Annotated in this window: 51 protein-coding genes, 3 tRNA genes and 3 rRNA genes; 18 read left to right on the top strand and 39 right to left on the bottom strand. The window is 64.6% G+C overall.

The genetic code is table 11. The annotated features are described in order from the left end of the window. Nucleotide 1 precedes the first annotated feature (1 nt). The 10 genes from B3T77_RS02580 to B3T77_RS02535 form a co-directional block, all read right to left on the bottom strand. A tRNA-Met gene (locus B3T77_RS02580) sits at nt 2-78 on the bottom strand. Between the two features lie 87 nt (nt 79-165). Then, nucleotides 166-280 (bottom strand): 5S ribosomal RNA (rrf, locus tag B3T77_RS02575). 87 nt (nt 281-367) lie between these two features. After that, nucleotides 368-3,148 (bottom strand): 23S ribosomal RNA (locus tag B3T77_RS02570). A 199-nt stretch (nt 3,149-3,347) separates the two neighbouring features. Continuing rightward, nucleotides 3,348-3,423, bottom strand: a tRNA-Ala gene (locus B3T77_RS02565). Between the two features lie 84 nt (nt 3,424-3,507). Further along, nucleotides 3,508-3,584: transfer RNA gene (locus B3T77_RS02560), tRNA-Ile, on the bottom strand. A gap of 221 nt (nt 3,585-3,805) precedes the next feature. Continuing rightward, a 16S ribosomal RNA gene (locus B3T77_RS02555) occupies nt 3,806-5,266 on the bottom strand. Together the 16S, 23S and 5S rRNA genes with 3 tRNA genes alongside form the textbook arrangement of a ribosomal RNA operon. 670 nt (nt 5,267-5,936) lie before the next feature. After that, nucleotides 5,937-6,137 (bottom strand): hypothetical protein, encoded by a 201-nt coding sequence (locus B3T77_RS02550; RefSeq protein WP_284877043.1) that lies wholly within the window; start codon nt 6,135-6,137, stop codon nt 5,937-5,939. Between the two features lie 54 nt (nt 6,138-6,191). Beyond that, entirely contained in the window at nt 6,192-6,482 is a 291-nt protein-coding gene (locus B3T77_RS02545; protein WP_165114635.1) for a DUF167 domain-containing protein, read from the bottom strand. A 76-nt stretch (nt 6,483-6,558) separates the two neighbouring features. Next, nucleotides 6,559-7,488 carry an electron transfer flavoprotein subunit alpha/FixB family protein gene (locus B3T77_RS02540; RefSeq protein WP_292076904.1) on the bottom strand — a complete coding sequence of 310 codons (930 nt, stop codon included), beginning with the start codon at nt 7,486-7,488 and terminating at the stop codon, nt 6,559-6,561. A gap of 1 nt (nt 7,489) precedes the next feature. Beyond that, nucleotides 7,490-8,254 carry an electron transfer flavoprotein subunit beta/FixA family protein gene (locus B3T77_RS02535; RefSeq protein WP_292076902.1) on the bottom strand — a complete coding sequence of 255 codons (765 nt, stop codon included), beginning with the start codon at nt 8,252-8,254 and terminating at the stop codon, nt 7,490-7,492. 116 nt (nt 8,255-8,370) lie between these two features. Here B3T77_RS02535 and B3T77_RS02530 point away from each other — a divergent pair, with 116 nt between their 5' ends. Next, entirely contained in the window at nt 8,371-8,715 is a 345-nt protein-coding gene (locus B3T77_RS02530; protein ID WP_055755047.1) for a hypothetical protein, read from the top strand. A gap of 10 nt (nt 8,716-8,725) precedes the next feature. On the opposite strand, the gene B3T77_RS02525 is transcribed toward B3T77_RS02530, so the two are convergent. Further along, nucleotides 8,726-9,298, bottom strand: a complete 573-nt coding sequence (locus B3T77_RS02525; RefSeq protein ID WP_292076875.1) for a cob(I)yrinic acid a,c-diamide adenosyltransferase — start codon at nt 9,296-9,298, stop codon at nt 8,726-8,728. A gap of 2 nt (nt 9,299-9,300) precedes the next feature. Next, nucleotides 9,301-9,504 (bottom strand): twin transmembrane helix small protein, encoded by a 204-nt coding sequence (locus B3T77_RS02520; protein WP_271042164.1) that lies wholly within the window; start codon nt 9,502-9,504, stop codon nt 9,301-9,303. Nucleotides 9,505-9,661: 157 nt separating this feature from the next. On the opposite strand from B3T77_RS02520, the gene B3T77_RS02515 reads away from it, so the two are divergent. Next, nucleotides 9,662-10,816 carry a hypothetical protein gene (locus tag B3T77_RS02515; RefSeq protein ID WP_292076862.1) on the top strand — a complete coding sequence of 385 codons (1,155 nt, stop codon included), beginning with the start codon at nt 9,662-9,664 and terminating at the stop codon, nt 10,814-10,816. Nucleotides 10,817-10,823: 7 nt separating this feature from the next. On the opposite strand, the gene polA is transcribed toward B3T77_RS02515, so the two are convergent. From polA to B3T77_RS02490, 5 genes are all read right to left on the bottom strand, one after another. After that, the gene (gene polA / locus B3T77_RS02510) at nt 10,824-13,736 is read right to left on the bottom strand and encodes a DNA polymerase I (protein ID WP_292076859.1); all 2,913 of its coding nucleotides are present in this window, start codon (nt 13,734-13,736) and stop codon (nt 10,824-10,826) included. Between the two features lie 37 nt (nt 13,737-13,773). Continuing rightward, complete coding sequence (locus B3T77_RS02505; protein WP_017505427.1) at nt 13,774-14,391, bottom strand: DUF6655 family protein; 618 nt, start codon at nt 14,389-14,391, stop codon at nt 13,774-13,776. Continuing rightward, nucleotides 14,391-14,831, bottom strand: a complete 441-nt coding sequence (locus B3T77_RS02500; RefSeq protein ID WP_292076856.1) for a VOC family protein — start codon at nt 14,829-14,831, stop codon at nt 14,391-14,393. Before B3T77_RS02500 ends, B3T77_RS02505 begins: the two co-directional genes overlap by 1 nt. Nucleotides 14,832-14,912: 81 nt before the next feature. Continuing rightward, a complete protein-coding gene (locus B3T77_RS02495; RefSeq protein ID WP_017505425.1) occupies nt 14,913-15,152 on the bottom strand; it encodes a zinc-finger domain-containing protein in 240 nt (79 codons plus the stop codon). Nucleotides 15,153-15,208: 56 nt separating this feature from the next. Next, entirely contained in the window at nt 15,209-15,502 is a 294-nt protein-coding gene (locus B3T77_RS02490) for a hypothetical protein (RefSeq protein ID WP_284877050.1), read from the bottom strand. 185 nt (nt 15,503-15,687) lie between these two features. Here B3T77_RS02490 and B3T77_RS02485 point away from each other — a divergent pair, with 185 nt between their 5' ends. Continuing rightward, on the top strand, nt 15,688-16,662 hold the full coding sequence (locus B3T77_RS02485; RefSeq protein WP_055809533.1) for an ABC transporter ATP-binding protein: 975 nt from the start codon (nt 15,688-15,690) through the stop codon (nt 16,660-16,662). Here the strand turns inward: B3T77_RS02485 and B3T77_RS02480 are convergent. The 3 genes from B3T77_RS02480 to B3T77_RS02470 form a co-directional block, all read right to left on the bottom strand. After that, nucleotides 16,659-17,540: an alpha/beta fold hydrolase gene (locus B3T77_RS02480; protein ID WP_292076848.1), complete on the bottom strand. Its 882-nt coding sequence runs from the start codon at nt 17,538-17,540 to the stop codon at nt 16,659-16,661. The two genes, B3T77_RS02485 and B3T77_RS02480, sit on opposite strands and share 4 nt — an antisense overlap. Before the next feature lie 64 nt (nt 17,541-17,604). Continuing rightward, entirely contained in the window at nt 17,605-18,114 is a 510-nt protein-coding gene (locus B3T77_RS02475) for a D-glycero-alpha-D-manno-heptose-1,7-bisphosphate 7-phosphatase (protein ID WP_292076846.1), read from the bottom strand. Then, nucleotides 18,111-19,187: an AGE family epimerase/isomerase gene (locus B3T77_RS02470; RefSeq protein ID WP_292076844.1), complete on the bottom strand. Its 1,077-nt coding sequence runs from the start codon at nt 19,185-19,187 to the stop codon at nt 18,111-18,113. Before B3T77_RS02470 ends, B3T77_RS02475 begins: the two co-directional genes overlap by 4 nt. 176 nt (nt 19,188-19,363) lie before the next feature. Here B3T77_RS02470 and B3T77_RS02465 point away from each other — a divergent pair, with 176 nt between their 5' ends. The 4 genes from B3T77_RS02465 (at nt 19,364) to B3T77_RS02450 (ending at nt 23,030) form a co-directional block, all read left to right on the top strand. Beyond that, on the top strand, nt 19,364-20,527 hold the full coding sequence (locus B3T77_RS02465) for a DegT/DnrJ/EryC1/StrS family aminotransferase (protein ID WP_292076842.1): 1,164 nt from the start codon (nt 19,364-19,366) through the stop codon (nt 20,525-20,527). Nucleotides 20,528-20,531: 4 nt separating this feature from the next. Further along, nucleotides 20,532-21,464: a Gfo/Idh/MocA family protein gene (locus B3T77_RS02460; protein ID WP_292076840.1), complete on the top strand. Its 933-nt coding sequence runs from the start codon at nt 20,532-20,534 to the stop codon at nt 21,462-21,464. A 47-nt stretch (nt 21,465-21,511) separates the two neighbouring features. Beyond that, nucleotides 21,512-22,015 (top strand): hypothetical protein, encoded by a 504-nt coding sequence (locus B3T77_RS02455; protein WP_045810938.1) that lies wholly within the window; start codon nt 21,512-21,514, stop codon nt 22,013-22,015. 217 nt (nt 22,016-22,232) lie between these two features. After that, entirely contained in the window at nt 22,233-23,030 is a 798-nt protein-coding gene (locus B3T77_RS02450) for an exodeoxyribonuclease III (protein WP_292076837.1), read from the top strand. Nucleotides 23,031-23,033: 3 nt separating this feature from the next. Here B3T77_RS02450 and B3T77_RS02445 read toward each other — a convergent pair whose 3' ends face one another. Next, nucleotides 23,034-24,482, bottom strand: coding sequence for a PLP-dependent aminotransferase family protein (locus B3T77_RS02445; protein ID WP_292076835.1), 1,449 nt, complete (start codon nt 24,480-24,482; stop codon nt 23,034-23,036). A gap of 62 nt (nt 24,483-24,544) precedes the next feature. On the opposite strand from B3T77_RS02445, the gene B3T77_RS02440 reads away from it, so the two are divergent. Further along, on the top strand, nt 24,545-25,132 hold the full coding sequence (locus B3T77_RS02440) for a YczE/YyaS/YitT family protein (RefSeq protein WP_292076833.1): 588 nt from the start codon (nt 24,545-24,547) through the stop codon (nt 25,130-25,132). Between the two features lie 48 nt (nt 25,133-25,180). Here B3T77_RS02440 and B3T77_RS02435 read toward each other — a convergent pair whose 3' ends face one another. The 3 genes from B3T77_RS02435 to B3T77_RS02425 all read right to left on the bottom strand — a co-directional run bounded on the left by B3T77_RS02435 (nt 25,181) and on the right by B3T77_RS02425 (nt 27,995). Beyond that, complete coding sequence (locus B3T77_RS02435) at nt 25,181-26,485, bottom strand: S41 family peptidase (RefSeq protein ID WP_292076831.1); 1,305 nt, start codon at nt 26,483-26,485, stop codon at nt 25,181-25,183. 41 nt (nt 26,486-26,526) lie between these two features. Further along, the gene (locus B3T77_RS02430) at nt 26,527-27,213 is read right to left on the bottom strand and encodes a response regulator transcription factor (RefSeq protein WP_066627096.1); all 687 of its coding nucleotides are present in this window, start codon (nt 27,211-27,213) and stop codon (nt 26,527-26,529) included. A gap of 65 nt (nt 27,214-27,278) precedes the next feature. Continuing rightward, nucleotides 27,279-27,995, bottom strand: coding sequence for a YggS family pyridoxal phosphate-dependent enzyme (locus B3T77_RS02425; protein WP_292076828.1), 717 nt, complete (start codon nt 27,993-27,995; stop codon nt 27,279-27,281). Here B3T77_RS02425 and B3T77_RS02420 point away from each other — a divergent pair. Next, nucleotides 27,994-28,638: a thiamine phosphate synthase gene (locus tag B3T77_RS02420; protein ID WP_292076826.1), complete on the top strand. Its 645-nt coding sequence runs from the start codon at nt 27,994-27,996 to the stop codon at nt 28,636-28,638. The two genes, B3T77_RS02425 and B3T77_RS02420, sit on opposite strands and share 2 nt — an antisense overlap. 10 nt (nt 28,639-28,648) lie before the next feature. On the opposite strand, the gene B3T77_RS02415 is transcribed toward B3T77_RS02420, so the two are convergent. Next, a complete protein-coding gene (locus tag B3T77_RS02415) occupies nt 28,649-29,068 on the bottom strand; it encodes an NtrZ family periplasmic regulatory protein (protein ID WP_235559377.1) in 420 nt (139 codons plus the stop codon). 324 nt (nt 29,069-29,392) lie between these two features. On the opposite strand from B3T77_RS02415, the gene B3T77_RS02410 reads away from it, so the two are divergent. From B3T77_RS02410 to holA, 4 genes are all read left to right on the top strand, one after another. Beyond that, nucleotides 29,393-29,857 (top strand): DUF3576 domain-containing protein, encoded by a 465-nt coding sequence (locus B3T77_RS02410; RefSeq protein ID WP_017505409.1) that lies wholly within the window; start codon nt 29,393-29,395, stop codon nt 29,855-29,857. Nucleotides 29,858-30,034: 177 nt separating this feature from the next. Then, nucleotides 30,035-32,614 (top strand): leucine--tRNA ligase, encoded by a 2,580-nt coding sequence (gene leuS, locus B3T77_RS02405; RefSeq protein ID WP_292076817.1) that lies wholly within the window; start codon nt 30,035-30,037, stop codon nt 32,612-32,614. After that, nucleotides 32,614-33,093, top strand: a complete 480-nt coding sequence (lptE, locus tag B3T77_RS02400; protein ID WP_292076815.1) for an LPS assembly lipoprotein LptE — start codon at nt 32,614-32,616, stop codon at nt 33,091-33,093. The genes leuS and lptE overlap by 1 nt, the downstream gene beginning before the upstream one ends. Continuing rightward, nucleotides 33,090-34,142, top strand: coding sequence for a DNA polymerase III subunit delta (gene holA, locus B3T77_RS02395; RefSeq protein WP_292076813.1), 1,053 nt, complete (start codon nt 33,090-33,092; stop codon nt 34,140-34,142). The genes lptE and holA overlap by 4 nt, the downstream gene beginning before the upstream one ends. Before the next feature lie 2 nt (nt 34,143-34,144). Here the strand turns inward: holA and B3T77_RS02390 are convergent, their stop codons facing one another. The 11 genes from B3T77_RS02390 to hemE form a co-directional block, all read right to left on the bottom strand. Further along, nucleotides 34,145-34,327, bottom strand: coding sequence for a hypothetical protein (locus B3T77_RS02390; protein ID WP_292076810.1), 183 nt, complete (start codon nt 34,325-34,327; stop codon nt 34,145-34,147). Between the two features lie 26 nt (nt 34,328-34,353). Beyond that, nucleotides 34,354-35,244, bottom strand: a complete 891-nt coding sequence (locus B3T77_RS02385; RefSeq protein WP_292076808.1) for a ParB/RepB/Spo0J family partition protein — start codon at nt 35,242-35,244, stop codon at nt 34,354-34,356. Nucleotides 35,245-35,268: 24 nt separating this feature from the next. Beyond that, the gene (locus B3T77_RS02380; protein ID WP_039246649.1) at nt 35,269-36,087 is read right to left on the bottom strand and encodes a ParA family protein; all 819 of its coding nucleotides are present in this window, start codon (nt 36,085-36,087) and stop codon (nt 35,269-35,271) included. Further along, nucleotides 36,068-36,700 carry a 16S rRNA (guanine(527)-N(7))-methyltransferase RsmG gene (gene rsmG / locus B3T77_RS02375; RefSeq protein ID WP_312184817.1) on the bottom strand — a complete coding sequence of 211 codons (633 nt, stop codon included), beginning with the start codon at nt 36,698-36,700 and terminating at the stop codon, nt 36,068-36,070. The genes B3T77_RS02380 and rsmG overlap by 20 nt, the downstream gene beginning before the upstream one ends. Further along, nucleotides 36,700-38,580, bottom strand: a complete 1,881-nt coding sequence (gene mnmG, locus B3T77_RS02370; protein WP_292076803.1) for a tRNA uridine-5-carboxymethylaminomethyl(34) synthesis enzyme MnmG — start codon at nt 38,578-38,580, stop codon at nt 36,700-36,702. Before mnmG ends, rsmG begins: the two co-directional genes overlap by 1 nt. A gap of 102 nt (nt 38,581-38,682) precedes the next feature. Beyond that, nucleotides 38,683-39,990 carry a tRNA uridine-5-carboxymethylaminomethyl(34) synthesis GTPase MnmE gene (mnmE, locus tag B3T77_RS02365; RefSeq protein ID WP_292076800.1) on the bottom strand — a complete coding sequence of 436 codons (1,308 nt, stop codon included), beginning with the start codon at nt 39,988-39,990 and terminating at the stop codon, nt 38,683-38,685. 36 nt (nt 39,991-40,026) lie between these two features. After that, the gene (locus B3T77_RS02360) at nt 40,027-40,251 is read right to left on the bottom strand and encodes a DUF6489 family protein (RefSeq protein WP_055755073.1); all 225 of its coding nucleotides are present in this window, start codon (nt 40,249-40,251) and stop codon (nt 40,027-40,029) included. Nucleotides 40,252-40,334: 83 nt separating this feature from the next. Beyond that, the gene (gene rho / locus B3T77_RS02355; protein WP_066553597.1) at nt 40,335-41,768 is read right to left on the bottom strand and encodes a transcription termination factor Rho; all 1,434 of its coding nucleotides are present in this window, start codon (nt 41,766-41,768) and stop codon (nt 40,335-40,337) included. 207 nt (nt 41,769-41,975) lie between these two features. Beyond that, nucleotides 41,976-42,443 (bottom strand): CopD family protein, encoded by a 468-nt coding sequence (locus B3T77_RS02350; protein ID WP_292076794.1) that lies wholly within the window; start codon nt 42,441-42,443, stop codon nt 41,976-41,978. Further along, nucleotides 42,440-43,501 (bottom strand): ferrochelatase, encoded by a 1,062-nt coding sequence (gene hemH / locus B3T77_RS02345; protein ID WP_292076792.1) that lies wholly within the window; start codon nt 43,499-43,501, stop codon nt 42,440-42,442. Before hemH ends, B3T77_RS02350 begins: the two co-directional genes overlap by 4 nt. Beyond that, complete coding sequence (gene hemE / locus B3T77_RS02340; RefSeq protein WP_292076788.1) at nt 43,498-44,556, bottom strand: uroporphyrinogen decarboxylase; 1,059 nt, start codon at nt 44,554-44,556, stop codon at nt 43,498-43,500. The genes hemH and hemE overlap by 4 nt, the downstream gene beginning before the upstream one ends. 450 nt (nt 44,557-45,006) lie before the next feature. On the opposite strand from hemE, the gene B3T77_RS02335 reads away from it, so the two are divergent. Genes B3T77_RS02335 through dnaQ form a run of 5 tightly spaced genes read left to right on the top strand, consistent with a single transcriptional unit; the run spans nt 45,007 to nt 48,672 of the window. Beyond that, a complete protein-coding gene (locus tag B3T77_RS02335) occupies nt 45,007-45,876 on the top strand; it encodes a pyruvate, water dikinase regulatory protein (RefSeq protein ID WP_045810959.1) in 870 nt (289 codons plus the stop codon). Beyond that, the gene (locus B3T77_RS02330) at nt 45,873-46,469 is read left to right on the top strand and encodes a Maf family protein (RefSeq protein ID WP_373427524.1); all 597 of its coding nucleotides are present in this window, start codon (nt 45,873-45,875) and stop codon (nt 46,467-46,469) included. The genes B3T77_RS02335 and B3T77_RS02330 overlap by 4 nt, the downstream gene beginning before the upstream one ends. After that, nucleotides 46,466-47,296, top strand: coding sequence for a shikimate dehydrogenase family protein (locus B3T77_RS02325; RefSeq protein WP_292076783.1), 831 nt, complete (start codon nt 46,466-46,468; stop codon nt 47,294-47,296). The genes B3T77_RS02330 and B3T77_RS02325 overlap by 4 nt, the downstream gene beginning before the upstream one ends. Continuing rightward, nucleotides 47,293-47,925, top strand: a complete 633-nt coding sequence (gene coaE / locus B3T77_RS02320; protein WP_292076782.1) for a dephospho-CoA kinase — start codon at nt 47,293-47,295, stop codon at nt 47,923-47,925. The genes B3T77_RS02325 and coaE overlap by 4 nt, the downstream gene beginning before the upstream one ends. Nucleotides 47,926-47,949: 24 nt before the next feature. After that, the gene (gene dnaQ, locus B3T77_RS02315) at nt 47,950-48,672 is read left to right on the top strand and encodes a DNA polymerase III subunit epsilon (RefSeq protein WP_292076779.1); all 723 of its coding nucleotides are present in this window, start codon (nt 47,950-47,952) and stop codon (nt 48,670-48,672) included. A gap of 218 nt (nt 48,673-48,890) precedes the next feature. On the opposite strand, the gene dapB is transcribed toward dnaQ, so the two are convergent. The 3 genes from dapB to dnaK all read right to left on the bottom strand — a co-directional run. Further along, nucleotides 48,891-49,640: a 4-hydroxy-tetrahydrodipicolinate reductase gene (gene dapB, locus B3T77_RS02310; protein WP_292076778.1), complete on the bottom strand. Its 750-nt coding sequence runs from the start codon at nt 49,638-49,640 to the stop codon at nt 48,891-48,893. Continuing rightward, on the bottom strand, nt 49,637-50,839 hold the full coding sequence (gene dnaJ / locus B3T77_RS02305; protein ID WP_017505388.1) for a molecular chaperone DnaJ: 1,203 nt from the start codon (nt 50,837-50,839) through the stop codon (nt 49,637-49,639). Before dnaJ ends, dapB begins: the two co-directional genes overlap by 4 nt. Nucleotides 50,840-51,014: 175 nt before the next feature. Continuing rightward, a partial coding sequence (gene dnaK / locus B3T77_RS02300) for a molecular chaperone DnaK (RefSeq protein WP_292076774.1) occupies nt 51,015-52,343 on the bottom strand: 1,329 nt, incomplete at its 5' end.

Genomic DNA, 52,343 nt, shown 5'->3' with positions numbered 1-52,343 from the left:
TTGGGTGCGGGAGTAGGATTTGAACCTACGACCTTCAGGTTATGAGCCTGACGAGCTACCGGGCTGCTCCATCCCGCGGCAAACGGTAGTGTATCGTGAAGGAAGAACGGTTCGAGAAGGACCGCGATTGCGGTGTTTGTTCATCATCGGCTGTCCGCCTGGTAGACCCGGCGGCGACCTACTCTCCCGCGCCTTGAGACGAAGTACCATTGGCTCTGGAGGGCTTAACGACCGAGTTCGGAATGGGATCGGGTGGGGAACCTCCGACATAGCCACCAGGTCAACCAGGGGGACAGCGGATGATGAGAAGACATTGTCTGAGATTGCTCTGGTCAAGGAGCAATCATCGAATGAGTTTTGCTGAGAAACGATCAAACCGATCGGATTATTAGTACCAGTAAGCTTCATGGGTCGCCCCACTTCCACACCTGGCCTATCAACGTGGTAGTCTTCCACGATCCTCAGCGAAGCCTTGTTTTGAGGTTAGTTTCCCGCTTAGATGCTTTCAGCGGTTATCTATTCCATACTTAGCTACCCTGCTGCACAGCTGGCGCCATGACAGGTACACCAGAGGTATGTCCATCCCGGTCCTCTCGTACTAGGGACAGATCCTCTCAAGCTTCGAACACCCACGGCAGATAGGGACCAAACTGTCTCACGACGTTCTGAACCCAGCTCACGTACCACTTTAAATGGCGAACAGCCATACCCTTGGGACCTGCTCCAGCCCCAGGATGTGATGAGCCGACATCGAGGTGCCAAACTTTGCCGTCGATATGGACTCTTGGGCAAAATCAGCCTGTTATCCCTAGAGTACCTTTTATCCGTTGAGCGATGGCCCTTCCACTCGGGACCACCGGATCACTATGGCCGACTTTCGTCTCTGCTCGACTTGTCAGTCTCGCAGTCAGGCGGGCTTATGCCATTGCACTCGACGACCGATTTCCGACCGGTCTGAGCCCACCATCGCGCGCCTCCGTTACACTTTAGGAGGCGACCGCCCCAGTCAAACTACCCACCACGCCATGTCCCGGGACCGGATAACGGCCCTCGGTTAGACGTCAACGACAGTAAGGGTGGTATTTCAAGGACGACTCCACCAGAGCTGGCGCCCCGGTTTCATAGTCTCCCACCTATCCTACACATACGGTCGCTAACGCCAAGGCGAAGCTATAGTAAAGGTTCATAGGGTCTTTCCGTCTGACCGCGGGAACCCCGCATCTTCACGGGGAATTCAATTTCACTGAGCCTATGCTGGAGACAGTGGGGAAGTCGTTACGCCATTCGTGCAGGTCGGAACTTACCCGACAAGGAATTTCGCTACCTTAGGACCGTTATAGTTACGGCCGCCGTTTACCTGGGCTTCAGTTCGACGCTTTCACATCTCCCTTTAACCTTCAGGCACCGGGCAGGCGTCAGACCCTATACGTCGCATTGCTGCTTCGCAGAGCCCTGTGTTTTTGCTAAACAGTCGCTACCCCCTGGCTTGTGCCACTCAGTCCTGCTTGCGCAAGGTGAGTCACGCTTATTCCGAAGTTACGCGTGCAATTTGCCGAGTTCCTTCAGCATAGTTCTCTCAAACGCCTTGGTATGCTCTACCTGACCACCTGTGTCGGTTTCGGGTACGGTCTCTGCTGGAGTTATTTCCTGGGACAACGCCCCCGCACACACAATCCAATAAGTGGGTACGAGTTAAGCCATCCGTCACTTCCAGCTGGTGCAGGAATATTTACCTGCTTCCCATCGACTACGCTTTTCAGCCTCGCCTTAGGGGCCGACTAACCCTGCGCAGATTAGCTTTACGCAGGAACCCTTGGTCTTTCGGCGAGAGTGTCTCTCACACTCTTATCGTTACTCATGTCAGCATTCTCACTTCCGATACCTCCAGCCAGGCTCACGCCTGACCTTCACCGGCCTACGGAACGCTCCGCTACCGCTTGCAGTAAACTGCAAACCCATATCTTCGGCGCACGGCTTGAGCCCCGTTACATTTTCCGCGCAGGATCGCTTGATCAGTGAGCTGTTACGCTTTCTTTAAAGGATGGCTGCTTCTAAGCCAACCTCCTGATTGTCAAAGCAATCCCACATCGTTTCCCACTTAGCCGTGACTTGGGGGCCTTAGATGATGGTTAGGGTTGTTTCCCTTTTCACGACGGACGTTAGCACCCGCCGTGTGTCTGCCCGATAGTTCTCTTGGGTATTCGGAGTTTGGTTAGTATTGGTACCGCTCGCGCAGCCCGCAACCATCCAGTGCTCTACCCCCCAAGGAATTCGTCGGACGCTCTACCTAAATAGATTTCGCGGAGAACCAGCTATGTCCAGGTTTGATTGGCCTTTCACCCCTATCCACAAGTCATCCCAGAATTTTTCAACATTCACGGGTTCGGTCCTCCAGTTGGTGTTACCCAACCTTCAACCTGCTCATGGATAGATCACCTGGTTTCGGGTCGTCATACGTCGAACTTAGCGCCCTATTCAGACTCGCTTTCGCTGCGCCTACACCTAACGGCTTAAGCTTGCTCGACACATGAAGTCGCTGACCCATTATACAAAAGGTACGCCGTCACCGCGCTTGGCGGCTCCGACTGCTTGTAGGCTTCCGATTTCAGGATCTGTTTCACTCCCCTTGTCGGGGTGCTTTTCACCTTTCCCTCACGGTACTTGTTCACTATCGGTCGTAGAGGAGTACTTAGGCTTGGAGGGTGGTCCCCCCATGTTCAGACAGGATTTCACGTGTCCCGCCCTACTCGAGTCTCTTGCTGTTTGATGACTACGGGGCTTTCACCCACTATGGCCGACCTTTCCAGATCGTTCGTCTTTATTTCACAAGAGCACTGGCCTGGTCCCGGTTCGCTCGCCACTACTACGGGAGTCTCGGTTGATGTCCTTTCCTCCGGGTACTGAGATGTTTCAGTTCCCCGGGTTCGCTTAATGAAGCCTATGTATTCAGCTCATTATACCTTTTAACAATCCGCCAATCGCTGCTTCCGAAGAAACAGAGTTGGAAGACTGTAAAGGTGGGTTTCCCCATTCGGAAATAACCGGATCAAAGGGTGCTAGCGCCTCCCCGGTTCTTATCGCAGCTTGCCACGTCCTTCATCGCCTCTCTACGCCAAGGCATCCGTCAGAAGCCCTTCAACGTTTGATCGTTTCTCAGCAAAACTCATGCTTGGTTTATTCCGCCCGACTGGAAAGATGCCGGGGGACCAAGCCTGATTTTTGTCAGACAATGTCTTCTTCTCGAACAAGACCTAAAAGCTCAGGGGAGCCGGTCACGTTCTTCCTTTACGATATCAATGCCAGCCGGCGAGCGCCGACGGGCAATTCTTGATGCGATCACAAGATCCTGGTGGAGCCAGACGGAGTCGAACCGACGACATCCTGCTTGCAAAGCAGGCGCTCTACCAACTGAGCTATGGCCCCATTCCATCAGGAACAGTGCGAAGCCCAGGAGAGCTGTCGGCGATGCCGTCTTGAGGCTGAGAACCCCCAGCGAACCAGAAGTCCTGGTAGGCCCGGGCAGACTCGAACTGCCGACCTTACGCTTATCAGGCGTACGCTCTAACCACCTGAGCTACGGGCCTATGGCAGCGACAGCCGGGTCATAGACACCCAGGCTCGCGATCGCGTCACCAACTCAACGACCCGTATGGTCGAGGCGTCGATGACGAAAGTGGAAAGAGAAACGGAGACGGCGGCGTTCCGCCGTTTGTGCCTAGCGCTATCGCATTGCTGCTTGAGCGCATCAGCTATTGGAGCCTCAATAGACAGTCTCGTGAGAGACGGCCTGGAGAAGCATCCTTAGAAAGGAGGTGATCCAGCCGCAGGTTCCCCTACGGCTACCTTGTTACGACTTCACCCCAGTCGCTGACCCTACCGTGGTCGCCTGCCTCCTTGCGGTCAGCGCAGCGCCTTCGGGTAGAACCAACTCCCATGGTGTGACGGGCGGTGTGTACAAGGCCCGGGAACGTATTCACCGCGGCATGCTGATCCGCGATTACTAGCGATTCCAACTTCATGCCCTCGAGTTGCAGAGGACAATCCGAACTGAGACGACTTTTAAGGATTAACCCTCTGTAGTCGCCATTGTAGCACGTGTGTAGCCCACCCTGTAAGGGCCATGAGGACTTGACGTCATCCCCACCTTCCTCCGGCTTAGCACCGGCAGTCCCATTAGAGTTCCCAACTAAATGATGGCAACTAATGGCGAGGGTTGCGCTCGTTGCGGGACTTAACCCAACATCTCACGACACGAGCTGACGACAGCCATGCAGCACCTGTGTCCTAGTCCCCGAAGGGAAAGCCAGATCTCTCTGGCGGTCCAGGCATGTCAAAAGGTGGTAAGGTTCTGCGCGTTGCTTCGAATTAAACCACATGCTCCACCGCTTGTGCGGGCCCCCGTCAATTCCTTTGAGTTTTAATCTTGCGACCGTACTCCCCAGGCGGATTGCTTAATGCGTTAGCTGCGTCACCGAAATGCATGCATCCCGACAACTAGCAATCATCGTTTACGGCGTGGACTACCAGGGTATCTAATCCTGTTTGCTCCCCACGCTTTCGAGCCTCAGCGTCAGTAATGAGCCAGTGTGTCGCCTTCGCCACTGGTGTTCTTCCGAATATCTACGAATTTCACCTCTACACTCGGAGTTCCACACACCTCTCTCATACTCAAGACACCCAGTATCAAAGGCAATTCCGAGGTTGAGCCCCGGGATTTCACCCCTGACTTAAATGTCCGCCTACGCTCCCTTTACGCCCAGTAATTCCGAGCAACGCTAGCCCCCTTCGTATTACCGCGGCTGCTGGCACGAAGTTAGCCGGGGCTTCTTCTCCGGGTACCGTCATTATCGTCCCCGGTGAAAGAATTTTACAATCCTAAGACCTTCATCATTCACGCGGCATGGCTGCGTCAGGCTTTCGCCCATTGCGCAAGATTCCCCACTGCTGCCTCCCGTAGGAGTTTGGGCCGTGTCTCAGTCCCAATGTGGCTGATCATCCTCTCAGACCAGCTACTGATCGTCGCCTTGGTGAGCCTTTACCTCACCAACTAGCTAATCAGACGCGGGCCGCTCTAAAGGCGATAAATCTTTCCCCCGAAGGGCACATTCGGTATTAGCACAAGTTTCCCTGAGTTATTCCGAACCTAAAGGCACGTTCCCACGTGTTACTCACCCGTCCGCCACTAACTCCGAAGAGTTCGTTCGACTTGCATGTGTTAGGCCTGCCGCCAGCGTTCGCTCTGAGCCAGGATCAAACTCTCAGGTTGAGTTGACTTCTGACCTAAGCTTAAAGACCACCGAAGCGGTCTTGGCATTAGTTCTACGTATTTTATTGACGAGTTCCCACGTCATCGATCCGAAGACCGACGCATGGTATCTTTTCAAAAAGACCGCAGATAGTCAGTGTCGTATGATGACCTTCTAGGGTCATCGCAAGAACACCGCCGCCTGCGTTTCTCTTTCCAAATCAACAATGTCAAAGACCTGGAACCTCCGAAGAGGCCCGACCGTTTAGCGCCGTGTCGTCGGCGGAGGCGGCGATTTAGAGAACCGCAAACCCCGTGTCAACCGCTCTTTTCAGAGATCTTTCGGAGAGAAGAGCGAACCCTTCAGACCGCAAGAAACCACCGGAGGAAAGCGAGGCTTACCTCTGAAAACCCGTCGGCGATTCGATTGGAGCGCGGAACCTAGTTAAACCAACCGATGAAAGCAAGAAGTTTTTCGCTTCTTTCTTCCGTGGGACCTTGGAGACTTTCACCCCCGCGGCCCCGTCGGCCAGCCCGTTTCCGAGCGAGGCGGCTCTATACGGAGAGGCTGATTTGTCAGCAAGCGGATTCTGATGAGATTGGGGAAGTTTCTCGCAGACTCATGATCGTCGATCAGGAATCGCAGTCCCCGAGCCTGTTCGGGGCCAGCAAATCCGGGCGCTTCGCCTTTTCAGGCCCCGCCGAGACGCGACATCAGCTCTGGATCCTGCTCGGAAGCCGCGACCTCATTATCGAAGGCGCGTTGGGCGTCCGCCTCTTCCGAGAAAGTCGCCGGGTCGGACAGCCGCAGGCTTGAGACCCTATAGACATCGTCCTTCTGCTCGAGCGTGACGCCGCTGCGGGCGTGGAGGATGCGGGCGTCCATCGTCATTGGGCTGGTCTCCTGTTCCGATGCAGAACGCATCAATCGGCCGGATGGCTCTCCTCAATCGCCAGAAAGACCGTCGACGAGGCGCGAGCGCAGCTCTTCGTCATCCAGTCCCTGCACGACGATCATTTTCGAGCGCGACTGTCCGCCGCGTCCCACGCTGATCGACGACTTCGGCACGCCAAGGCTTTTGGCCAGCATCCGGATCAGGGCGTCGTTGGCCTCTCCCTCGATCGGACGGGCGCGGACGCGCACCTTGAGCACGGGTCGTCCCTCGGCGTCGGTCGCCCAGCCATCAATGCGATCGGCCGCAGCGCCGGGCTGCAGCCTTACAGGCAAGTTCGCCATGCGGTCCTCTACGGGCAAGAAAAAGGGCGCGGCTCCGATCGGCGCCGCGCCCTCTTCAGATCGATTCGACCTGGGCCTAGCCCAAGGCGGCCATCAGTTCCGGCACCACCGTCTTGTAGTCGCCGACCAGACCATAGTCCGCGACCTGGAAGATCGGGGCGTCCGCGTCCTTGTTGATGGCGACGATGGTCTTGGAGTCCTTCATCCCGGCCAGGTGCTGAATCGCGCCCGAGATGCCGATGGCGATGTAGAGCGCCGGGGCGACCACCTTGCCGGTCTGACCGACCTGATAGTCGTTGGGCGCATAGCCGGCGTCGACCGCCGCGCGCGAGGCGCCGATGGCGGCCCCCAGCTTGTCGGCGAGCGGCTCCATCACGGCATGGAACTCGTCCGCCGAGCCCAGGGCGCGACCGCCCGAGACGATGATCTTGGCGGCGCCCAGTTCGGGCCGGTCCGACTTGACCATTTCCTCGGACACGAAGGCCGTCTTGGGCGCATCAGCGCCGGCGACGCTCTCGACCGGCGCCGAACCGCCCTCAGCCGCGGCGGCGAAGGCGGTCGGGCGCACCGTGATCACCTTCTTGCCGTCGGCCGACTGGATCGTCTCTAGCGCATTGCCGGCATAGATGGGGCGCACGAAGGTATCGGCCGACACCACCTCGATGATGTCCGAAATCGGCGCGACGTCCAGCTTGGCGGCCAGACGCGGGGCGAAGTTCTTTCCGTCCGTGGTCGCAGGTGTCAGCATGGCGTCGTAGCCCCCGGCCAGCGGCAGGACGGTCGCCTCAACCGCCTCAGCCAGCATCTTGCCCAGACCGGCGCTATCAGCCAGCAGCACCTTGCGGACGCCCGCGATCTTGGCGGCGCTATCGGCGGCGGCCTGCGCCCCCTGCCCCAGGACCAGGACGTCGACATCGGACGACAGGCCCAGCGCGGCGGTCACGGTCTTGTGGGTGGTGTCGCGAACGGTCGAACCGTCGTGATCGGCGATGACGAGGACAGCCATATTACAGCGCTCCCGCAGACTTGAGCTTGGAAACCAGTTCGGCCGCATCGGCCACCTTGACGCCGGCCGACCGTTTGGGCGGCTCGGTGACCTTGATGACCTTCAGACGGTCGGCGACATCGACGCCGTAGTCGGCGACCGCCTTCATGGCGATCTCCTTCTTCTTGGCCTTCATGATGTTCGGCAGGGAGGCGTAGCGCGGCGTGTTCAGCCGCAGGTCCACCGTCACCACCGCCGGCAGTTCGGCGGCGATCGTCTGCAGGCCGCCATCGACCTCGCGCGTGACCGTGGCCTTGCCGGCATCGATCACCAGCTTGCCGGCGAAGGTCGCCTGCGGCCAGTCCAGCAGGGCGGCCAGCATCTGACCCACCGCATTGTTGTCGCCGTCGATCGACTGTTTGCCCATCAGGACCAGGTCGGGCCTTTCTTCCTCGACCACCGCCTTTAGCAGCTTGGCGACCGCCAGCGGCTCAAGATCCGTGTCCGACTGAATCAGCAGACCCCGATCCGCGCCCATGGCCAGCGCCGTGCGGATGGTTTCCTGCGCCTGGGTGACGCCGATGGAGACCACGACGATTTCCGTCGCGGTGCCAGCGCCATGGTGTTCCTTGCCTTCCTTCAGACGAACCGCCTCTTCGACGGCGATCTCGTCGAAGGGGTTCATGCTCATCTTGACGTTGGCCAGATCGACGCCTGACTGATCCGCCTTGACGCGGGCCTTGACGTTATAGTCGATCACCCGTTTGACGGGGACGAGTACCTTCATGGGTCTATCCGTGAAATCGCCTGAATGTGTGGGCAGGACATGGAGCGGTCGCGAAGGCCTGTCAACGTAACGTGGGGTCAAGCTGTGGCTTCGATCCCTATCCAACGGACCACGAGATGAAGCGTTTCCTGACCTTTCCCCGCCTGGCGATGATCTTCTTCGGCCTGTTCGGCATCACGGTCGTCGGGATTTTCGCCTTGCAGGACTATTGGGTCGCGCCCGGCAAACGCTGCGAGGCGGCCGGAAAATGGTACGACATGGAAAGCCGCATCTGCGCCCAGCCTATCTCCATCGCCCAGATCACCGGTCGCCCCAATGGCGTGTCGCGCGCCGAGGCTTCGGCCGAGAAGAACCGGGAGCTGGTTCGGATCGAACAGGATCTCGCCGCCCAGAGCCGCGCCCGAGCCGCAGAGGCCGAGCGTCAGAAAGCCGCACTGGCGGCGGCGCGTCCCGCCGCCTGACCGGTTTCGCCTAGCGGGTCGCGCCGGGCTTCCATTTGATGTCGCTGGCGCCGTTGGCGTTGGCGCGTCGAGCCGCGACGAACAGATGGTCGGACAGGCGGTTCAGATATTTGACCGCCTCGACGTTCACGGCCTCGCCGTTCTCGATCAGACGCACCGCCTCGCGTTCGGCCCGTCGGCAGACGGTGCGCGCGACATGCAAATGGGCCGACAAGGGAGCGCCGCCCGGCAGGATGAAGCTGTCGAGCGCCTTCAGGTTCTCGTTCATCCAGTCGATTTCCTGCTCTAGCCGCGCAACCTGGCTCTCGACGATGCGCAAGGCCTCCCAGGCCGGCGGCGGGTCCAGAGGCGTGGCCAGATCGGCGCCCAGGTCGAACAGCTCATTCTGGATCCGGCCCAGCATGGAGTCGATCCGGTCGTTCTGGCCGCTGTTCAGCCGGGCGACCCCGATCACCGCGTTCAGCTCATCCACCGCGCCATAGGCCTCGACCCGGGCATCGCTCTTGGACACAGGCGCGCCGGACGCCAGCCGCGTGCGACCGTCATCGCCCGTGCGGGTATAGATCTTGTTCAGCGTCACCATGATCAGGTTCCCTGCGTCGCCTTCCACATCATGCCGACGACCAGCAGGATGACGGCCACCGCCTGAAGCCCGACGCGCAGCCGCATCAGCTTGTTGGAATGGCTGCGCGCATAGTCCCCGCCCCGGAACAGCGAATAGAGGCCGAAGCCCAAGGTGATCGTCACGGCCAGGATCGCGAGGATGATCAGAATGTCGAAAATCTGCATGCCGCCGTTCTAGACCCGGATCGCCGTCACGCGCCAGCGCAGCGCTCAAAGCCATTGTCCGGCGCGCAGGATCGAACGGCAGAAGTTCGCCGACCGCAGATATTTTATTTCCCGAGCTAAGCCATTTGGTGACGATTGTTGGCGTAACGTCAGCGCCATGACTGATCGCGCCGTCCGCAACCTGGAGCACCTCAAGAGCTCGGCCTCCACAGCTCGCGTGCTGAATCTGCTGCGCGTGTGGGAGGAGAACGGCGACAGCGCGCCCGACGGCGCCGTGCGCAATCCCGACTGGGCGGCGCGTCCGATCTTCCGTACGGCGGCGCTGAACCGCGCCCTGATCATCAAACATCGTCTGCGGCGCAATGAGACCGATCTGTTCACCGGCCGACGCCAGGTCGCGACTAAGGTCGTCATCCCCATCGACGATGCCGACTTGAAGACCGGCGGCCGATACGTCTTCGTCAATCAGATCGGCTTCGAGCGGATGATGATGGAAGCGTTCGGCGTTGCGCCCAACCATCCCGACATCGAGACCCTGCGCCTGATCGACAGACTGCCGTCGCTGGACCCCTTTTTGCTGCGCGAGCAATTGCGTCGCGGCGGCCTGGACCCCTCGCCCTGCTACTTCTCGATCAGCGACAGTGATCTTCAGCGAATGCTGGCCTTCGTCCGCAGCGAGATCGAGCCGCTGGTGACGCTCAGCCTCGGCGCGGATACGGTGGCCGTGAATTCGGATTCCGCCGGGCGGATGGCGTCCAAGATTCTGTCGAACACGCCCGGCGATCAGCTGGACGCCCTGCGATTGACCCTGCGCCTGGCGCCCGAACAATATCAGGAGGGCGTCTTCTGCTGGAAAGGCTTCCTCTATTACAAGTGGACACTCGCCGCCCTGCTGGGCGAGGTCGCCGGGGTCGCCGAGGCCGTGCGCACCATCAAGCCCGTCGGCAAGGTCGATCGCGCCGCCAAGGAATATCTGGCGCGCAGCCGCGATGTCCTGCGGGGCCGCATAATCAAGACCTGCGACGAGGTCAGCCGCACCTTGCGCGTCTATGACGACGCCTACGCCAAGCTGACCCAAGAAGGCCGCCCGATCGCCTTCCGCGACTTCCTGCTGGACGCTCCCTCCATGTTCGCCAAGCTGGGTGACCAACTAGGCGCCGTCCAGCACATCGTCAGCTACTGGCGCTTCCGCTTCGGCCCGTCGGCCTCTCCGGTGAACGTCGAGGAGCTGATGGACATCTTCATGGACTTCGAAACCGGCCTGCTCGGCCGCGGCGAACTGCCCGACGACATCGGAATGATCGCCGCCTAGCCCGATCCTAGTGCGCCGCGTCCCAGTTCAACGCCGCGCGAGCATCCACCACCAGCGGAACTGTCAGGGCCACGGCTGGGTCCGACGCGTTTTCCATCACGCGTTTGATGACGGCGATGGCGCTGTCGGTCTCGGCTTCCGGCGCCTCGAACACCAGTTCGTCGTGGACCTGAAGCAGCATGCGCGTAGCAAGGCCCGCCTCGGTCAGGGCGGAGGGCATACGGATCATGGCGCGGCGGATGATGTCGGCGGCGGCGCCCTGGATCGGGGCGTTGATGGCGGCGCGCTCGCCGAACTGGCGCTCGGCGCCGGACTTGGAGTGAATAGCCGGGATGTGGATTCGGCGGCCGAAGACGGTCGAGACGAAGCCCGTCTGGCGCACCTCGGCCTTGGTCTTGTCCATATAGGCGCGGATGCCCGGGAACCGTTCGAAATAGGTCTTGATATAGGCCCCCGCCTCGCCCTGATCGATGCCCAGCTGATTGGCCAAGCCGAAGGCCGAAATGCCATAGACAATGCCGAAGTTGATCGCCTTGGCGCGGCGGCGGGTCTCGGACGGCATGCCCTCGACGGGAACACCGAACATCTCGGACGCCGTGGCGGCGTGAATGTCCAGCCCCGCCTTGAAGGCGCGCTTCAGCTCGGGGATGTCGCCGATATGCGCCAGCAGACGCAGCTCGATCTGGCTGTAGTCGGCGCTGATCAGGACATTGCCGGGCGCGGCGATGAAGGCCTGGCGGATTTCACGGCCGGTCTCGGTGCGGATCGGGATGTTCTGCAAGTTGGGATCGCTGGACGCCAGACGGCCCGTGGTGGCGGCGGCCAGCTGATAGCTGGTGTGCACCCTATCGGTCTTGGGATCGGCGGCCGCGGTCAAGGCGTCCGTGTATGTGCCCTTCAGCTTGGACAGCTGGCGCCAGTCCAGGATCGCGCGCGGCAGATCGTGGCTGAGCGCCAGTTCCTCCAGCACGCTGGCGTCGGTGCCCCACTGACCCGAGGCGGTCTTCTTGCCGCCCGGTAGGTTCAGTTCGCCGAACAGGATCTCGCCGATCTGGCGCGGCGAGCCGATGTTGAAGGGGCGTCCGGCGATCTCGTGGGCCTGGGCCTCCAGCTCGGCCATGCGCAGGCCGAACTCGCTGGACAGCCGCTTCAGCCGGTCGGGATCGATGCGAACCCCGTTCAACTCCATGTCCGCCAGTACCGTCGGCATGCCGCGCTCCAGCGTCTCATAGACGGTGGACAGGCTCTCACGCGCCAAACGAGGTTTCAGAATGCGCCACAGCCGCAGCGTCACATCCGCATCCTCGGCGGCATATTCCGAGGCCGGTTTCAGCGCGACGTGCTTGAAGGATTTCTGGCTCTTGCCGGCACCCGCCACGCTTTTGAACGGGATCGGCTCGTGGCCCAGGTGCAGGCGCGCCAGCTCGTCCATGCCGTGGCCGTGCAGTCCGCCCTCCAGCACATAGGAGATCAGCATGGTGTCGTCATAGGGCGCGACGCGGATGCCCAGGCGCGCCATGACGGCGATGTCGTATTTGGCGTTCTGAAGCACCTTCAAGACCGACGGGTCTTCCAGCAACGTCTTCAGCTTGGCCAGGGTCGTGGGCTTGTCCAGCTGATGGATCGGCTCGGGCGCCTCTCCCGCTTCGCCAAAGAGACCGCCCTCGCCGGCCTGCGGCTCGTGCTCATGCGTCAGGGGGATGTAGCAGGCCGCGTTCGGCCCCACCGCCAACGACACGCCGCACAGGCCCGCATGGGTCGCCGACAGCGTATCGGTCTCGGTGTCGAAGCCGACGACGCCGACCTCGGTCGCGCGCGCGATCCAGCGATCCAGGGCCTCTTCGGTCTGGACGCATTCATAGGCCGCGTGATCGAAGGTCTGGACCTCGACCGGGCCTTCGACGACCTGGCCGTAGCGAGGGGTCGCGACCGGCGCGTTCAGGTTCGGCGCGCGCTTGGGCGCAAAGGCGGAGACGTCGCTGGGTCCCGCCTTGCCGTCGCCGACGCGGCGCTGCAGCGAGCGGAACTCCATCGTCTCCAGAAAGGCCGACAGGATCGCGGGATCGGGATCGCGCACGGCGAAATCGTCAATCGCCTCGGGCGCCGGCGCATCGCAGGTCAGGCGCACCAGCTCGCGGGACAGACGGATCTGGTCGGCGAAGTCGATCAGAGTCTGGCGGCGCTTGGGTTGTTTGATCTCGCCGGCGTTGGCCAACAGGGTGTCCAGATCGCCGTATTCGTCCAGCAGCTGCGCCGCCGTCTTCGGTCCGATGCCTGGCGCGCCGGGAACGTTGTCGACGCTGTCGCCGATCAGGGCCTGCAGATCGACCATCTTCTCAGGCGCAACCCCGAACTTTTCGAAGACCTCAGGCTCGGCCAGACGCCGGTCCTTCATTGGATCCCACATCACGACGCCGCCGCCGATTAGCTGCATCAGATCCTTGTCGGACGAGACGATCACCGCCTCCCCGCCTGCATCGCGCGCCTTGCAGGCGTAGGTGGCGATCAGGTCGTCGGCCTCATAGCCGGGCAGTTCGACGCAATGCACACCGAACGCCGCCGTCGCCTCGCGCACCAGCGGAAACTGCGGGACCAAATCCTCGGGCGGCGGCGGGCGATGAGCCTTGTACTGATCGTACAGGGTGTTGCGGAACGTCTTTTCCGAGTGGTCGAAGATGGCCACCAGATGCGTCGGGCCATCCGCGCCCTTCATGTCCTTCAGCAGCTTCCACAACATGTTGCAGTAGCCCTGGACCGCGCCGACCGGCAGGCCGTCGGACTTTCTCGTTAATGGCGGCAGGGCGTGATAGGCGCGAAAGATGTAGGCCGAGGCGTCGATCATCCACAGACGCAGCGCAGGGCCGTTCTGCGTCATCTGGCGTTCGGTTTCTGGATTTTCGGGCGCAGTCGTCTCTGTCATGGCGGGAACATAGGGCTCCAAAGCCCCCGCGTCAGCGTCAGAATTCGGTCCAGCTCGATCCCGGATCGCGTTGACCCGGCTGGGCCTGCTGCTGGCCCCAGGACACGACCATGAAGGCCTTGTGGCTGCGGATGCGATAGGTGCCGATCATCGGCACCACCGCGCCCAGCGGCGCACCGGTCTTGGCTTCGTAGAGGAAGCCGGAAAACTCTGCGACCCCGACCCGGTCCCGGTGGCTGTAGACCGACAGTTCCGGCAGGGAGACGACGTTGAAGGTCTCGTTGATCGGGATCCGCATTTCGGGAATGCCGAAGACCCGCCGCATCTGCTCCAGCGACAGGGCGCCGGCGCGGATTTCGAACACGGCGTTCGCCTCGTCCTTGTTGCGGGCCAGGCTGAAACCGGCGTCCGAGATCGCGCCGCGTATCGCGCTGACGGCGTAGCGTGTGCCCTCGCCCTGGAAATAGGCGTCGTCGATGAAGACCGAAGCGCCCGTCGGCAGCGGCAGGACCAGCCCCTCGACCGCCCGGTCCGAGGCGCGCGCCAAGAGCAGCTGCTCCGTCGCCGTGCGGCCGGTGTTGCTTTCGGTGGTCGAGGCGCAGGCCGACAGCACGACCGCCGCAACCGTCAGCAGAGCCGCCGTCCGCGCCGTCATCACCAGGCGCCGACGTTCGGCATGGAGACCCAGGGCTCGGCCGGCGCCAGCGGCGCGCCTTCCTGAAGCAATTCGATGGAGATGCCGTCGGGCGAGCGGACGAAGGCCATGTTGCCGTCGCGCGGCGGACGGTTGATCGTCACCCCGCCGTCCATCAGCTTTTGGCAGGCGGCGTAGATGTCATCGACCTTATAGGCCAGGTGACCGAAGTTGCGGCCGCCCTGATACTCTTCCGGATCCCAGTTGAAGGTCAGCTCGACCTCGGGGCAGCGTTCCGCCGCCGACTGTTCCAGATTCTTGGGCGCGGCGAGAAACACGAGCGTGAACCGGCCCGCCTCGTTCTCGGTGCGGCGCACCTCCTGCAGACCCAGAAGGTCGCAATAGAAGTGCAGCGAGGCGTCGATGTCCTTTACCCGGACCATGGTGTGCAGATAGCGCAAGGCTCGTCTCCGTCCGAACAGCGTGTCAGCCGTCTATAGACCCAACCGCCGCAACACCGCGACTGAACTGAGGTTACGGTCTCAGTGGGCCTCGGGCGCGCGGGCGGCGGGGCTCAGATATTCGTTCTCGTCGTGGGCCTGGGCCGACAGGACGAAACGCCGGTCGCAATAGCCGCACTCGATGAAGTCGTCCTCGCCCATGTCCATATAGACCAGCGGATGGCCCAGGGCCCCGCCGCCGCCGTCGCAGGCCACGCGTTTGGTCGAGACGACGATCTCTTCGGGCGGCGGGATGATGGCGTCGGAATGGCGGGGAGGCATGGTCCGGTCCGGGTCTGAAAGGCTTGCGCGCTTCCTAGGCGGACCGGCCCCGAAGGTCAAACCTCGCTGGGCGCCGCCGGGCGACGGCCCAGAAGACGATTCAGCATCGCTTTGCGCTTCTTAAACAAGGTCAGGCCTAGACAGGCCGCGCCAACCCACAGACCGATCTCGCCGATCAGCAGCAGGGCGGCGCCGGCGATGGCGGCATGTGTCATCTCGATCTGATCGGTCTTGCCCGCCAGCAGCGCCAGTCCTCCACCGACATAGCCGATGGCGCAGACCGCCATGGCGACGAAGCCGATCAGGCGGGTGCGGGTCAGAGGCGTTTTGGCTTTTTGAACGGGGGTCACGGCGATCTCCATCAAGGTCGGTTGTCTTTATGACAAGCAAGCTAGACATATAGACGGGTTACGTCAAGCACCATTGACACATAGACAGGTCTGCTTGCCGGATGGTGTCGGCGAGACAGGTTGGCGATTGCGATCGTGCGCCCTACCTATGCCGCTCGCCGTCCCGTCCGAGTGAATAGCCGACCATGTCAGAGACCCCCGCCCTGCCCGACAACGCCATCGAGGTACGGGGACTGAAGAAGACCTATGCCGGGTCCAAGAAGGCTGCCCCCAAGACGGCCCTGCGCGGCGTCGATCTGGTCATTCCGCGCGGCTCGGTCTTCGGCCTGCTGGGCCCGAACGGTGCCGGCAAGTCGACTCTGATCAACATCCTGGCCGGGGTCGTGAAGAAGTCCGAGGGCTCGGTGACCATCTGGGGCCGAGACATCGATAAGGAGCCGCGCGACGCCGCCGCCGCCCTGGGCGTCGTGCCGCAGGAGATCGTCGCCGACGTCTTCTTCACCCCGCGCGAATCGCTGGAGGTGCAGGCGGGCTTTTACGGCGTGCCCAAGGACGAGCGCCGGTCCGACGAACTGCTGGCCGCGCTGGGCCTGTCGGACAAGGCCAACGCCTATGTCCGCGCCTTGTCCGGCGGCATGAAGCGCCGTCTGATGGTGGCCAAGGCCTTGGTCCACAATCCGCCCATCCTGATCCTGGACGAGCCGACGGCCGGCGTGGACGTCGAACTGCGTCGCCAGCTGTGGGCCTATGTCCGCCGCATCAACGAGGAGGGGGTGACGATCGTCCTGACCACCCACTATCTCGAAGAGGCCCAGGAGCTTTGCGACACCATCGCCATCGTCAACCGGGGCGAGGTGGTGGCCTGCGAGCCGACGCCGCAGCTTCTACGCCGTCTGGACAGCCGCAATGTCGTCGTGACCCCGGAAACGCCCCAGGCGACGCCGCCGGTGCTGGCCGGTTTCGAGGTGACACCTCGTCCGGGCGGCGCCTTCGCGGTCGCCTATAAGAAGGGGCAGTCATCAGTCGAGCAGGTCATCAACGCCGTGCGCGCCGCCGGCGTCACCATCGCCGACATCACCACCGAAGATCCGGACCTGGAGGACGTCTTCCTGGCCCTGACCTACGGCGATGCGTCACGGGTCGACCCGACCAGGGACTAATCGACCTCGGCCAGGAACTCGAAGATCGCCGCCTTGGCCTCGGCCTCGTCCAACATGGGCGCGTGGCCGATGCCGGGAACCTCGACATAGGCCATGGTTGGAGCCGCCCTCTTCATCCGCGCGGCGATGTCAGCGCTCAGCAGATCCGAGGCAGCGCCCCGCACCAGCAGCGTCGGCTTCTTCTTCGCCAGCCGCCGGAACATCGGCCACAGGTTCGGGACCAGCGCCTTAGCCCCCGCCGCTCGGATCGGCACGGCGATGTCGGGATCGTAGTCCAGCGCGATCTCACCGTCCGGCTGCTGGCGGAAAATGCGCCGGGCGAAGGCGTCCCAGTCCGCATCCGTATAGTGCGGGAAGGCCACCGAATTGATCCGCTTCGCGTAGTCCGCCGCATCGGCCCAAGAGCCGATCTCGACCGGCTGGCCGCTGTAGGCTGCGATCCGCGCCAGACCTTCCGGCGCCACCTCCGGCCCGATGTCGTTCAGGATCGCCGCGACAACCGCCTTCGGCCGCATCGTCGTCAGCGCCATGGTGATCAACCCGCCCATCGAGGTGCCAACGAAGACCGCTTTATCGATCCCGGCCTGCTCCATCAGGGCCAGCACGTCGCGCGCATAGACGTCGGGCATATAGGTCATGGGGTCGGGCGCACGGTCCGACAGGCCACGTCCACGCACATCCACGGCCAGCACCCGACGCCCGCTCTGGGCCAAAAGCGGCGCGATGGCTTCAAAATCGGCGCTGTTGCGGGTCAGCCCGTGGATGGCGATCACCGACGGCCGCGCGACGCCGGGACCGGGCGCATAATCCCGCGCAAAGAGAGAGAGGCCATCCGGCGAAGTCCAGCGGCGTTCAACGAATGGATAGGGCGCACTCATTGGCGATGTCCTCCGATTTTTGGATCAGAGTAATTCACCAGGCGAGGAAATGCGACGCCTGGTCTTAAAGACCCACCACATCGCGCACGAAAGCGTCCAGGTCCCCGCCTTCGAAGAGATAACCCGCCACCCCGGCCCGCTCTCCAGCCTGCAGATCCCGCTTCTGATCGCCGATGATGAAGGACTGCGTTGGGTCCAGATCGTGCTCGGCGATGGCGCGCAGCAACATGCCCGGATTGGGTTTGCGATCAGGGTGGTCGGGATGGCGATAGCGCGCCTCGATCGCCTCGGGATGGAAGGGCGCGGAATAGACGGCGTCGATGATCGCGCCCTCCTCGGCCAGCCGCGCGACCAGCAGAGCGTTGAAGGCGTTCATCGTCTCTTCGCTGAACAGGCCCCGCGCCACGCCCGACTGGTTCGTCACGATCACGGTGCGATAGCCGGCCTCGTTCATCCGCCGCACCGCCGCCGCCGCGCCCGGGATCAGCGTCAGATGCTCCGGACGATGCGGATAACCGCTGTCCTCGATCAGCACCCCGTCCCGATCCAGAAAGGCGGCGGGCAGGCCGGTCATGCGTCGCTCCGAAGCAGTTCAGAAAAGGCGGTCATCAGGTGATAGAGGCTGGACGCCGGCGCCGCCGCATCGTGCGAGCGGCCTTCGGCGTCGTAGCTGTCCACCCATAGGCCCGGCACAATGGTGGCCAGATGCGTGTCGAACACAGAGGCGATCAACCCTGAAACGCCCGCGTCGCCAAAACTCAACCCTGTTCGAATGGCCTCGGTCTGGGCCCACAGACGCCGTCCACCATCCAGCACCTCTCCCGTCGGGCCGATCTCGCGGATGGCGAATCCGTCGCGGTAACCCTGCGTTGCCGTCCGACGATGCAGCGCCGTGGCCAGATCTGAATCGTCCCCGGCCTGCTTAAGCAGCCAGGCCCATTCTTCGAGGTGGCCCGGCTCGATCACATGACCCGTCGCCGGATCGGCGGACCAATTCTCGGTGAAATATTCGCGAATGGCGCCGTCGATCAGGAAGCGGTGTTTGCACAGGTCCAGCGACACCCGCGCCGCCGCTTCGAACGCTGGATCGGGCGCAATCGCCTGCCAGGCCAGCATCGCCTCCAGCATATGCATGTGGGGATTTTGCCGACGCGGCAGGCGTGGCGGCAGGGCCTCCTCCCATCCTCCATGCGAAGACGCCATCAACCGATCGATCGCAGCCAGAGTCTCAAGCGCCAGAGGCCGCGCTCGCGCATCACCAAGAACGCGATGCGCCGCCGCGAGCGCGAACAGGACGAAGGCCAGGTCGTAAAGATCAGGCGTCTCATCGACCACCACGCCGTCGTCATCGGTTGCCGAGACCCAAAGGCCGTCGTCACGTCGGCGATCGGCTATCAGTTGATCCAGCCCGGCCTTGGCCACCGCACGGCCCTGCGCCCAGCCCAAGGCGGCCGTTTCGCAGAAGACATAGACCTGGCGTGCCTGAACCCGCGTCCGACGACGAAGTCCGGTCACCGGCCGGCCGTCGAAATCCAGTTGCTCGAAGAACCGCCCATCGGCGTCCACACCCCGCTCGGCCCACAGCGGCAGGGCATGGTCGAACAGCCAGTTCGAGACCCTGGTCCGGGCGGCGGAAAGCGTCGTCATGGCGCTGGCTTAAGACGCAAGCCGACGGGCGCCAAGACCTGTGTGCGGTAGCAAAGGGCAACGCGATGTGACGCCGCGCGATTTGGCCCGCGCGCCCGATCTTGCTAGGACGACCCGACATTCGCGGCCCGCCTGTCCGGCCGCCGCCCCCGATTCCCCCGTGGAGAGCGTCCCCCATGATCCCCTTCATCGACCTTCAGGCCCAGCGCCAACGCCTCGGCGGCAAGATCGAGGCCGCCGTTCAGGAGGCCGTCGTGGGCGGCGCCTGGGTCATGGGTCCGCAGGTCCGCCAGTTCGAGGCCGACCTCGCCGCCTTTGGTCAGGCCAAGCACGCCTTGGGCTGCGGCAACGGCACCGACGCCCTGATCCTGCCGTTGATCGCCTGGGGCGTCCGCACCGGCGACGCCGTCTTCTGTCCCAGCTTCACCTTCACGGCCACGGCCGAGGTCGTGCCGTGGCTGGGCGCCTCGCCCGTGTTCGTGGACGTCGACGCCCAAACCTACAATATGGACCCGGCCAAGCTTGAGGCGGCCATCAAGGCGGTCAAGGCCGAAGGTCGCCTGACGCCCAAGGTGGTCATCGCCGTCGATCTGTTCGGTCAGCCCGCCGACTATCCCGCCATCCGCGCGATCTGCGACCGCCACGGGCTGAAGCTGATCTCGGATTCGGCGCAGGGCTTCGGATGCACCCTGAACGGCGATCATCCGCTGAAGTGGGCTGATGTCACCACGACCAGCTTCTTCCCGGCCAAGCCCCTGGGCTGCTACGGCGACGGCGGGGCGGTGCTGACCGACGACGACGATCTGGCTCAGGAAATGGATTCCCTTCGCGTGCACGGCAAGGTCGTCGCCAAGGACCTGAAGGCCGGCGCCGCCGCCTTCGCCCACGATCCCAAATATCTGGCCATGCGCATCGGCATGAACAGCCGGCTGGACACCATCCAGGCCGCCATCCTGATCGAGAAGCTGAAGGTCTTCGGTCAGGAGATCGAATGGCGCAACCGGATCGCCGCCCGCTACAACGAACGCCTTGCGCCCCATGTCTCGGCCGTGCCCCACGTCATCGACGGCGGGGTTTCCATCTGGGCGCAATACACGATCGAGCATGAGGACCGCGACGGGCTGGCCGCGCACCTGAAGGATCAGGGCGTGCCCACCGCCGTCTATTATCCGGTGCCGATGCACATGCAGCCGGCCTATCAGCGCTTCCCGCAGGGCGCGGGCGGCCTGCCGGTCACCGAACGGCTGAGGAATCGGGTCCTCAGCCTGCCGATGCACGCCGATCTGGACGAGGCGACCCAAGACAAGGTCGTCGCCGCCGTCGCCAGCTACAAGGGCTAAGCCGATGCCGAACACCCCCGCCCTCAAGATCGGCGTCGCCGGCGTCGGCGTCATGGGCCGCAACCATGCGCGCGTCGCCTCCGAGATGCGCGAGTTCGACCTGACCACCGTCTTCGATCCCGATGCGGTGACGGCCGAGGGCGTCGCCGCCGCCTATGGCGCATCGCCCGTCACGACGGCCCAGGCCTTCGTCGACGCCGGTCTGGACGCCGCCATCGTCGCCACGCCCAACCGGTTCCATGCCGAGATCGGCGTCGCCCTGCTGGAAAAGGGCGTCCACGTCCTGGTCGAAAAGCCGATCGCCGCCAGCGTCGCCGACGCCCAGCGCATGATCGATGCAGCCAAGGCCAATGACCGCGTTCTGATGGTCGGTCAGGTCGAGCGCTTCAATCCGGCGGTCGAAACCGTCAAGCGCGCCGTCGCCGACGACGACATCATCTCGATTCAGATTACCCGGGTCGGTCCCTTCCCGCCCCGCATGGGCGAGGTCGGCGTGGTCATCGATCTGGCCGTGCACGACATCGACATCATCCGCCACCTGACGGGCTCCGAGATCGTTGAGGTCCAGCCGCAACTTGCCCGCACCCGCGCGGATCGCGAGGACACGGCCTTGCTCCAGTTCCGCCTGGACAGCGGCGTGATCGCCCACATCACCACCAACTGGGTGACCCCCTACAAGACCCGCACCCTGCAGGTCGCGACCAAGACCAAATTCATCGTCGCCGATCTGATCACGCGCCAGGTCACCGAATATTTTGGCCAGCAGCCGGACGGCTCCTATTCGACCCGGATGCTGAACAGCTGGCCGGCCGAGCCGCTGAAAAAGGAGCTGGAGGCCTTCGCACGCGCCATCACGACCGGCGAAACGCCGGCCATCACTGGCGAGGATGGCCTGCGCAATCTCGAGGTCGCGCTGCGCTGCCTCGGCGAGCACTGATCGGATCAGGCCCCGTTCTCGCCGCAAAACCTGAGGAAGAGAGACGTATGCGCCGTATCACCGCCACCGCTCTCGCCCTGATCGCCGTCGGTTCGGCGGCGGCGCCCGCCCATGCGGACACCCGCTACCTGGCCTATAATGCGTCGGACCGGATCACCCAGGCGCTGACCAAGGGCGTCACCTTGCAGGTGCGGCGCGGTCTCTTCGGCGCGGTGCAGGTCGAACGTCTGTTCTCCACCACCGCGCGCGGCACGGCAGGTTTCACACGCGGCGGACCGGACGCCGCGCGACGCGTCCTGCCCCAGGGCGCCGAGGAAAACGATATCTACGCCATCGATCAGGACGGCGACGGCCGTGGCCTGTCGCGCGCCCTGTGTCCCGGCGCCGACGAGGTCTGGCTGATCATGGGTCGCGTCCGCGCGCCCCGTCCCCTGACGATGCAGGCGGTGGGTCGGTGGTCGGACGGCGCCTATCGGCACTGCGTGACGCTCAGCTACGACTGGCGCGGCGAATGGGCGACAGCGCCGCAGGCGCAAACGCCGCGAGACTGATCCGCGTCCAGACTGTTTCATAATCAGCACGTGCAAGCGGGTAATTATGGCAATTTGACTTTTATAATCGTCAGTGACACTTTGGGCACACGAGCGGCGGCGGCCGCTCTACCGCCCTGGAATATCCCCCTCCCCGGCGGCGAGAGAGACGAACCTCCCAGAGCCCGGCCCGTCGCGGCCGGGCTTTTTTTACGCCGCGCGCCTGCTAGACGTGGGCATGACCCTTCGCCTCGCTACCTGGAACATCAACTCCGTCCGCCTGCGCATCGACCAGGTCGCCCGCTTCGTCGCCGAACGCGCGCCCGATGTCCTGATGCTGCAGGAGATCAAATGCACCACGGACCAGTTTCCGCGCGGCGCCTTCGAGGACATGGGCATGCCCCATCTTCGGGTGGCGGGCCAGAAGGGCTGGCACGGCGTGGCCATCGCCAGCCGCCTGCCGCTTGAGGACAGCGACACCTTCCAGGTCTGCAAACTGGGTCACGCGCGTTGTGTCTCGGCCCGCGTGTCCGGCATCGACGTGCAGAACTTCTACATTCCGGCTGGCGGCGACATTGCCGACCGGGCGCTGAACCCCAAGTTCGATCACAAGATGGATTTCTACGAACAGCTCACCGCCGTCGTGGCCAAGCAGGACAAGGCGCGGCCGCTGGTGATGGCCGGCGATTTCAACATCGCCCCCGGCGAAGGCGATGTTTGGAACCACCGCTACATGTCCAAGATCGTCAGCCACACGCCGATCGAGGTCGAGACTTTGAACCGACTTCAGGAGACGGGCGGTTTCGCCGATGTGCTGCGCGACCGTTTCCCCGAGCCTCAGAAACTGGCCAGTTGGTGGAGCTATCGCGCCGCCGACTTCCGCAAATCGAATCGCGGTCTGCGCCTGGACCACATCTGGACCTCGCCCGGCCTGACCTCCGCCGTGGTCAAGGACACCGCCCGCATCCACGACGATGTCCGCGAGTGGGATCGTCCCAGCGACCATGCGCCGGTGACGGTCGATCTGGACGTCTGATCCTCAATAGACGGCGACCGGCTTGACCGACGCCGGCGCCTTTCGACCCCGGCCGACCTTTCTGGCGGCGCGCCCGAGCCGAACCACCGCCTCGTCCAACTGATCTTCCGGCAACGTGTAGGGCAGGCGCAGCCGGCGTTCGAAGGCGCCGTCGACGCCGAATCGCGGACCGGCGGCGAGGCGCAGGCCTTCGGCCTCGGCTGCGATCGTCAAAGCGGAACTGATCGGCCCCGGCAGCCGCGCCCATAGGGACAGTCCCCCAGCCGGGCGCGGACAGGCCCACTCAGGCAGTTTTTCAGCGAGCCGCGTCCGCAGATGATCCCGCCGGGCGCGCAGGAGAGGCCGGCGCGCCGCCAGGGCCTTGCCGCCATCGTTCAAAAGTTCGACCGCCGCCAGCTGCTCCAGGATCGGAACACCCAGATCGAAGCTGGCGCGACTTTGGGCCAGGCGCTGGATCACCGCCCGGTCAGCGCGGATCCACCCTATTCGCAAACCACCCCAGACGCTTTTGGACATCGATCCCAATCTGACCATCCGCGGCGCATCGACGGCCGAGGCGCTGAGCGCCGGCGGTCCGCTCAAGGTCAGCTCGACAAGGGTTTCGTCCAGCACCAGCAGGGTTTCGGACCCCTTCAATCCCGCCAGCAAACGCGTCCGGTCCGCCGCCCGCATCATCCGCCCGGTCGGATTGTTGTGGTCCAGCACCAGATAGGCCATCGCCGCATTGCTGCTGCGACAGGCCGAGACGAGCCCCTCGACATCCCAGCCTTCCTCGCCGTCGCCGTCCAGCAGGGCGACGGGGACGGCGCGACCGCCCGCCGCCAGGATGGCGTCGATCGCCTGCGGATAGGTGGGATGGTCGAACACCACCGGGGCGCCTGGCCGCGTTGTCAGGCGCAGCAGATGGACCAGTCCGTTGTGCGCGCCATGCGTGATCAATATCTGCCCTGAAGAGGTCGCCAGGCCGCGCCGCCGGTATCCCGCGGCCACCGCTTCGCGCAGTTCCTCTAGCCCCGCCGCCTCATAACCGTGTCCTGGCAGGTTGGCCGGCAACCGCTCCAGCGCCCGCACATAGGCAGCGTGCACATTGGGATCGGCCGGCAGGACGGCGGCGGTCAGGTCGATCAGACCGGGCTTGTCCGTTGGCGTCGCCTCGTGACGCGGCGCCGGTCCGGCCGGCAGGCTTGTACGTGCGGCGGCGCCCTGCCCGCCGGTCAGGAATCCGTCATCCCGCAAGCGACCGTAGGCGGCCGAAACGGTCGTTCGGCTCAAGCCCAGCGCCTGGGCCAGTTCCCGTTCGCCGGGCAACCGCGCCGCCAAGGGCAGTCGGCCATCCAGAATCAGCAGTCGTACCGCCCCCGCCAGCTGCCGATAGGCTGCGCCAGCGCCCGGCGACCGCCAGGCGCCGAGATGGCGTGTCAGGGAAACAAGACCGATCGACCGCAATGACATGAGGCCAGAATGGCATAACTGGCTCTGTTTTCGATAGCCAGTTTGGCGCATCTGGTCGATCTATGACCCGTCGCCTGATCCAGCTGTTCATCGGCCTCGTCCTCTACGGCCTCTCCATCGCCCTGATCGTTCGCGCCGATCTCGGTTTGGATCCGTGGGACGTGCTGAACCAAGGGGTGTTCGAGCGGTTCGCGAAACCCAGCGGAGTCAGCTTCGGTCTGGTGGTCAATCTGATCGGTATGGCTGTGCTGCTTCTATGGATTCCCCTGCGCCAGAAGCCGGGGATCGGGACCGTGGCTAATGTGCTGGTCATCGGCACAGTCGCCAACGTCGGCCTGGACTGGATCCCGTCCGACCTGGGCCTACCGCTCCGAGCCGGCCTGCTGATCGCCGGCATTGTCCTGAACGGCGTGGCCAGCGGGGCCTATATCGGCGCAGGCCTCGGCCCCGGTCCCCGCGACGGCCTGATGACCGGCATCGTCGCGCGTACCGGCTGGCCGGTGAAATGGGTGCGGACGGCCATCGAGCTAACCGTCATCGCCATCGGCTGGCTGTTGGGCGGCTCGGTCGGCTTGGGCACGGTGCTCTACGCCCTGACCATCGGCCCGCTGGTGCACGTCTTCCTGCCGCTTTTCACGATCCGCCGATAACTTCCGTCAGCCTTGGGCCGTCCGCCGGTTTGATCGAGGTGAAGCGGCCTAATGCGAAAGTCGTCGCATCAGGGCCTTCACGGCCTTGGCGTGACCATGGTCCAGATCGCCCTCGGGATAGAGGTCGATGCGGACCTGCGGCGTCAGCCCGCGTCCTTCAAGCAGATGGCCTTGCGGATCGACGTAAAGCTCCATGGGCATGGCGAAGCGCCAACCATTGGCGAGAACCACGGGGCTCTGATCCGAAAACGCGCCTCTCGTCCGGGTCCCGGCGTGCGTGACATTGGGCAGAACCGTCATCATCTGGCTGAATGTCTCGCCGGCGCTGACGGTGATATCGCTGGTCAGAAGCCAGACAGGGCCGTGATAGCCCGGTCGATCCGAGGGTCGCACCTCCACGACCTGCGGAGCGACGCCCGATCCCCAGCCCCTCTTGATGTAGGCGACGCGCGGCTGGTCGGCGAAACGCGACGCGATCAACCGGCTGACAGAGTCATAACCGCCGCGATTGTTGGACACGTCCACGATGACTGCTCGCGTCCCGTCGAAAGCGATCATCGCTTCGTCCAGCGCGGCTTCCAGCGGCTCTGTGGAAGCGGCGTCCTCGGCGTCGAACCCTCCCATGGTCACGATCGCCAGATAGCCTACGCCGTCGTTCACACCCCAGAAGACCCGATTGTTGGCGACGGCGTGACCTTCACCGTCAAGGATGGTCTGAAGGACGCCTTCGCGCCACGCGCCCAGCCACGCTCTCTCGGGTCTTGTCTCGGAGCGGGCGTTGACCGCGTCCAGGGTTCGTCCGCTCGACACCTGAAGGTCCTGCGCGCGGCCTTCGATTTCTGCGCTCAGTTCGATATGTGCGTCATCCAGTCCTGACAGAAGGTCGGCGGCGGCGGCGAACGCCTGGCTGGGGGATGACGTCTGCGAAAGACGCGCAAGCACGTCGCTGCGACGGGCTTGGAAATCGATCTTTCGAGCCTCGAAACCGGGATAGTAGGCCTGCATCAAATCCGAGATGGCCAGGACGGCGGCACGGTCGCTCGAATCTGGATGTTGGCAGGCCGGGGGCAAAGCCGGCAGCCTGTCGAACACATAGATGCTCGCCTGATCGTCGTGCGCTTCGGTCAAGCCTATGCCGCCAGCCACGGCGACGACGGCGGCGAAGCTGTCTTTCAGATCTTCCCCATCAGGGTCGGGCCAGCAGACCCCGCCAGCCTCGTGATAGACCCGGAGGTCTTGCCCGGCGCGGACGATCACCAGGCCATAGCCGCGCGATCGGAATACGCCGTCCGGCGCCACGGACGGCATCGGTGATTGCTGGAGCAAGGCGGCGAGGGCGAAGGCGGCGATCATGCCGTTTCATCGCCTGCGCGAACGCTGTCGTCCAGGCGCTTTCAGGGTTGAAGTCGATACCCGCCCGCATCGGTCAGCAGCAGACGCGCATGGCCCGGTTCCGGTTCGATCTTCTGGCGCAGGCGATAGATATGGGTTTCCAGCGTATGCGTCGTGACCCCGGCGTTGTAGCCCCAGACCTCGGTCAGCAACTCTTCGCGCGACACCGGCTTGGCCCCGGCGCGATAGAGGTATTTCAGGATATTGGTTTCCTTCTCGGTCAACCGCACCTTCTTGCCCTTTGAGTCCATCAGCACCTTGGCGGCAGGCCGGAACTCGTAGGGGCCAATGGTGAAGACGGCGTCCTCAGATTGTTCATGGCTGCGCAGATGGGCGCGGATGCGCGCCAGCAGCACGGCGAACCGGAAGGGCTTGGTGACATAATCGTTGGCTCCGGCGTCCAGGCCCAGGATGGCGTCGGCGTCCGCCGATTGCGCCGTCAGCATGATGACCGGTGTCGAAACCCCGTCCTTGCGCAACAGGCGACAGGCCTCGCGGCCATCCATGTCGGGCAGATCGACGTCCAGCAGGATCAGATCGGCGCGGATCTCGCGCCCCATCCGGACGCCATCGGTCGCGGTCGCGGCCTGCTGGGTCTTGAACTCCTCATGCAGGTTCAGCTGCTCGGCCAGGGCCTCGCGCAGGTCGTCGTCGTCGTCGATGATCAGAATGGTCTTGGGCGTAGGCATGGGACAGACAATGGCGAGGCTTGGCCCCCGCGCCAAGGCTTGGGGGTGCGAATATTCACATCGGGTTACGAGCTAGAGGGCGTTTCGGGTGGATTTCGTTCCCCGAACAAGGCCGTTCCGACCCTGACGTGCGTCGCACCGCACCGTATGGCGGTCTCGTAGTCGCCGCTCATGCCCATCGACAGGACCGACAAACCGTGGCGTTCGGCGATGTCCCGCAACATCTGAAAATGCGGCTCTGCGTCCTGATCCGCCGGGGGAATGCACATCAGACCGTCGAGCGTCAGCCCATAGGTGTCGCGCGCAGCCGCAATCAGGGCGTCGGCGGCGTCGGGCAGGACCCCGGCTTTCTGAGGCTCGGCGCCCGTGTTCACCTGGACCAGGACGCGCGGCGATCGGCCGCGCTTTTCGCCCGCCTGCGCCAGGGCGCGCGCCAGCTTTTCGCGATCCAAGGTTTCGATCACGTCGAACAGAGCGACCGCATCCTCGGCCTTGTTGGTCTGCAACGGGCCGATCAGCCGCAGCTCCAAGCCCGGTACGCCCCCGCAACGATCAGCCCAACGGCCCTGCGCCTCCTGCACGCGGTTCTCGCCGAATATCCGCTGACCCGTCGCCAGGATAGCGTCGATAGCCTCTGGGGCTTGTGTTTTGGAAACGGCGGTCAGGGTCACGTCCGCTGGATCCCGACCGGCCGCATGGCAAGCGGCGTCGATGCGCGCCCGCACCTCGGCGACCCTTTCGGCGATGGACGGGGCGGAAAAAGCGGAGGAAGAAGAGGTCATGATCCTGCCGGCCGGTTACAGCGACGATGCGCGCGCGCTCTGGAACGCCGCGACCGCTCTAAACCGCGCCGCCGCCGCTGTCAGCCCGGCCGCAGCGGCCTTGCCGCCGTTGCTGTTCTTCACCGACCCGGATCGCACGCCCAGGCCGTGGGAGACGGCGGCGCGCCTGCCCGCCGGCTCGGCGGTGGTCTATCGCGCCTTTGGCGCCTCCGACGCCGTCGACACAGGGCATCGGCTTCGGGAAGCGACGGCCGATCGTCGCGTGAAACTGCTGGTCGGACTAGACCCCGATCTGGCCGAGGCGATCGACGCCGACGGGCTCCACCTCCCTGAACGTGGGGTGGAGCAGGCCGTGCGCATTCGCTCGGACCGACCCGACTGGATTCTAACAGCGGCCTGGCATGGCTCTTCGGCCGCGCCCGAAGACCTGAACGCCCTGATCCTGTCGCCGGTGTTTTCGGCGGGCGGCGCGTCCGCCGGTAAAGCCGCATTGGGCGTCACTGCATTCGAACAGCATGTGAAAGCCGCCGGCCTGCCGGTCTATGCGCTGGGCGGCGTCACGCCAGAGAACGCCGCAACGCTCGCGCACACGGGCGCCTGCGGCTTGGCGGCGGTGAATGCGATCCAGTCAGCGTTTCGCTGACCGATCGAAATCAGAACTTGAAGATGGTTTCCAGACGGACGCGGGGCTGAGCCCGGCCGTTGGTTTCGGGCGCGCGGGCCGGATCGGCTTCCGGCGTGCTGACGGCGGCGGCGGCGCCGACACGCAGACGGTCGTTCAGGCGGTAATAGGCGCCGGCCTCGACGTCACCCCAGTCGGTCTCGCGACCCACGGGCTGGTTCAGGTTGAAATCCAGACCCCACCGGCCACGATCGTTGAGGCGCAGACCGCGACGCTGCGGCGCCGGCGCGTTACGCTGCGCCGCCTGGGCCTCCGAAAGGGAAACGGTGGATGTGCTTTGGGCAAGCGCCGACGTCGACGCGGCCATCGCCGCCGTCGCCATCATCACAGCCAGGAAACCACCGAACCGCATACCAAATCCTTCGAACCCCGCCATGAGGCGGCGTTTCAACCCTGAACCGACCTTATATGGTCGTGAGCCCCGCGATTAGACACCGGGTGTCTGCGCGGTCAACGCAATGAGCCGGCGATAACAAGGTTCCCGCGCATTGTTGTCGGCGTATGTGTCTCAAGCGTCACGGGATTCGGGCGGATTCCCGCGAAATCTCACATGCCCTTCACAAAACACCGCGACGAGCGATGCGGCGGGAACCGACTTCGCCTTGTCATCGCCCCTTTTCGCCGTGTTATAGAGCCTGGCAGTCGGCATTTCTCATGCCGTGCGCGCGTGCGGGCGAGGGCTCTCACGTCCCTGAGTTTACGGAGACTTCTCTTGATGAGCCTCAACAAGGCCCTGGTTCGGAACGTCGCGGTCGTGCTGGTCTCGGGCGTGGCCCTGGGCGCGTCCCTGTCGGCCTGCTCGAGCATTCCCTTCGTCGGCGGCAAGAAGTCTGCGCCCAAGACGAACGTGCAACAGGGCATCGGCGTCAACGCCTTCCTGTGGCGCGCCTCGCTCGATACCCTCAGCTTCATGCCGCTGCTGACCGCCGATCCGTGGGGCGGCGTCATCAATTATGACTGGTACATCAACCCCCAGACGCCGAACGAGCGCTTCAAGGCGACCGTCTTCATCCTGGACACCCGTCTGCGCGCCGACGCGCTGAACGTCACGGTGACCAAGGAAGTGAAGGGCGCCGATGGTCAGTGGACCGCCGCCCCGGTTGCCGCCCAGACCGAGGCCGATCTGGAAAACGCCATCCTGACCAAGGCGCGCCAGCTGAATCTGTCGAACGCCGGCTAAAGCCGGCGCTCGCTTTATTTCTAGGCGCTACCGCCCTTTGGGCTACTTGAGCGCCGACTGGTTTAGTTTCGTCAGACCTGCTGGGAACGCCGAAACGCATTACTTCTTGGGCGCTGTCGTCCTTCGGGCTAGTTGAGCCGGGAGGGCGTTAGCGCCCTTTCGACTTTCAGGACGACCGTGGCCCGTTACGAACCCAAGACCGCCGAACCCCGCCAGCAGGCCCGATGGGCCGAGGCTTCCGCCTTCGTCACCAAGGACACCGGCCGGCCGAAATACTATGTGCTTGAGATGTTCCCCTATCCGTCGGGCAACATCCACATGGGTCACGCCCGCAACTATGTGATGGGCGACGTGGTGGCGCGGTCTAAGCGCGCGCAGGGGTACGACGTTCTGCATCCGATGGGCTGGGACGCCTTCGGCATGCCGGCCGAGAACGCGGCCATGGAGCGCGGCATCCACCCGAAAGGCTGGACCTACTCCAACATCGCCAACATGCGCGAGCAGCTGAAGCTGCTCGGCCTGTCGCTGGACTGGTCGCGTGAGTTCGCCACCTGCGACCCGGAATACTATGGCAAGCAGCAGGCCTGGTTCCTGGAGCTGTATCGGCGCGGTCTGGTCTATCGCAAAGATGCGGTGGTCAACTGGGATCCGGTCGACAACACGGTCCTGGCCAACGAACAGGTCATCGACGGACGCGGCTGGCGTTCAGGCGCCCTGGTCGAGAAGCGCAAGCTGAACCAGTGGTTCCTGCGCATCACCGACTATGCCGACGACCTGATCGACGGCCTGAAGACCCTGGACCGCTGGCCCGAAAAGGTCCGGCTGATGCAAGAGAACTGGATCGGCAAGTCCAAGGGCGCGACCCTGTGGTGGGACATCGCCGAGGCGCCGGCCTTCCTGCCCGCCTCCCCCGAGGGCGAACCCAATCACGCCCGCGATCCGATCGAGGTCTACACCACCCGCCCTGACACCCTGTTCGGGGCCAGCTTCCTGGCCCTGGCGCCCGACCATCCCCTGACCAAGGCCATCGCCGAGCATCGGCCGGACGTGGCGGACTTCGTCAAGGCCTGTGCTCAGACCGGCACCAGTGAAGCCGAGATCGAAAAGGCCGAGAAGCTGGGCGTGGATCTGGGCGTTCGCGTCCGCCATCCCTTCGATCCGGACAAGACCCTACCCGTCTGGGCCGCCAACTTCGTGCTGTCGACCTATGGCTCGGGCGCCATCTTCGGCTGCCCGGCCCATGACCAGCGCGACCTGGACTTCGCCCGCAAATACGATCTGCCGGTGACGCCGGTGGTGAAGCCCGACGACGCCGAGACGGTCGAGATCGGAACCGAGGCCTATGTCGGCCCCGGCCGCATCTTCAACTCAGACTTCCTGAACGGCATGGACGTCGAGGCCGCCAAGGCCGCCGCGATCGCCAAGGTCGAGGCCGCCGGCCAAGGCCGCGCCGAGACCATCTATCGTCTGCGCGACTGGGGTGTTTCGCGCCAGCGGTATTGGGGTTGCCCGATCCCGATCATCCACTGCCCGTCGTGCGGCGTTGTCGAGGTTCCCGCCGATCAGTTGCCGGTCGTCCTGCCTGATGATGTGACCTTCGACGTGCCCGGCAATCCCTTGGCGCGTCACGCGACCTGGAAGCACGTCAAATGCCCGTCGTGCGGCGCCGATGCGACGCGCGAGACCGACACGCTCGACACCTTCGTCGATTCCAGCTGGTATTTCGCCCGCTTCACCGATCCGACAGCCGAGGCGCCGATCGATAAGGCCGCCGCCGACCGCTGGCTGGCCGTCGATCAATATATCGGCGGGGTCGAGCACGCGGTCCTGCACCTGCTGTACGCCCGCTTCATCACCCGCGCCCTGTCGGGCGCCGGCATGCTGTCGGTGAAGGAGCCGTTCGCCGGCCTGTTCACCCAAGGCATGGTGGTTCACGAAACCTATCGCCGCGGCGACGGCGCCTGGGTCGAGCCGACTGACGTCGAGCTCAAGAACGACAACGGCGTCCGCTCGGCCCGTCAGCTGTCGACCGGCGAGACCTTGGTCATCGGCGACATCGAAAAGATGTCCAAGTCCAAGAAGAACGTCGTCGCTCCGGCCGAAATCCTGGAAAGCCACGGCGTGGACGCCGGTCGCCTGTTCGTCCTGTCCGACAGCCCGCCCGAACGAGACGTGCAATGGACCCCTGGGGGCGTCGAGGGCGCCAGCCGCTTCGTCCAGCGCGCCTGGACCCTGTTCGACACCTATGACGCCGGTTTCGCGGGCGAGGACAAGGCCAACGCCGAGCTGCTGCGCGAAACGCACAAGGCAATCAGGGCCGTGTCCGAAGGGGTCGAGGGCTTCCGCTTCAACTCGGCCATCGCCAAGCTCTATGCCTTGGTCGCCACCATTCGCGACAATGCCCGGGCCGGCGGCGACGCCAAGCGTCAAGCCCTGTCGGCGCTGGCCCGTCTGATCGCCCCATTCACTCCGCACCTGGCCGAAGAAGCCTGGACGCGGCTGGGGGAAGACGGGATGGTTCTGGACGCGCCGTGGCCCGTGTGGGACGCTGCGCTCGCGGCCGACGACGAGGTGGTCCTGCCCATCCAGATCAACGGCAAGCGTCGCGCGGAAATCCGCGTGCCGCGCGGCATGGAGCCGTCCGAGGTCGAAGCCCTGGTCCTGGCCGACGAAACGGTCAAGGCGCGGCTGGAGGGTCTGAGCGTGAAGAAGATCGTCGTGGTCAAGGACCGCATCGTCAATCTGGTGGCTGGCTGATGCGTATTGCGGCGACTTGCGCGGTTCTCGCGTCTCTGGCGGTTTCCGCCTGCGGCTTCACGCCCATGTACGCCGAGCCGGCCGTGGGGTCATCTCTGCGCCGGATCGCCGTCGCGACCCAGGATGACCGTCTGGGCTATCGCCTGCGCGAGCAGCTGGAAGACGTCCTCGCCTGGGATCGCGGCGCGACGCCGTTGTATCGCCTGACGACCGAGGTCCAGCAGAACCGCCGCTCGCTGGGTCGCCGTATCGACGACACCGCCACCCGCTATGAACTCACGGTCAAGGCGACCTGGACCCTCACTCCAGCCGCCGGGGGAACGCCCGTCAGCGGCACGGAAACCGTCACCACGACCTACGCCGCCGCCGACCAGCCCTATGCCGCCATCGCCGCCCAGCAGGACGGAGAGGAGCGCGCCGCAGCCGAACTGGCCCGCCTGATCCGACTGGATCTTATGCAGGCGCTGTCGAACCCGTGATCCTGGCCAAACGCCCCGAGATCGATCGCTTTCTGAAGGCGCCCGATCCGGCGATCCGGGCGGCGGTGATCCACGGCAAGGACCGGTCGGGCGTCGCCGAGCGGGCCGAGGTGTTGTGCAAGACGGTCACGCCCGACCTGAACGACCCCTTCAACGTCACCGTCCTGACCGACAGCGACATCGATGGCGACGAAACGAAGCTGGAAGAAGCGCTGACGGCCATGTCCCTGATGGGCGGCCGTCGCCTGGTGCGCATCCGTCTGTCGGCGCTAAAGCCCGGCGTGGATAAGGCCGTCGCCGCCGCGCTGAAGATCCACGCCGACGGCGGCTACAATCCCGACGCCATGATGGTGGTCGAGGCCGACCAGCTGGGCCGCGAATCCGCGCTCAGAAAGGCGGCCGAGAAGGAGAACGGCGCGGTCGGCATCGTCTGCTATGAGGACGAGACCGGCGATGTCGCCCGCATGGTCCGTGAAGCCCTGGCCGCCGACAAGGTGGGCCTGACGTCCGACGCCCTGGACCGTTTCGTCGCGCGCCTGCCGCGCGAGCGGGGCTTGATGCGGCAGGAGATCGAGCGGCTGGCCCTGTTCATTGGCCCCGGCTCCGGCAAGACTCTGGATATTGACGCGCTGGAGCATCATCTTGGCGTCGAGCCGGACGCCTCCCTGTCGGATGCGGCGCTTCAGGCCTTCGGCGCGCGTCCCGGCCCGGCGCAGGCGGGGCTCAGGCGCGCCTTCGCCGAGGGCGAATCGTCGGTGCTCGCCGTTCGCTCCGCCGCGATCCATCTCGGAAAGCTACGCCGGATCAATATCTTGCAGGCTAACGGCGCAAACGCCAAGGAGGCCGCCAAGGCCGCTGGCATCTTCTGGAAACAGGAGGCGGAAATGCTGCGTCAGGCGCGATCCTGGCGGCTCGAAGCCCTGGACAAGGTCTTGGACAGCATCAACGCCGCCGATGTCGCCACCAAAACGACCGGAATGCCGGACCAACTGATCGCCGAACGCCTGCTGCTGGAAATCGCAGGTCGCGCCAGACGGCTGGGGCTGTAGCCCTAGCCGCGCTTGGACGCCTTGCGGAAGGCGGGCTGGGCCATGGCGACGTTGCGCGCTGACACAGCCTTCTCTTCGGCCTTGGCGCCCGGCTGGGCGTTGAACCCATGACCCGCCTTGGCCTTCTTGGCGGCGAGCGCCTGTTTCAGCTTGTCGGCGGCGGTGGTTGTCGTGTCTTCAGTCATATCGACACCCTAGCACAGTCTAGCGGTCAGCCGCGCATCAAACGGCGGCAGAGGTCGTCGAGCTGCTCCAGCGAGCCGTAGCCGATCGTCAGCTCGCCCTTCCCGCCCTTGTCCGACAACTGGACCTTCAGGCCCAGCGCATCGGCCAGATCCTGCTGCAGGGCGGCGACATCGGCCGCCCCCTCCCCGCCTGCGGCCGCCGACGCCGACTTGGCCTTCGTCGGCTTCGGCCCTTCCACCGCACGGCGCGCCAGGGCCTCTGTCTCACGGACGCTGAGACCATCCACGAAGGCGATGTCCGCCAACTGACCCGGATCGGGCGTATTGATCAGCGCGCGGGCGTGACCCGCGGACAGCTTGCCTTCGCGCACATAGAACAGCACCCGCTCGGGCAGTTGCAGCAGGCGCATGGTGTTGGCCACATGGCTGCGGCTCTTGCCGACCACGCCCGCCACCGCATCCTGCGTCCGTCCGAAGCGATCCATCAGAACGCGGTACGCCTCGGCCTCCTCCAGAGGATGCAGGTCCGCGCGCTGGACGTTCTCGACGATCGCGACTTCGAACACCTCGACGTCGTCCATCTCGTGGACCACGATCGGCACCTGGGTCAGGCGCGCCGCCTGTGACGCGCGCCAGCGGCGTTCGCCGGCGATGATCTGCCAGACGCCGTCCTCACCCGGTTGGGTCCGCACCAAAATCGGCTGCAGAACCCCCTTGTCGCGGATCGAGGCGGTCAGTTCCTCCAGATCCTCTTGGCGGAAGGTCTTGCGCGGCTGGTCCGGATTGGGCTTCAGGCTTTCGATCGGTACGCGTTGCACACCGGCGGGCACGGGCGCGTCGGATGCGACCGGCGCCTCGGCGTCCTGTCCCATCAACGCCGACAGGCCGCGGCCCAGACCTCTTTGTCGTTCAGCCAAGATACTGTTCCGTTCTATTAAAACTCAGGCGGCCAGCTTCAGGCGCTGGCGTTCGCGCTTCACCACTTCCTTGGCCAGCCGCAGATAGGCCTGGCTGCCGGCGCACTTCAGGTCATAGATCAGCGCCGGCTTGCCGAACGACGGCGCCTCGGCGACGCGGACATTACGCGGGATCACGCTCTCATAGACCTTGTCGCCGAAGTGAGCGCGCACGTCGTTGGCCACCTGGCCCGACAGGGCGCTACGACGATCGAACATCGTCAGGACCAGGCCCTGGATTTCCAGCGACGGGTTGAGGCTGTGCTTGACCATGTCGATGGTGCGCATCAGCTGGCTCAGGCCTTCCAAGGCGAAGAACTCGCATTGCAGCGGCACCAACACCGCGTCCGCAGCCGCCATCGCATTCAGCGTCAGCAGGTTCAACGACGGCGGGCAGTCGATAAGGACGTAGTCATACGCGGTAGGGCCGTCGTCATGTGCTCGCAGGGCATCGCGCAGCCGATAAGACCGGCGATCCGCTTGGCTCAGTTCGATCTCAACGCCCGACATGTCCGCGTCAGCCGGGACGATCCACAAACCCGGCACAGTCGTCTGCACCGAGGCATCCGCGATGGAGCGCTGGTCAACGACGACATCATAAATCGTGACACGCCGTGTTTCACGTGGAACACCCAGACCCGTTGAGGCATTGCCCTGCGGGTCCATATCCACGATCAGTACGCGCTCCCCGATAGCGGCCAGGGCGGTGCCGAGGTTGATGGCTGTCGTCGTCTTGCCGACCCCGCCCTTCTGGTTGGACACGGCGAGGACGCGGGCGGGCTTTCTAGCGCGTTGAGCGGGCACGGCGGAGGCTCCGGATTGTCACGATGCGGCCGCGCACGTCGCTTTGCGACGGGGCCAGTTCAGCCTCGAAATGCCAGGATTTGCGCGCTTCGATCAACTCGGATTCGGCACGCTCCCCCTTCAGGAACAGACCTTGTGCACCCCTTTGGAAGTAGGGCTGTGCATAACCCAGCAGTTTCTCCATCGGCGCGACGGCGCGGGCGGTAACGATGTGGCACGTCACAGACTGGGCCTCAGCCCGACCGACGATGACCGTCGCTGGCAAGAACAAGGCGTCCACGACCTCCTGAAGAAATCGGCAGCGCTTGGCCAGGCTATCGATCAGCCAGACGTGCGCCCCATCGCGCCCCTTCAGCATGATGGAAAGGACCAGTCCGGGAAAGCCGGCCCCCGCCCCCAGATCCGCCCAGGTCTTCGCTTCTGGCGCCCGATCGAGCAGTTGAGCACTGTCCCAGACATGGCGGTTCCAGAAGTCCGGCAGACTGTCCGGACCCACCAGATTCATCACCGCATTGGCCTCGACCAATCGCAATCGAAAGGCTTCGAGGTCGGCGAGCTGTTCCGTTGACGCATTGGCGCGTGCGCGGAACACCTTTTGTTCAGCCTCCAACATCAGGCCGCGACCGACGCCTTAGGCGTGCGCTTCACATAGGCCAGCAGCGCCGTCAAAGCGCCGGGCGTCATGCCCTCGATGCGGCCAGCTTGGCCCAATGTGCGAGGTTGGATGCGCGCCAGCTTTTCCTTGACCTCATTCGACAGACCTCCAACGGCGCCATAGTCGAGATCGGTCGGGAGCATCAGCCCCTCCTCCGTCTTCAGAGCGTCCGCATCCTGCGATTGGCGATCCAGATAGTTGGCGTAGGCGGCGTCGATCTGTACCTGCTCGCGGACGTCATCGGTCCAGTCTGCGATGACGGGCACTGCTGAGACGAAGTTGTCCAAAGTCGCATCGGGGAAGGCCAGCAGCTCGCGCATTGAACGCCGCCGGCCGTCAGCATTGACCGAAATACCAAGCTCACCGGCCTCGTTGGGCGTGAATAGCGTTTCACGTGAAACAGAGCTCGCTGATGCAAGCGCCGAAGCCTTGGACCCAAAACGAACACGCCGTTCCTCACCGACAATGCCCAGCTGTATCGCAAGCGGTGTGAGCCGAAGGTCGGCATTGTCGGCTCGCAGCGTCAGGCGATATTCAGCCCGGCTTGTGAACATCCGGTACGGTTCGGTAACGCCACGAGTCACCAGATCGTCGATCATGACGCCGATATAGGCCTGATCACGCCCCAGGATCACCGGCTCCAGGCCGGCCGCTGAACGCGCGGCGTTTAGCCCCGCCATCAGCCCCTGTGCCGCGGCCTCCTCATAGCCCGTCGTGCCGTTGATCTGTCCGGCGAGATATAGTCCCGGACGCTTCTTGACCTCGAGCGCCGCCGTCAGCTCGCATGGATCGACATAGTCGTATTCGATGGCGTAGCCGTATCGAAACACCTCGACCGCTTCTAATCCCGGGATGGTTCGCAGGAAGGCGAGCTGCGTCGGCTCCGACACCGAGGTGGAGATCCCGTTCGGATAGACCGTTGGATCGTCCAAGCCTTCCGGCTCCAGGAAGATCTGATGGCTCGTCTTGTCGGCGAACCGAACGACCTTGTCTTCGATCGACGGACAATATCGCGGGCCCCGCCCCGACAGCTTGCCGCCATAGACGGCGCTCTCGCCGAGATTGTCAGCGATGATCCGATGGGTCTCCTCCGTCGTGTGGGTCACGCCGCAGGCGATCTGGGGCACGTCAATCCGGTCGGTCAGGAAGGAAAAGGCCGACGGCGCCTCATCCGCCTGCTGCATTTCCAGACGATCCCAGCCAATGGTCCGCCCGTCCAAGCGTGCGGGCGTGCCCGTCTTCAAACGCCCCATCATCAGGCCGGCCGCTTGAAGATCGGCAGCCAGGCCCGTCGCAGCCTCCTCGCCGTAACGGCCCGCCGGGATGCGTTCGTCGCCGCGATGGATGACGCCATTCAGGAAAGTGCCCGTTGTCAGCACGACTGCCCCAGCCCGAACGGTCTCTGCGGCGCCGGTCACGACGCCGACCACACGGTCGCCTTCAAGGATAAGCCGCTCGGCCGTCCCCGCCATCAGGGTCAGATTGGGCGTCGCTTGCAGTTCGGCCTGCATGGCCTCGCGATAGAGGCGGCGGTCAATCTGGCTGCGCGGGCCCCGAACGGCGGCGCCCTTGGATCGGTTCAGAAGGCGGAATTGGATGCCGGACACATCGGCCAGCCGTCCCATGACGCCGTCCATGGCGTCGATCTCGCGAACCAGATGGCCCTTCCCCAGCCCTCCGATAGCCGGGTTGCACGACATCTCGCCGATAGTCTCCAGCTTCTGGGTTAGCAGGACGGTGCGGGCGCCCGCCCGCGCGGAAGCCGCCGCCGCTTCACAGCCGGCGTGGCCGCCGCCGATGACGACGACGTCGAATATAAGATCATGGGGAAAAATCATCGCCGGCACATAAGCCAAAACGCGTGTGATCGCCAGAGGCGGACCAATCGCATCTGACCGCGACCCGCCTCTGTTTCACGTGAAACACCGGTATGGCTAGACCTACTTTCCGATGCAGAAGGTCGAAAAGACTTCGCCCAGAATGTCCTCAACACCGATCGCACCTGTCACGCGCGCCAGAGCGTCGGCAGCCCGTCTCAGATCGTCACCAGCCATTTCCGGCGCCACATTGAGCGCAGCCCGCGCTGCATCGACGCTTTCCAACGCCTCAAGCAAACGCAGCCGATGCCGTTCCTGCGTCACGGCAGGGAAGTCGGCGCCGGACAGATCCTTCGCAAGACGGGCGGCAATCCAACCCCGAAGTTCGGCCAGGCCGTCGCCAGTTACAGTGCTGACCGCTAGAGCCTCATGACGGCCGTGACCTGTATCGACGCTAAGATCGGACTTGGTCGCCACGATCAGATCGCCATCCTTGACGTAGTTCGCAGCCACGCCGGCCGGGTCGCCAGGCGCGCGGACCCAGAGACGCAGGTCGGCTTGCTCAGCGCGCACCCGGGCGCGACGCATGCCCTCGGCCTCGACCGGGTCATCGCTGTCTCGCAGGCCGGCGGTATCCGACAAGGTCACAGCATAGCCGCCGATTACCAGATCGGCATCCAGCACATCCCGTGTGGTGCCGGCGATCGGCGTCACGATGGCCGCCTCACGTGCAACCAGCGCATTGAACAGCGACGACTTGCCGGCGTTCGTCTCACCGATCAGGACGATGCGGTAACCATCCCTCACCCGTTCGCCACGCCGCCCCGTATCGACCGCGCGTCTCAGGTCGGCGCCGAGCCGGTCCAGCACAGGCCCCGCCGTACGGGCCAGATTGTCCGGGACCTCTTCATCCGGAAAGTCGATCTCGGCCTCGACCAGAGCCAGGGCGTGAAGAAGATCACGGCGGAAGCCGGCATAGGTTTCGCTGAGCTTGCCATCCAACTGACCCAACGCCTGCTTGGCCTGTGCGCTGGTCTCCGCATCGATCAGATCGGCGACCGCCTCGGCTTGCGCCAAATCCATGCGGCCATTTTGAAACGCGCGGCGCGTGAACTCGCCGGGGTCCGCCGGGCGCAAGCCCAGTGCGATCAAGGCGCGACTGGCGGCCTCGATGACGGCACGACCGCCATGCAGATGCAGCTCGGCTGCGTCCTCACCCGTGTAACTGTTTGGTGCCACGAAACGCAGCACCAGCGCCTGATCGATGTGATCGTCGGCATGGCTGAGGTTGCGCACCGAAGCCATGCGCGGCGTTAAACGGGTCGCGCCCAGCGCCGTCAACGCGGCCTCGACGCCGGGGCCCGACAAACGGAGAACCGCGATGGCGCCTCGGCCGGGCGGCGTTGCCAAGGCGAATATGGTGTCGATCATCAACTCAGACCGAGCGGCTCCTGGGCGGGCGGATGCTCACTTCACCGCCGCTTCCATCAGGCGTCGAAACTGGTCCTGGGCCTGCAGGCCGAAGCTGGTCCAGGTCTTCATCAATTCCTCGGGCTGCATGGCGGCGACATTGGCCTCCATCCGCTTCTGCATCTCCGCGACCATGGCCTCGTTCAGCGGCGTCACGTCCGGCAGACCTAGGAATGCGCGTGCCTCCGCCGGCGTGCAATCGACTTCCACATTGACCTTCATCGCATGGTCTCCTGTTTCACGTGAAACGTCTTTTCCATCCTAACGCCGCACGCGCGGCGCGCGGCTACTTGAGGAAGGACGGATCAGGTGTTCATCGACTGGAAGAAGTCCGAGTTGTTCTTCGACTGACGCAGTTTGTCGAGCAGGAACTCGATCGCGTCCTGCGGTCCCATCGGGTTCAGGATGCGGCGCAGGACATAGGTCTTGGCCAGCTGATCCTTCGGCGTGATCAGGTCTTCCTTGCGGGTGCCGGACTTCAGCACGTCGATGGCGGGGAAGATGCGCTTGTCTGCGACCTTGCGGTCCAGCACGATCTCCGAGTTGCCAGTGCCCTTGAACTCTTCGAAGATCACCTCGTCCATCCGGCTGCCGGTGTCGATCAGAGCCGTGGCGATGATGGTCAGCGAACCGCCCTGCTCCACGTTACGCGCGGCGCCGAAGAAGCGCTTGGGCCGTTGCAGTGCGTTGGCGTCGACACCGCCCGTCAGCACCTTGCCCGACGAGGGGACGGTGGCGTTGTAGGCGCGGCCCAGACGCGTGATGGAGTCAAGCAGGATCACTACGTCCTTCTTGTGCTCGACCAGACGCTTGGCCTTTTCGATCACCATTTCGGCGACAGCGACGTGGCGGGTGGCGGGCTCGTCGAAGGTCGAGGCGACGACCTCGCCCTTCACCGTGCGCTGCATGTCCGTCACTTCTTCGGGGCGTTCGTCAATCAGCAGGACGATCAGGAAGACTTCCGGGTGGTTGCGTTCGATCGACTTGGCGATGTTCTGCAGCATCACTGTCTTACCGACGCGCGGCGGCGCCACGATCAGGCAGCGTTGCCCCTTGCCCAGCGGCGCGACGATATCGATGACCCGGCCCGAGCGATCCTTCAAAGTCGGATCCTGGATTTCCATGTGCAGTCGCTCTTCGGGATAGAGCGGCGTCAGGTTGTCGAACAGGACCTTGGTCTTGACCGCTTCGGGGTCTTCCAGATTGATCGTGTCGACCTTGAGCAAGGCGAAGTAACGTTCGCCTTCTCGCGGCGCGCGCACGGCCCCATGGACGGTGTCGCCCGAGCGCAGGCCGAAACGGCGGATCTGCGACGGCGAGACATAGACGTCGTCCGGACCCGGCAGATAGTTGGCGTCCGAGCTGCGCAGGAAGCCGAACCCGTCCGGCAGGATTTCCAGCACGCCGTCCGCGATGATCTCGACTTCTTCGTCGGCTAGGGCCTTCAGGATGGCGAACAGCAGATCTTGTTTGCGCAGGTTCGAGGCGTTCTCGACCTCTAGCTGTTCAGCGAAGGCGACCAGGTCGGCCGGGGTCTTCTCGTTCAGTTCGGCGAGCGTGATGCGGCCGTTGGCGACGACGGGCTCACCGTCCTCTTCGTCATCCGCCGTCGTGTCCACGCCGGAATCGGCGCCCGCCGCCTCGCCCGCTTCATGCGCCGCGCCGTGATGGGTGGGGGCTTCAACCTCCACACCTTCGTTCTCGGGGGTCTCGGGATTGGTGTCGCGGACGTCGGTCATGATGCAGGCTCGCGGGCGCACACGGCCAGACGGCTGCGGCGCGGGTCTCTGAAAATGTCTGGCCGGAAGGCCGAAGGGAGGTGCGACGGGCTCCCGCTGGCTCCAAGGCCTGCAGGCGTCACGAAAGAGAGGGACCGCCGACGCGGGACGCCGAACGGTTCGCCGCCAGCGGAACCACAGGCGGCGGACGAGGTCAAGCGGAGCCGCTTACCGGAACGTCCACTCCGTCGTCACCGACAGCACCATGACGATGGCCAGAACGAAGGGCACTTCGTTCGTCATACGCCAGAACTTGCCGGAATATTTCGACGTGCCGGCCGCAATCTTCTTCCTTTGGGCCGCCAGAAATCCATGCCAGCCGCTGAGCAGGAAGACGCCAGTCAGCTTGGCGATCATCCACGGCTCGCCCAGGAAGGCCGCGCCGCGCGCCGAGACGTCGATGTGGATCAACCACAGACCGAAGACCCAGGCCAGGATCATCGCCGGGTTCAGGATGATGCGCAGCAGCCGCGTCTGCCACAGGCGCAGCAGGGCCTGCATCTCGCTTTTCAGCGGTTCGGGCTTGGCGCTCTGTTCGGCGTCATAGGCGTAGAGCCGAGGCAGGAACAGAAGGCCCGCCATCCAGGCGATCACCGCCAGAATGTGCAGCCCGCGTGCGAGATCGTAGGTGTTCATGCCGCCTGCCTCCCCTTGCGATGCGGACAGGCCTTCCAGTCCGCCTTGCACCCCTGGCCGAACGGCGCGACGCCCACGTGGGACAATGCGCCCACTGCCGCGTCAGCCAAGGCGTCAATGAACAGTGGCTCAATCCCGACCGCCGGCGCCCGCAAATATGGACTGGCCCCTTTTTCGTGGGCCAGTTCTCCGTATTCGATATCCAGCTCGACCAGGGTCTCGATATGCTCCGAGACAAAGGCGATAGGCGTGACGACGACCCCAACGCCGTCTTTGGCTGCGGTTTCAATGGCTTCAGGCGTGGACGGGCCCAGCCATTTCATCGGCCCAACCCGGCTTTGGTAGCAGATGGCGTGGTCGATCGGCCCGCGCTGCGCCGCGATGGCGGCGACCACGGCGGCGACCGTCGTCTCGATCTGCTCCTGATAGGGATCCCCCTTGCCGGTCACCAGCTTCTCGGGGATGCCATGGGCGGAGAACAGCACCCGCACCGGCTGGCCCACCGCCTCGTCCAGCTTCTCGCCGATCGCCTGGGCCTGGGCCTCAACCCAGCCTGTCGCGGCCGGATAGCAGCAGACGGCGCGGCTGACGCCCGGGCCGGTATAGGCGGCGTTCCAAGCCTTGAGCGAGGATTCCGTCGTCGTGGTCGAAAACTGCGGATAGAGCGGCAGCAGGACGACTTCGTCGGGTCCGAAGGCGGCGACCTCGGCCGCCGTCTCCTCGGTCAACGGATGCCAGTAGCGCATGGCGATGAAGACCTTGACCTCATCGCCGCCAAGTCGCGCGCCAAGCACCGCCTGCAAAGCCTCAGCTTGGCGACTGGTTTCGGGCAGCAGCGGCGATCCCCCGCCCATCAGGGCGTAGTTGGCCTGAGCGCTGGTTTCGCGCCGGCTGGAGATCAGTTTGGCCAGAGGCGTGCGGAAGATCCCCGGAAGGCCGATGATGGCCGGATCGTTGAACAGGTTGAACAGGAACGGCTTGACCGAAGCCTGATCGTCCGGCCCGCCCAGATTGAACAGCACCACCGCAATGCGGCGGCCGGGGTTCGCATCGCTCATTGGGCGCCGATCCGTCTCAGAACCTGTTCGACATGGTCGATCGGCACGTCCGGCAGGATGCCGTGGCCGAGGTTGAACAGCCAAGGCCCCTGCCCCCAGGCCTCCATCAGCTGATCGACGCGTCGGTCCAGCAGATCGCCGCCGGCGCGCAACAACAGCGGGTCGAGCGCCCCCTGGATCGGCTTGATCTGCTGCACCCGTTTGCCGACCTCGAGCGGGCAGGCGGTGTCCAGGGCGACGGCGTCGACCTCGACCGCCTCGGCATACTGCTCTGCGAGCGCCGCAGAGCCCCGTGGGAAGCCGATCAGGGGTACAGTGACCCCCAGCTCCCGCGTGCGCTTCACCAGCGCCTGGTGGGGCTTCAGGACCAATCTTTCGAACAGATCATCCGGCAGACCCTCGGCCCAGCTCTCGAAGATCTTCAGAACCTGGGCCCCGGCGTCCGCCTGCATCTTCAGATACCTGGCCGTGGCCTCGACCAGAACCTCCAGCGTCTCGTCGACGCGTTCAGGATCGGCATAGGCGTAGGTGCGGGCCTGGGCGCGTTCGCCTTTGCCGATGGTGCGCGCCTGTCCGTCCAGCATATAGGTCGCCACTGTCCAGGGCGCGCCGGCGAAGCCGATCAGGGCGCGTTCCGGCTCTAGGGCCGCGCGCACGATCGACAGGGTCTCACCCACCGCCGACAGATGCTCGCCCGCCGCCGGAGCCAGTTCGGCCATCCGACCCGGGATCGGCATTTCGCCCAGCCACGGCCCCTCCCCCGTTTCGAACCAGACGTCTTGGCCCAGGGCGCGCGGGATCAGCAGGATGTCGGCGAAGACGATGGCCGCATCGAAGCCGAACCGGCGCATGGGCTGAAGCGTCGCCTCGGCGGCCATGTCGGGGTTCAGACAGAAGGCGATGAAGTCGGGCGCCTCGGACCTCAGCTTGCGGTATTCCGGCAGATACCGACCGGCCTGGCGCATGAACCACACCGGCGGACGCTCCAACGTCTCCCCGCGGAGAGCCCGGAGCACCAGGGGTGTCGGATCGGCAGTCTGGGTCTGATCGGTCATGCCGGAGGATTAAGGTCACAGCCCCCCGCCCTCAATCCCTAATCAGATTAAGAATTAAAAGATTCGAAGTGGCAGGTAGGGCGGTGGAATGGCGGGGATGACTCGATCGGCGGCGGCGGAACAAAAGCGGATATCCACGCCTGGCGTATCGTTAACGGGGATGTCGAAACGACTCATCCCGCCGGTGGACAATCCCTAACGAAACCTTAACGGGCAAGGGTTTGCGGGGGCTTGCGGCTGTGAACGCGGTTAAGCACCGTTAACCTTTCATTAGGATTTTCCACAGCGGTTGGAAATTCGGTTTTCCGCCTTGGGATGATCCGGCGGCGGACGCCCAATGCGATCCACCATCATCCCCGCTCGCGGGCGGATCGATCAGCGGCTAAGAAAAACGGTGCCCCGACGGTCCAACGCCGTCCCCCAACTTTCAACAGGGAGACAGACAGTCTCATGAGCCCTGCGAGACCCTCGGGACCGGCCCGTCTGGCCACCTATTTCCACGTTCACCTGGTGTCGGACTCTACCGGCGAGACCTTGAACGCCATGGCCAAGGCGGTGACCGCGCGTTTCGACGGCGTCATTCCGATCGAGCACATCTATTCCCTGGTGCGATCGTCAAAGCAGATGGAGCGGGTGCTGCAGGAAGTAGAATCCGCGCCGGGCGTCGTTCTGCACACACTGGTTGACCGCGATCTGCGCGAGCAGCTGGAAGAGGGCTGCCGTCGCCTGGACATGCCCCAGATCGGCGCGCTGGATCCCTTGGTCGGCGCCATGTCGCGCTATCTCGGCGCGGCCCTGTCCACCCGCGTCGGCGCCCAGCACGCGCTGGACCACGACTACTTCAACCGGATCGCGGCGCTGGACTTCGCCATGGCCTATGATGACGGCCAGGGGTCGCTGGATCAGCTGGAGGGCGCCGACGTCGTCCTTTGCGGGGTCAGCCGGACGTCGAAGACCCCGACCTGCATCTATCTGGCCCACCGGGGCATCCGGGCGGCCAACGTGCCCCTGGTGCCGGGGCAGGAGGACGGCGAGCGGCTGACCAAGCTGAAGAACCCCCTGGTGATCGGCCTGACCGTGTCGCCCGATCGGCTGGTTCAGATCCGCCGCAACCGCATCGACAATCTGAACGCCAGTCAGTCGTCGAACTATACGGACCAAGACGCCGTGCGTGACGAGACGATCAAGGCCCGGCGGGCCTTTGAGCGGCGTGGTTGGCCGACCATCGACGTGACCCGCCGCTCGGTGGAAGAGACGGCGGCGGCGATCACCAATCTTCTGAGCGAGCACCGCAACCACAAGATCGGGACGACCTGGTGAAATCCGAAGCTCTCATCCTGGCGTCAAAGAGCGCGGCCCGCCGCGCCATGCTAGAAAACGCCGGCGTCGCCTTTGAGGTGCGCGTCGCCGATGTGGACGAGGACGCGATCAAGGCTGTCTCGACCGATCTGGACGCCGCCGCCCTCGCCGTTCGTCTTGCGGAAGCCAAGGCCTTGGCCGTCTCGCGCGACGACGAGACCGCCTGGGTGCTGGGCTCCGATCAGACCCTGGCCTTTGACGGCGGCCTGGTCTCCAAGGCCAGGTCTTTGGACGCGGCGCGCGAACGGCTGAAAGCGATGCGTGGCAAGTCGCACCAACTGCATTCCGGCGCAGCATTGGCGACCAAGGGCCAGATCGTCTGGTCCGGCGTCGATACGGTTCAGATGCGGATGCGCGATTTCTCGGACGCCTTCCTCGACGCCTATCTGGCGGCCGAGGGCGAGGCCCTGCTGTCCTGCGTCGGCTCCTATCGGCTCGAGGGGCTGGGCTCGCAGCTGTTCGAGGCGGTGGACGGCGACTATTTCACGGTGCTGGGCCTGCCGCTCTGGCCGGTGTTGAAAGAGCTGCGTCGGGCTGGGGTGATCGCGGCATGAGCACGCACCGCATAACCGGGGCCGCCATGGTCGCCGGGATCGCCGGAAATCCGGTCGCCCATTCGCTCAGCCCGGTCATCCACAACGCCTGGCTGGCGGCCGGCGGGATCGACGGCGCCTACGTCCCCTTGGCCCCTGCCGATGCGGCCGGGTTCGAGGCGCTGGTCGCGGCGGGACGTGCCGGTCTGATCATGGGACTGAACGTCACCGCGCCGTTCAAGGAACAGGCCTTCGCCCTGGCGGATCAGGCGACGGCGGCGGCGCGGCTGACGTCCTCGGCCAATATCCTGCAGTTCGAAAACGGGCGGGTGCTGGCCGACAGTTCCGACGGGATCGGCCTGATGCGCGGCCTGAGGGAACAGGCGCCGGACCTGGACGTGGCCGGGCGGCCGGTGGTGATGCTGGGCGCCGGCGGCGCGGCCCGCGCAGGCTCCGGCGCCTTAGTCGAGGCCGGCGCCGAGGTGCGCATCGTCAACCGTTCGCCTGAACGCGCCCAGGCCCTGGCCGCCGATCTTGGACCCTCGGTACGGGTCATGACGGCCGAGGCCGCTTTTGACGGCGCAGCCCTGGTCATCAATGCGCTCAGCGTTGCGCCGATCATCGACTTTGACCGGATCGCGCCCGGCACGGTGGTGATGGATATGACGTACAAACCGCTGGCCACGCCCTTTCTGACGGCGGCACGTGAACGCAGCCTGCCGACGGTGGATGGATTGGCCATGTTGATCGGCCAGGCGGCGCCGTCGTTCGAAGCCCTGTTCCGCCGCGCGCCGCCGCCTCTCGATCTTCGCGCCCTGTTGATGACCCATCTGGGCGAGACGGCATGATCCTGCTCGGTCTCACCGGCTCCATCGGCATGGGCAAGTCGACGACGACGGCCATGTTCGCCGATCTGGGGGCCGTCGTTTGGAACGCCGACGATGCGGTTCACCGCCTCTACGCGCGCGGCGGTGCGGCGGTTGGTCCGGTGGGCGAAGCCTTTCCCGGCGTCGTGGTGGACGGCGCGGTCGATCGCACGCGTCTGGCCGAGGCGCTTGGGAAAGACGACACGGCGTTCCGTCGTCTGGAGGCTATCGTCCACCCCCTGGTCGCCCAGGGTCGCGCGGCCGATCTGGAGGCGGCGCGCACGGCCGGTGTGAAACTGGCGGTTCTGGACATCCCCCTGCTGTTCGAGACGGGTGGGGACAGGGCCGTCGACGCCGTCGTGGTGGTCACCGCCGATCCGGCGATCCAGGCGGAGCGCGTCCTGGCCCGTCCCGGCATGACCCGCGAACGGTTCGACGCCATCCTGGCGCGCCAGATGCCGGACGCCGAAAAGCGTGCGCGGGCGGATTTCGTCATCGACACCGGCCGGGGTTTGGAGGCCGCGCGGGCCGAGGTCGAGGCGATCGTGGCCGCCGTTCTGGACCCGTCGTGGATATCTCCCCGGCGAGGCGCGGCGAGCCTTTCGCGCTGAGGCGAATGCCGCCACTAAGGGCGAATGGCGCGCGAGATCGTTTTGGATACGGAAACCACCGGCTTCGACCCCAAGACGGGCGACCGGTTGATCGAGGTCGGCTGTATCGAGATCCAGGATCTGCTGCCGACGGGGCGGACCTTCCATCGGTTCGTCAATCCCGAGCGGCTGATCCCGCCCGACGCCATCCGGGTTCACGGCATCACCGACGAGAAGGTCAAGGATGCGCCCAAGTTCGCCGAGATCGCTGACGACCTGATCGAATTCATCGGCGATGCGCAGATGATCGCCCACAACGCCGCCTTCGACCGCAACTTCATCGACTTCGAATATGCGCGATGCGGCCGGCCGATCACCGGCGAGGCGCGCTGGATCGATACGCTGAAACTGGCCCAGACGCGGTTTCCGGGCATGCCCAACTCGCTGGACGCCCTGTGCAAACGCTACAAGGTGTCGCTGGTCGAGCGGACGCTGCACGGCGCCCTGATCGACGCCCGTCTGCTGGCCGAGGTCTATCTTGAGCTTCGCGGCGGCAAGGAGCGGGTGCTGGACCTGTCGTCCGCGCCGGTCGGCCGTGGTCCCGGCGGCGTCATCGAAACCGCCGCCTACGGCCAGCGCCGCCGCCCTCTGGCGCCGCGCTCCACGCCCGAGGAACAAGCCGCCCACGTCGCCTTCCTCGCCAAGGCGCTGAAGGACCGATCACTTTGGGACGCCTACGGCCTGCCGGCGCAGGAAGACGCGGCGTAGCCAAGACGACCCTGAAATGCCGTCGTCATTCCGGGGCTGAGCGGAGCGAGGAACCCGGAAGCCAGGCGTGAGGTTGGATCTCGGACGCATTTTCTAGAACGAGATTGCGCTCATGGGTTCCGAGTTCGGCCTTCGGCCGCCCCGGAATGACGCAGATGATCTGTTTTGACGTGGTAACCGAGTCGCAAACATAGCAGGGCGGCAATGGCCCTTGGGCATCAGGCCTGTCTGAAGCCCAGCACGTCTTGCATGTCGTAAAGACCGGGGCGGCGGGTGCGGACCCAGGCGGCGGCCGCGACGGCGCCGCGGGCGAACAGCGACCGGTCGATGGCCGAATGGCTGAGCGTCAGAACCTCGTCCTCGGAGGCGAACAGCACCGTGTGTTCGCCCACAATCCCGCCGGCGCGGATCGAAGAAAAGCCGATCTTGCCGGTCTCCCGCTCGCCCTGCACGCCGTCGTAGGGGGCGGTGCGCAACTGGGCCAGGTCGGCGAACCGCCCCTCGGCTGCGGCTTCGCCCAGCATCAGGGCCGTGCCCGACGGTGAATCCACTTTCCGGCGGTGGTGGGCCTCGGTGATCTCGATGTCCCAATCCTGGGCGTCCAGACGTTGGGCCGCGTGCTGGACAAGGCCGATCAGGATGTTCACTCCCAGGGAAAAGTTGCCGCTCTTGACGATGGCGACCTTCTCGGCGGCCTTCATCAGGTCGGCCTCCTGCCCGTCCGTGAAGCCGGTCGAGCCGATCACCAGGGCCGGGCCGCCGCGCTCGGCCGCGCTCTGGGCCAGGGCCACCGAAGCGGCCGGGGTCGAGAAGTCGATGATCACGTCGCACAGCGACAGGTCGGCGGTTTCGCCCCAATCGAAGCGGGCGGCGACCACCACGTCTTCGCGGGCGTCCAGAACCTGAGAGACCGCACGCCCCATCCGGCCGCGATAGCCGGAAATGCCGGCGTGGAAGATTGCGCTCAAACCGCGTTCTCTTTCGACCCGTCCGCGTCCTGATTGCCCAGGATGTCGGCCCAGAAACGCTTCGCCTTTCCGGCAAAGCTGGAATTCCTGGGGTTCTGCCCCTCCCCGAACGACAGGGCAAGCTCTTCCAGCAACTCACGCTGGCGCGCGGTCAGATCGGTGGGCGTCTCGACGAACAGTTCGACCACCAGATCGCCGCGGTTGCGGCCGTTCAGATGGGGCATGCCCTTGCCCTTGATGCGCACGGTCTTGCCGGTCTGGGCGCCGGCCGGAACGGCGACCGAGGCCTTGCACTTGCCGTCACAGGCCGTGGAGACCAGGCAGGGCGCGTCGATCTCGCCGCCCAGGGCCGCCACCGTCATCGGCACGGGCACGGTGACCAGCAGGTCCAGGTTGTCGCGCTCGAACAGGTCGTGCGGCGTGACCGAGATGAAGACGTATAGATCGCCGCGCGGTCCGCCGCGCTGGCCCGCATCGCCCTCGCCCGACAGACGGATGCGCGAACCGTCGTCCACGCCGGCGGGGATTTTCAGGTTCAGGGTGCGGGTTTTGCGAACCTGGCCATGCCCGTGGCAGGTGGTGCAGGGATCGGCGATCATCTGACCCTGGCCGTGGCAGCGGGGGCAGGTGCGCTCGACCTGGAAGAAGCCGTTGGCCTGACGCACGCGACCGGCGCCCTGGCAGGTGGTGCAGGTGACGGGCTTGGTGCCCGGCTTGGCGCCCGACCCTTCGCAGGTGTCGCAGGTCATGGTCGAGGGGATGTCGATCTCGACGTCTTCGCCCTTGTAGGCCTGCTCCAGGGTGATCTCCAGATCGTAGCGCAGGTCCGAGCCCCGGCGCGGTCCGCCCTGCTGGCCCCGGCCCTGGCGTCCGCCGAACGCGTCGCCGAACGCATCGCCGAAGACCTGGGAGAAGATGTCGTTGATGTCCGAGAAGCCTTGGCCGCCCTGGCCGAAGGGATTGCCGCCCCCGCCGCCGTTCACGCCCGCGTGGCCGTAACGATCATAGGCCGCGCGCTTGTTGTCGTCTGACAGCACCGTATAGGCCTCGGAAAGCTCCTTGAACTTGGCCATCGACTCTTCCGAGCCGCCATTGCGGTCCGGGTGGTGGATCATGGCCAGCTTGCGGTAGGCGGCTTTCAGGCCGGGGGCGTCGATCGTGCGTTCGACACCCAGAACTTCGTAATAATCACGCGCCATCGGGCGTTCGTCCTCATACTTCCCCGTTCGCTTTCGCCTCGCCTCTTATCGAGCGTTGGTCGAAATCGATGTCCCGGCTGACATGGGGTCCGGGACCAATGATGCAAGTTTCATGAAAAGGCCCCGCCTATCGCAAGACAAGCGGGGCCGTATCATTTCAGCGACCTGTGACGGATCAGGCGCTCTTCTTGTCGTCGCCGTCCGTGTCCGACACTTCCTCGAACTCGGCGTCGACCACGCCGTCGTCGGCCGGCTGGCCTTCGGCGGCGGCGTCGCCCTGCTGCTGGGCGTACATGGCCTCACCCAGCTTCATCGAGGCCTGGACCAGGGTGTTGGTCTTGGCGCGGATGTCTTCTGGATCTGTGCCTTCGCGCGCGGTCTTCAGCTCGGCCAGGCCGGTCTCGATGGCCGTCTTCTCGTCCGCGCCGACCTTGTCGCCGTGTTCGGCCAGGGCCTTTTCGGTCGAGTGGATCAGGCTGTCGGCGGCGTTCTGCGCCTCGACCAGATCCTTCTTGGCCTTGTCGGTGGCGGCGTTGGCCTCGGCTTCCTTGACCATCTTGTCGATGTCGGCATCCGACAGACCGCCGTTCGCCTGGATGCGGATCGACTGCTCCTTGTTGGTCGCCTTGTCCTTGGCCGAGACGTTGACGATGCCGTTGGCGTCGATGTCGAAGGCGACCTCGATCTGCGGCATGCCGCGCGGTGCGGGCGGAATGCCCATCAGGTCGAACTGACCCAGCATCTTGTTGTCCGACGCCATCGGACGCTCGCCCTGGAAGACCCGGATCGTCACGGCCGACTGGTTGTCGTCGGCGGTCGAGAAGGTCTGGCTCTTCTTGGTCGGGATCGTCGTGTTGCGCTCGATCAGGGGCGTGAACACGCCGCCCAGGGTTTCGATGCCCAGCGTCAGCGGCGTCACGTCCAGCAGCAGCACGTCCTTGACGTCGCCTTGCAGAACGCCGGCCTGAACGGCGGCGCCCAGGGCCACGACTTCGTCAGGGTTCACGCCCTTGTGCGGCTCCTTGCCGAAGAAGGCCTTCACGGCTTCCACGACCTTGGGCATGCGGGTCATGCCGCCGACCAGAACCACTTCGTCGATGTCCGAAGCCTTCAGGCCGGCGTCGGCCAGTGCCTTCTTGCACGGCTCGATCGTGCGTTGGACCAGGTCCTCGACCAGGCTTTCCAGCTTGGCGCGCGTCAGCTTGATGTTCAGGTGCAGCGGACCCGAGGCGTTCATGGTGATGAACGGCAGGTTGACCTCGTACTGGGTCGTGGTCGACAGCTCCTTCTTGGCCTTTTCGGCCTCTTCCTTCAGGCGCTGCAGGGCCAGCTTGTCCTGGCGCAGGTCGACCGACTGCTCCTTCTTGAACTCGTCGGCCAGGTAGTCGACCAGACGCAGGTCGAAGTCCTCGCCGCCAAGGAAGGTGTCGCCGTTGGTCGACTTCACCTCGAACACGCCGTCGCCGATCTCCAGGATCGAGACGTCGAAGGTGCCGCCGCCCAG

This window comes from Brevundimonas sp. UBA7838 (assembly GCF_002500885.1).
Lineage (GTDB): Bacteria > Pseudomonadota > Alphaproteobacteria > Caulobacterales > Caulobacteraceae > Brevundimonas > Brevundimonas vesicularis_C.
Note: the sequence above shows the minus strand (reverse complement) of the source record. Positions and strands in the feature narration are given on the sequence as shown.

Bases quoted from the DNA above. Each gene is read 5' to 3' on its own strand.
- B3T77_RS02430 (WP_066627096.1), bottom strand. From the start codon at position 27,213: ATGCCTACGCCCAAGACCATTCTGATCATCGACGACGACGACGACCTG.
- rsmG (WP_312184817.1), bottom strand. From the start codon at position 36,700: ATGTTGGAGGCTGAACAAAAGGTGTTCCGCGCACGCGCCAATGCGTCA.
- dnaQ (WP_292076779.1), top strand. From the start codon at position 47,950: ATGGCGCGCGAGATCGTTTTGGATACGGAAACCACCGGCTTCGACCCC.
- B3T77_RS02445 (WP_292076835.1), bottom strand. From the start codon at position 24,482: ATGTCATTGCGGTCGATCGGTCTTGTTTCCCTGACACGCCATCTCGGC.
- coaE (WP_292076782.1), top strand. From the start codon at position 47,293: ATGATCCTGCTCGGTCTCACCGGCTCCATCGGCATGGGCAAGTCGACG.
- rho (WP_066553597.1), bottom strand. From the start codon at position 41,768: ATGACCGACGTCCGCGACACCAATCCCGAGACCCCCGAGAACGAAGGT.
- B3T77_RS02530 (WP_055755047.1), top strand. From the start codon at position 8,371: ATGAAGCGTTTCCTGACCTTTCCCCGCCTGGCGATGATCTTCTTCGGC.
- hemH (WP_292076792.1), bottom strand. From the start codon at position 43,501: ATGAGCGATGCGAACCCCGGCCGCCGCATTGCGGTGGTGCTGTTCAAT.
- B3T77_RS02480 (WP_292076848.1), bottom strand. From the start codon at position 17,540: ATGAGTGCGCCCTATCCATTCGTTGAACGCCGCTGGACTTCGCCGGAT.
- B3T77_RS02470 (WP_292076844.1), bottom strand. From the start codon at position 19,187: ATGACGACGCTTTCCGCCGCCCGGACCAGGGTCTCGAACTGGCTGTTC.
- dnaJ (WP_017505388.1), bottom strand. From the start codon at position 50,839: ATGGCGCGTGATTATTACGAAGTTCTGGGTGTCGAACGCACGATCGAC.
- B3T77_RS02535 (WP_292076902.1), bottom strand. From the start codon at position 8,254: ATGAAGGTACTCGTCCCCGTCAAACGGGTGATCGACTATAACGTCAAG.
- B3T77_RS02495 (WP_017505425.1), bottom strand. From the start codon at position 15,152: ATGCCTCCCCGCCATTCCGACGCCATCATCCCGCCGCCCGAAGAGATC.
- polA (WP_292076859.1), bottom strand. From the start codon at position 13,736: ATGACAGAGACGACTGCGCCCGAAAATCCAGAAACCGAACGCCAGATG.
- B3T77_RS02425 (WP_292076828.1), bottom strand. From the start codon at position 27,995: ATGACCTCTTCTTCCTCCGCTTTTTCCGCCCCGTCCATCGCCGAAAGG.
- B3T77_RS02475 (WP_292076846.1), bottom strand. From the start codon at position 18,114: ATGACCGGCCTGCCCGCCGCCTTTCTGGATCGGGACGGGGTGCTGATC.
- B3T77_RS02550 (WP_284877043.1), bottom strand. From the start codon at position 6,137: ATGACGATGGACGCCCGCATCCTCCACGCCCGCAGCGGCGTCACGCTC.
- B3T77_RS02540 (WP_292076904.1), bottom strand. From the start codon at position 7,488: ATGGCTGTCCTCGTCATCGCCGATCACGACGGTTCGACCGTTCGCGAC.
- B3T77_RS02350 (WP_292076794.1), bottom strand. From the start codon at position 42,443: ATGAACACCTACGATCTCGCACGCGGGCTGCACATTCTGGCGGTGATC.
- mnmG (WP_292076803.1), bottom strand. From the start codon at position 38,580: ATGATTTTTCCCCATGATCTTATATTCGACGTCGTCGTCATCGGCGGC.
- B3T77_RS02390 (WP_292076810.1), bottom strand. From the start codon at position 34,327: ATGACTGAAGACACGACAACCACCGCCGCCGACAAGCTGAAACAGGCG.
- B3T77_RS02515 (WP_292076862.1), top strand. From the start codon at position 9,662: ATGACTGATCGCGCCGTCCGCAACCTGGAGCACCTCAAGAGCTCGGCC.
- B3T77_RS02485 (WP_055809533.1), top strand. From the start codon at position 15,688: ATGTCAGAGACCCCCGCCCTGCCCGACAACGCCATCGAGGTACGGGGA.
- B3T77_RS02335 (WP_045810959.1), top strand. From the start codon at position 45,007: ATGAGCCCTGCGAGACCCTCGGGACCGGCCCGTCTGGCCACCTATTTC.
- B3T77_RS02450 (WP_292076837.1), top strand. From the start codon at position 22,233: ATGACCCTTCGCCTCGCTACCTGGAACATCAACTCCGTCCGCCTGCGC.
- B3T77_RS02525 (WP_292076875.1), bottom strand. From the start codon at position 9,298: ATGGTGACGCTGAACAAGATCTATACCCGCACGGGCGATGACGGTCGC.
- mnmE (WP_292076800.1), bottom strand. From the start codon at position 39,990: ATGATCGACACCATATTCGCCTTGGCAACGCCGCCCGGCCGAGGCGCC.
- B3T77_RS02440 (WP_292076833.1), top strand. From the start codon at position 24,545: ATGACCCGTCGCCTGATCCAGCTGTTCATCGGCCTCGTCCTCTACGGC.
- B3T77_RS02520 (WP_271042164.1), bottom strand. From the start codon at position 9,504: ATGCAGATTTTCGACATTCTGATCATCCTCGCGATCCTGGCCGTGACG.
- B3T77_RS02505 (WP_017505427.1), bottom strand. From the start codon at position 14,391: ATGACGGCGCGGACGGCGGCTCTGCTGACGGTTGCGGCGGTCGTGCTG.
- B3T77_RS02410 (WP_017505409.1), top strand. From the start codon at position 29,393: ATGAGCCTCAACAAGGCCCTGGTTCGGAACGTCGCGGTCGTGCTGGTC.
- B3T77_RS02325 (WP_292076783.1), top strand. From the start codon at position 46,466: ATGAGCACGCACCGCATAACCGGGGCCGCCATGGTCGCCGGGATCGCC.
- B3T77_RS02465 (WP_292076842.1), top strand. From the start codon at position 19,364: ATGATCCCCTTCATCGACCTTCAGGCCCAGCGCCAACGCCTCGGCGGC.
- B3T77_RS02455 (WP_045810938.1), top strand. From the start codon at position 21,512: ATGCGCCGTATCACCGCCACCGCTCTCGCCCTGATCGCCGTCGGTTCG.
- B3T77_RS02360 (WP_055755073.1), bottom strand. From the start codon at position 40,251: ATGAAGGTCAATGTGGAAGTCGATTGCACGCCGGCGGAGGCACGCGCA.
- B3T77_RS02435 (WP_292076831.1), bottom strand. From the start codon at position 26,485: ATGATCGCCGCCTTCGCCCTCGCCGCCTTGCTCCAGCAATCACCGATG.
- B3T77_RS02545 (WP_165114635.1), bottom strand. From the start codon at position 6,482: ATGGCGAACTTGCCTGTAAGGCTGCAGCCCGGCGCTGCGGCCGATCGC.
- hemE (WP_292076788.1), bottom strand. From the start codon at position 44,556: ATGACCGATCAGACCCAGACTGCCGATCCGACACCCCTGGTGCTCCGG.
- B3T77_RS02460 (WP_292076840.1), top strand. From the start codon at position 20,532: ATGCCGAACACCCCCGCCCTCAAGATCGGCGTCGCCGGCGTCGGCGTC.
- B3T77_RS02420 (WP_292076826.1), top strand. From the start codon at position 27,994: ATGATCCTGCCGGCCGGTTACAGCGACGATGCGCGCGCGCTCTGGAAC.
- lptE (WP_292076815.1), top strand. From the start codon at position 32,614: ATGCGTATTGCGGCGACTTGCGCGGTTCTCGCGTCTCTGGCGGTTTCC.